This window comes from Flavobacterium sp. YO12, from assembly GCF_004119495.1.
GTDB lineage: Bacteria > Bacteroidota > Bacteroidia > Flavobacteriales > Flavobacteriaceae > Flavobacterium.
The window spans coordinates 1-42,466 of record NZ_NRQU01000043.1 but is presented as its reverse complement, the minus strand read 5'-3'; the positions used below and the strand labels follow the sequence as shown (position 1 = coordinate 42,466).

Below are 42,466 nucleotides of genomic sequence, written 5' to 3'. Positions count from 1 at the left end.
TTGAGTGCTTTTGTTATACAATTATTTATCAAAATATGAAATTGTTCCTTTTGTTGAATGTGAAATTTGTAGAGTGATAAATAGTGCAATTTTCTTTAAATAATTGAATTCATGTGAATTTAGAATAGTAGTTTTTAAGAAATGCTTTTTAAGAAATCTAAAAGCTGTATTTCTCTTTTTATTATTCTTACCATAAATAATCCGAAAATCAATAAAAAACCAAATCCGCTTATCACAATATAAAGATAAAAACCTCTAGATAAATTTTCTTTAAAAACAGGTAAAAGGAATGTAAAACCAGCTACATAAGTCAGATAGATTATTGGTGTGCAGATGTAGTGGATTTTTTTTCTCCATTGGTAAAATTGAGAAGCCAGTTTACTGTATTCAATTAAGGTCGTGTCCGTTTTTAAGTTTTCCAATTTTTTTACACTAATCCATTCTAAGACTACACGAAATAGGAGCATTGTGATCATTATGCACAATCCAAAATTGAATAGTGTTTGTTTGTAAGCACCAACCCAAACATAATAATAGATCAATATTATTGCGGTCAGACTCAAAATTATTCTAGTCCAAAAATGATTGCGTTTAATTTTTTTAGTGTGAGCCTCAGCTTTTTTAATAATATCTTCGGCTGCTGGCTTTATATTGGATTCTGATTGCTGATCCCAAATATTTTGTAATTCTTCAAATGTTTTCATTTTGTACACATTGAGTTAAACTTTTCTTGATTCGATGGATTCTAACGCGAAGTGTTTCTTCGGTTATTCCTATTACTTCAGATATTTCGGGATATTCTATTCCGTCTAAAGTCATCAGAATGATCATTTTATTTGTTTCTTCAAGCTTTTGTATGCATTGATACATTTGTTGAAGCTGTTCGTCTTTTTCGTTTGAATAGTTTTCTGTAACGATCTGAGGCAGAATGTCTGTTCTGATTTCTTTTTTAGAAGATGATTTTCGTAAATAAAGAAGGCACGTGTTTACAGTAATTCTGTAAATCCAAGTGCTTATGCTGGATTCATTTCGGAATGTGTCTAATTTTTCCCATACCTTAATGAAAATTTCTTGGGCAGCATCTGAAGCCAATGAAATATCTCCACAAAAATAACCTTTGCACAAACGAAACACTTTATTGTAATGTTTGTTGTATATATCGTTAAATTGTTCTTTTTCAGCCACCTTATTGTATTTCTAGTTTTACTTTTTCTATAAACCACTCAGGTTGATCATACATTACAAAATGAGCCGAGTTTGCTGCGTAATAAATTTTAACGGCTGGCAGATTTTCATACTGCGCTTTATATGTGTTTTGCACGGTATTAAGATCTGGATTTGTTGCAGCTAAAATTACTACTGGAATTTTAATTTTGGCAATTTCTTTACGCAAGTCTAAATTAAGCATTTCGATATAACCATAAACATAGGTTTTTCTATCGACAGCATTCATCCATTCGTTGATCGTTTTTTGTTTTTCTTTGTTCAAACACATATAAGAAGTCGATTGTGAATTCATTGCGCTGAATGTTTTTTGATCCATAGCCAGCATCATTTTGCTTTGCGGATTATCGTACGGAATTGTTTCTCCTTTGTAATTAGGAATCATTAAAGCAGCACTTGAAGGTAAGGCATCAACTATAATTAATTTTTTGAATAAATTAGGTTCTTCAGCAGCTAACCATAAACTCAAAGTACCGCCCAAACTATGACCAATTAAGGTCGCTTTTTTTAATTTTTTAGTTTTTACATAAGAAATAATTTGGTCTTTTATTGTAGAAAGCCACGGATTTTCGATTGGAGGAACAGTACCAAATCCTGCAAAAGTAAAAATGTGACATTCGTAATTTTTAGAAAGTTCGGCTACCGTTTCATTCCAAACTTCTCCTGTGCAGCCAAAACCAGGAAATAATAAAACAGGCGCTCCTTTTCCTTTTACATCTACCTTAAAAGCGGTTTGAGAAAAAACAGATTTTGAAACAAGAAGCATAAATGCGATAATTAAAATTGATTTAGTTTTCATAACGTTAAATTTTAAAGTTTACCTTTTGATGCAGTGCTATATTATTTGTTACCTCAAAAAGGACTTTTTTTTTAAAAATAAATTGCAATAGCGCATAAATAGGCGCTTAACGAATGAAAAAAAAATGAAATAAGGGATTTAGTTAACTATTTGACAGTTGATTATTCGTGTTATTTAGCTAAACAATCGGAATGAAAAAACTAAAATTTTAGAAATGAAAATGTTCGTTTAAGCAATTGATATTGCTTTTTTGCAAATCATTAATAAAGGAAGCAGTCGAAGTAGAATTGTGAACAAAAAGATATTGGTTTTTATTTTTGAATTAAAGAGTTTAATAAACTAGAAACGGCAGAATTATAAAAACGTCCAATTGGTAATTGTTTATTTTGAATGTTGATATGATTTGCATTATAGCCGGATATTTTTTTTATCGCAGCAAGAAAAGAGCGATGAATTCTCAAAAACAAACCTTCAGGCAATTTATCTTCCATTTCGGTTATAGACTGGTAAGTTTTGTAGCAGCCTGACAGCGTATAAATTAGTAAATAATTTCCTTGAGATTCAAAATAATATATTTCATCAAGAAAAAGTTTAACCATTTTTCTTTCGCATTTTACAAAGATAAAAGCACGATCTGTTTCTTGACTTTTAGAATGCAAAACTATCTCGTTTGATTCTCTTATTTTTGAGTATTTGCTTATGGCTTTTGTAAAACGTTCTAATGAAATAGGTTTTAGAATATAGTCTACAGCTTCAATCTCAAAACCTTCAACGGCGTATTCTGTATAAGCCGTTGTAAAAATTACTGCTGTTTCTGAGGGCAGACTTTTGGCAAATTCGATTCCAGATTTTCCAGGCAGATTTATATCTAAAAAAATAAGATCTATTTTGTTTGACTTTATTGCATTTTGCGCATTTGATACACTGGTAAATTTACCCTTTAGATCTAAAAAATCAAATTTAGCAATATGAAGTTCCAGTAAAATGGATGCAGGTAATTCATCTTCAATAATAATACAGTTAATTGCTGCCATCTTTTATTTTTATTTTTAAAGAAACAAAAAAGCTTACTGTCTCATTTTTTATGGTCAAAACGTGTGTGTCTGGATACAATAGTTCTAGTCTTCTTTTTACATTCGAAATTCCTATGCCACTGTTTACATTTTCAGGATACAGATTAATATTTTCAGAAAGGCTGTTCTCAATTTTAACAACTAACCATTCATCATTAATAGTAATAGAAATAGTTATCCAGCCTTGATTGTTTTCGTCTAAACAATATTTATAACTGTTTTCAATAAACGGCAATATCAAAAAAGGTTCTATCGAATGGTTTTCTACAGAGCCATAAACACTAAAACTCAATTGAAGTTGATTCTCAAAACGCAATTGCTGCAGCGAAATATAATTTTTGAGGTAATCTATTTCATTTTCTAACGAGATGTTTTTGTTGTTAACATCGTAAATAGAAAATCGCAGGATATCGGATATTTTTAAAACGATTTCAGCAGAATCATCAGATTTGCTTAGAATTTTAGAATACAAACTATTGAGAACGTTAAACAAAAAATGCGGATGAAACTGATTTCGAAGAGATGAAAGTTCGGCTTGCAGTTTTTCTGATAAAATAGTTTGTACTTTATTTTTTTCTTCCGCTAAATAATAAAATAGTTTAAAAGCTATTGGTATTGTAACTACAAATTGAAGTTTACTCACATTATACAAAAAGACAGGTGCCGATAAAAGAGGTTCAATTTTCCAGAATGTTAGATAATAACGCAGGATTATAAAATTGTCTATTAAACGTTGTAAAAAAGCAAAAAGCAGAATTAGAATAACGTAAGCAGTAATAAAAGTTATCGTTTTTTTCTTGAATAATAAACGAGGCATTAAAAACTCAACAACAATAGTTACAAAAAGAATCTTAGGCAAAATACTATACCATTCGTTGCGCAATGCTGTAATAAAATCATTGGCAGGCAAACCCTGAATTAAACTAAAAAGTAAAATATAACCCAGCCAGTATAAGGTATACAATCTAATTATGAGCGATCTACTTTCAAGATCATATGCCATTATCTTCATTTTACTTATTTGTTTTTCTGATACATGTAAAAATAGTGCTTTTGTTTGAAACCTAAATTGTCGTTTGCAACGTAAACAATGTTGTTTGAATAAGTTGCTTTTTTAGAATACTGAAGAAAAATATCTTTCGGCAGTAATATTAATCTAAAAATAGCTTGAGATGAAAAAAACATTCTTTTTTTACTTGGTTTTAATGTGCTTCACATGTATTGTTAATGCCAAAAATATTGACGTTTATCCTACCAATTGGTGGACAGGAATGAAAACAAATTCGATACAATTACTTATTCGAAGTACAGATGAAGCCTTTTCATCAGCTGATGTAAGTATAAATTATTCAGGAATAAAAGTTCTGAAAACACATCAGTTTTCAAACAAAAAATATCTAGCTGTAGATATTATAATTTTGCCAGAAGCTGTTGCAGGAACTGTTTTTATTGAAGTTGTTAAAAACGGAAAAAAACAGAAAATTAACTGGCAGCTTAATGCTCGAAGATCAGGAAATGGCACCGAATATGCGCAAGGTGTAAATTCTTCAGATTTTATAGATTTGATAATGGTAGATCGCTTTAGTAACGGCGATCCGTCAAATGATCGGGTAAAAGGAATGAGAGATCAATCGTTAGACCGAAATCAAATGTACGATCGTCATGGAGGCGATTTGCAAGGTGTAATCAATAATTTAGATTATCTGCAGGGTTTAGGCATAACTGCTTTATGGTTTACACCTGTGATGGAAAATGATATGATGAACCGCACAGAACATGGTTATTCGATTACAGATCATTATAAAATTGATGCTCGCTATGGAGGTGATAAAGCGTACAAAGAATTAAGTAATCAGCTGCACAAACGCGGCATGAAACTAATATTTGATGCTGTTTACAATCATTTTGGGCTGTATCATTTTTTAGAACAAGATCAGCCGGAAAATGACTGGGTGCACCGCTGGCCAGAGTATACGCAGACAATTTATAGAGAACAGCCGTTGTTTGATCCATACGGAGCAAAATCAGATCAGAAAAAAATGAGCAATGGCTGGTTTGATAAAATTATGCCGGATATTAATCAGGATAATCCATACATGGCAAACTTTTTAATTCAAAACTGTATTTGGCATATTGAAACTTTTGGAATTGACGGTGTTCGTTTAGATACGTACACGTACAATGATTTGAATTTTGCAAATAGATGTAATCAAGCCATTCTAAATGAATTTCCTAAGATGTCTATTTTTGGAGAAATCATGGTTCATGGCGTTGCGAATCAAGCTTATTTCGAACAAAATAATATAGAAACGCCTTTTAAAAGTAATCTGCCATCGGTTGTTGATTTTCAGAGTTTGTATTACGGAATTATTCCTGCGCTTACACAGCCATTTGGCTGGACAGATGGTGTAAACAAATTATATTATACTTTAAGCAGTGATTTTTTGAGTAAAAATCCAATGCAAAAAGTATTGCTTTTAGATAATCATGACGAGCCTCGTTTTTTCTCGGTTGTCGGTGAGAATGTAGAGAAACAAAAAATGGGTTTTCAATGGCTGTTAACCTGCCGTGGAATTCCGCAATTGTATTACGGTTCAGAGGTTTTGGTTAAAGGATTTAAAGCACCAGACGGCTTGGTACGCAGTGATTTTCCTGGTGGATGGAGTACTGATGCAAAAAATGCTTTTACAGGAAAAGGTTTAACAGATGATGAAAAATCGACTCAGGATTTGGTTCGAAAACTAGCCAATTTTAGAAAAACATCTTCGGCATTAACCACAGGAAAATTAATGCATTATGTTCCAGTTGATGGCTTGTACGTGTATTTTAGATATGATGAAAAGCAAACGATTATGTGCGTTATGAATACGAGTAATGACGCTAAAGAAGTCGATTTTCAGAAATATATGGAGAGAACAGAAGGATTCAATTCAGCTAAAAACGTTGTGACAGATGAAAAGTTTTCATCCTTGAAAAAAACATCGATACCTGCGATGAAAATGTGGGTTTTGGAATTAAATAAATAATTCAGGTTTTTAGTGATGAAATTTTATTTTTAAGATTTAGAATTTAAATCAGCACAAAATATTGTATTTTTAGGGTAATCTATTTTTATCAGAATAAAATAGAACTTAATTGCTGAAAGGAAAAATACAACCTGTTTCAGTATTTTACATTATACCACTTGAATAACAATAATAGTAAACAAATTTAGAATGAGTAATATAAAAAAACTTAAGGCAGTAGCTTATGGCGAAGTGCTTTGGGATGTTTTTGTCAATGAAAGAAAAATTGGCGGTGCACCTCTTAATGTCGCAATGCGAATGAAAACGTTAGGATGCGAATCGGCAATGATTAGTTGTGTAGGAAAAGACGCAGATGGAGAAATAATTATTGATTACGTAAAAAGTTTAGGACTTGAAACTGCGGCTATTTTTAAATCTGAGGAATTTGCAACAGGATTAGTAAACGTAGCATTAAACGAGCAAGGATCGGCAAGTTATGAAATAAAATACCCATCAGCTTGGGATAAAATTGTATTGAATGATTTAGCTAAAGAATTAGCTGCTAATGCTGATGTTTTAATATACGGAAGTTTAGTTTGTCGTGATGAAGTATCAAGAAACTCACTTGACGAGCTATTGAAATCAAGCGTTTACAAAGTTTTTGATGTCAATTTAAGAAAACCTCATTATACATATGAAATTATAGAACATCTAATGAATTCGGCTGATTTTATAAAATTTAATGATGAAGAATTATTAGAAATTACTTCCGTAATGAATTCTCCTTTTTCCAGCTTAGAGGAAAATATGCAGTTTGTTGCCGAGAAAACAAAAATAAAAGCCATGTGTGTAACTAGAGGTAAAGACGGTGCTTTATTAATGTGGGAAGGACAATTGTATGAAAACAATGGTTATCCTGTAAAAGTAGCGGATACAGTAGGAGCAGGAGATTCATTTTTAGCAGCCTTAATTACGTCGTTACTCACTGGTAAAGAGCCTCAAAAAGCGATTGATTTTGCCTGTGCAGTTGGCGCTCTAGTTGCCGAAGCACCGGGTGCGAATCCTGAAATTTCTCAAGCTGAAATTGAAGCTATAATGAAAAGAGTTAGAGCGTAAAATATAAAATCTGAAGATTCAAAGCCGTTCTATTGAACGGCTTTTTTGTTTTCGAATTAAAAAGATAGTCTTTTTTGATTTTTGTAATGCTTTGTTTTCGTGTGTTTTAACTTTTTTTATTAAATTTGATGTAAGAATTTCTAGCCAAGACCATTATGGAAAAATTAAAACGCCCGGTGTATCTTAAAGCCGGTACTGATGATTTTTTTAAGAAGTTGCGCACAGAAGTGAACGAAACGGTATTACAAAATTCATCATTGTACCTATTCAACATTATTAAGTCGTTAGGACTTTTGGTACTTTTCTTTTCCTCTTACACTTGTATTTTACTGTTTGGAAACAGTACCCCTTTATTATTCTTTTTCTATATTTTGTGCGGTATAACTATGATCGTACTTTTTATAAATGCTTTTCATGACGCCGCGCATGGTGCCTTATTCAAAAAATCAAAACATAATGAATGGTTTATGTATGTGCTGGAGCTTTTTGGAGGCAATCATTGGCTTTGGACTCGACGTCATATCAATCTTCATCATGCATATCCAAATGTTCCCGATTGGGATATAGATATTAAACAAAGTGACATTATAAGGATTTTTCCAAACAGCCCATTGTTCAATTATCATAAGTATCAACATATTTATATGTGGTTTATTTATCCATTGTACAGCTTAAATTGGATTTATATTAGGGATTTCAAAGACTTTTTTGGAAATAGAAATAATTATGTAAAAAAAGTGGTAGAGAACATTCCGCAAAAAGAAATATACAAGCTGTTTTTAGCAAAAGCCCTTAACTTATTTTATCTGCTTTTTATTCCTATGATCGTATTAAAGCAGCCTTGGTATATAGTTTTAGCAGGCTGGTTTTCGATGCATTTGTGCGGTAGTATGTTGGGAGTTGTCGCACTTGTGTCAACACATGTTGATGAAGATGCGCATTTTCCAGAAACCGATGAAGATGGAAATTTATCAGCAACTTGGGCAATGCATCAAATGATTGTTACTAAGGATTTCAGCACCAATAGTAAATTAGCGAATTTTTTATACGGAGGCTTTACGCATCATGTTGCCCATCATCTTTTTCCGGGTGTCGGACATACTTATTATCCTTATATAACCCCAATAATTATGCGCTATGCTGAGGAGTATGATCTTCCTTATACTTCCTATCCGTTTTATCATGCAGTTCGATCACACTTTAGAATGCTCAAAAATAAAGGTGTGAAAGAAAATATTATGATGACAGGCGAAATATAAAGATTTGTCTTAGTTAATTTCTAGCCCATTACATTGAATTTTATTGTGGCTGTAATGCTCCAGAGGAGCAAAACAGTTATAGTTTAATTTACTCTACTTTTTATAAAGCCCCAGCGGGGCGGCATTTTATAGGCCCTAAATATTTCGCTCCGCCGGAGCTTTAAATCTTTTTCAAAAACTCTGGCTATAAATATTTTGCTCCTCTGGAGCATTTTTAAGACTAATTTTTAGAGTCTGTAAAAAAAACGATTACATCAAAAGGTCTAATTCCATCTTTTTCAATAAGTGTGTAGTTAAAAATGTAAATGAAAAGTTAACGATTTGTAAATACAATATACAATTAGAGGCTTATTCATTAAAAAACCGTGTTTGACTTAGGTATTTTGCTTTTTTTGGAAAAATTTAAGAATTGGTTACTTTTCAAATTACTATATTTGGCCCACCATCAAGAAAAGTATACTCTTTTCAAACAACAAATATGTAATCCTTCGCTTTGCGTTCATGAAACAAATTAAGTTCATAAGTATTATTTTACTCTTTCTGCTCACTTTTACAAGCAGTGCAGAGTACTTTAAGCACCCTTCTGAATTTTCAGTTTGTCATGGTCAGGATTTCCTTTCAACATCAGAAATACCAGAGGTTTTACCTTCAGCACTAATTATATCCAAAGATCTGGATATACATTTTATAGTCAAAAAGAAGATGAAATCTCGTGCAGTCTCTTCAGACAGCAGTATTTTAAAGAGTTTATATTTTACCAAATTAGTACATTTTAAGGTCTTTGAAGACAGCTTAATTTATGGTATAGCAAACATATATCAAATTCAGCGTCATACACATCTTCACTTGTACCAGCTTTTCTAGATTTCCCAATTCCCTTTTATTTTTATATACAGAAACAACTTTCTGCAATACTGCCTTGTATTTGTTTTATAAAGGTATTTGCGCTATAAAAATATGCCCTAAAACGGTACTGCTCAAAACAATAAGCAGTATACGATAAACTCTCTATTTTCAGTATTTAACCCATTTACCACTCCCTATAAATCAATATAGGGAGCCAGTATATTTATGTAATTTTTAAAAAACAATTATGAGCATTAGTAAAAAACAATTCCTTTTGTACGCATTCTCTGTTTTATTTCTAGCTTCTTGCGGAGATAAAGCCGAAAAAAAATCCGCAAATATAAAAACACTGCCTGTATATAAGGTAACTGTAAAAGATACCATCGTTTCAAATCGATTTGTTGCTGATGTACATGCTAAAAATAATGTCGAAATTCATGTTCGTATACCTGGATTACTAGATAAAGTATATGTAAGCGAAGGACAAAGAGTAAAAAAAGGACAAATTCTTTTTAAGATCAGTGACGTAGAACTTCAAATACAACTTTTAAAAGCCGAAGCTGTTTACAAAAGCACATTGGCAGACCTTCGAATTGCAACAGTTGAACTGGAGCAAGCTCAAACTCTTTTTAATAAAAAAGTAATTGCTGACAAAGAATTAGAATTGTCAAAAGCAAAGCACGATGCAGCAAATGCTAAAGTTGCTCATGCTTCGGCAGAAAGAAAAGCGATAAAACAACAAATTAGTTTTACAACCATAACAGCACCTTTTGACGGAACTGTAGATCGTATACCATTTAAAGAAGGAAGTTTAGTAGAAAACGGCTCTTTGTTGACAACAGTTTCGCAACTAGACGATGTATATGCTTATTTCTCGATACCCGAAAATATTTACTTTCAAATGATGGCAGATAAAAGCCTTAATACCAAAGGCGATATCAAATTAGTATTGCCAAACGGTATGGTTTACGGTCAAACTGGAGAATTAAAAACAGCCGATGGAGAAATTGACAGACAAACAGGTTCTATTCAATACAAAGCCAAATTTCATAATCCGCAAGGTTTTATCAAACACGGAACATCTGGAAAATTGATTATTTCAGAGCCAAGAACAAATGTTGTTTTAATTCCGCAAAAAGCAGTTTTCTCTATCCAAGACAAGCAATTCGTGTTTGTAGTTGATAAAGGAGGAATTGTAAAAATGACCAATATTGTTATCGGAAGCACTCTTGATGATGTTTACATTTTGAAAAAAGGATTAAAAAAGAACGATCTTATTGTACATGAAGGAACTCAATCACTTCGAGATGGAGATAAGATTAACATTAGAGACGCACAAAGTGTAAGCTTATAAGCCATTAGATAATTATTACTAAAAAAATATAAAATGATAGAGTTGTTTATCAAAAGAAAAATATTATCACTTATCATATCTGTGATGATAGTACTTTTGGGGTTATTGGCTTTGTTTCAATTACCCATAACGCAGTTTCCAGATATTGTACCGCCGTCTGTAACCGTAACGGCAAAATATACAGGTGCCAATGCCGAAGTATCGGCCAATGCCGTGGCACTACCTTTAGAACGTGCCATAAATGGTGTACCGGGAATGACTTATATGTCGACCGTTACCTCAAATGATGGTTTAACCCTAATTCAGGTTTTCTTTGAAGTAGGAACAGATCCTGATCTTGCTGCTGTAAACGTTCAGAACAGGGTAACAACTATTCTTGACGAACTTCCAGAAGAAGTAATACGAGCCGGAGTTACCACCGAAAAGGAGGTAAATAGTATGTTGATGTACTTAAATATTACAAGTACAGATAAAACTCAGGACGAACAGTTTATCTTCAACTTTACGGATATTAATATTCTTCAGGAATTAAAACGTATTGATGGAGTAGGTCGTGCCGAGATTATGGGACAGAAAGAATACTCGATGCGTGTATGGCTGGATCCACAAAAAATGCTTTCCTATAATATTTCGGCAAACGAAGTGATAACTTCACTGCAAAAACAAAATATTTCTGCAGCTCCCGGTAAAGTTGGAGAAGGATCTGGACAGCTTGACAATCAGCTTCAATATGTAATTAAATACGGAGGAAAATTCTTTGAACCTAAACAGTATGAAGAAGTGCCGCTTCGTGCCAATTCTGATGGTACAATCTTACGATTAAAAGATATTTCTAATATCGAATTTGGAGCAATGAGTTACGGAATGGTTTCTAAAACTGACGGAAAACCTTCGGCTTCCATCATGTTGAAACAAAGACCAGGTTCTAATGCCTCTGAAGTAATTGCCAGCGTAAAAGAAAAAATGGCAGAGCTGAAAATATCGTCTTTCCCTCCTGGAATGGATTATAATATTGCTTATGATGTATCTCGTTTCCTTGATGCCTCAATCGATGAAGTTTTAAAAACATTAATAGAAGCCTTTATTCTAGTAGCTTTTGTTGTTTTTATATTCCTGCAAGACTGGCGTTCTACGTTAATACCAGTATTGGCAGTGCCAGTAGCCTTAATTGGTTCATTTGCTTTTATGTCGATGATGGGATTCTCTATAAACCTGCTTACCCTTTTTGCCCTAGTACTTTCCATAGGAATCGTTGTCGATAATGCTATTGTAGTTGTAGAAGCCGTCCATGTTAAAATTTCCGAAGAACATATGGCGCCTCTGCCCGCAACAATTAGTGCGATGAAAGAAATTACAGGAGCTGTTATTGCGATTACAATTGTTATGGCAGCCGTGTTTATACCAGTTGCATTCTTGAGCGGTCCTGTTGGAGTTTTCTATAGACAGTTTTCGCTTACTATGGCAATTAGTATTGTAATTTCAGGAATTAACGCCCTTACATTAACACCAGCTTTGTGTGCCATAATGCTTAAACCGCATGATCCAGATAAAAAGAAAACATCATTATTAGATCGTTTCTTTGTTCGTTTTAATGCGTGGTTCGACAACATTACTTCGAAATACATCAGAGTATTGTCAAAATTTGCAGATAGAAGTTCGATGACTATTGGACTTTTAGTTTTGTTCTGTTTCCTTACTTGGGGAACTTCGAAGTTCTTACCTTCAGGATTTATACCTTCTGAAGATCAGGGAATGGTGTATGTAAACGTAACTACACCACAAGGAGCTACGGTAGAACGTACCGAAAAAGTACTTGATGAAGTAACTCGCATCGCCAAACAAATTGATGGAGTTGACAACGTAACAACTCTTGCCGGTTACAGCATCGTTACTGAAATTGCAGGAGCTTCATACGGTATGGGAATGATAAATCTGAAAGATTGGAAAGATAGAAACATTTCTGTAAATGAATTTATTACCATGCTTACGCAGAAAACAAAAGGTATCGCAGATGCACAAATTGAAGTTTTTGCACCGCCTACAGTTCCCGGTTTTGGTAACACCAGCGGTTTTGAATTACGTTTACTGGACAAATCAGGCGGAACTATCAATAATACGGATGCAGTTACTAAAAACTTTATTAAAGAATTAAATGCTTCGCCAGAAATACAAAATTCATTTACAAGTTTTGATGCTACATTCCCGCAGTATTTAATACATATTGATTATGATCTTGCAGCCAAAAAAGGAATCTCTGTAGACAATGCCATGTCTACCTTGCAAACCATGCTCGGATCGTTTTATGCCACAAACTTTATTCGTTTTTCTCAAATGTATAAAGTAATGGTACAAGCAAGTCCGCAGTTTAGAAAAAATCCAGAAAGTATTCTAGACATGTATCTTAAAAATGATGCAGGCGAAATGGTGCCATTTTCAACATTTATAAAACTAGAACGAGTTTACGGCCCAGAGGTTTTAACCCGTTATAATATGTATATGTCTGCCATGATCAATGGTGAACCAGCCGATGGATACAGTTCTGGAGAAGCCATTGCAGCCGTAGAAAAAATCGCTGCCGAAAAACTGCCAAGCAGGTTTGAGCTCGAATGGTCAGGAATGACACGTGAAGAAATTCTATCAGGAAACCAAACCATTTACATTTTTGCCTTATGTATTCTTTTCGTTTACTTATTACTTGCTGCACAATACGAGAGTTTACTGCTTCCGTTTCCAGTGCTTTTAAGTTTACCTGTAGGAGTTTTTGGTTCCTATCTCGCATTGCTGGCAGTGGGCTTAGACAATAATATTTATGCTCAGGTCGCTTTAGTCATGCTTATAGGACTCCTCGCCAAGAATGCCATTTTGATTGTAGAGTTTGCGATTGCCCAGAACAAGCTGGGGCAAGGAATTACCGAAGCTGCAATTGAAGGTGCAAGATTACGTTTCAGACCTATTTTGATGACCTCATTTGCTTTTATTTCTGGACTTATACCATTGTGTATTGCCTCTGGAGCTGGTGCAATTGGAAACCGATCTATTGGTACTGCAGCTGCAGGAGGAATGTTAATAGGAACTGTTTTTGGACTGGTAATAATTCCGGGGCTTTACATCCTGTTTGCAAAAATTGAAAAAGCTTGGAATAAATAAATGAAAACAATGAAAAATAATTTTAGAAAATTTCTTAAACATACAGAGTCAATATATCTCATTACGAATAAATCAAAATATGTACTTGTAGTTGTGTTTTTAATGTTACTTTCTGCCTGTTCTGCCCCGAAAGAGGCAGAGCAGCAGAAGGTAAAAACACTGCCTGAAAATTTTGCCTCAAATCCAAAAACAACAGACAGCCAACAGACATTTACACCGCTAAAAACAGAATCGTATTTTAAAGATCCAGAGCTGGAAAAATTGTTAGACATAGCAGTCGCTCAAAATCCTGATTATTTAGCAATGCAGCAAAGAATTCTCATTGCAAATTCACATCTAAAAGTGGCAAAATTAGCTTTACTGCCATCATTTGATATTGGTGCAGATGTTTCAGGAACACATTACGGTAAATATACTATGGATGGCGTAGGAAATTTTGATACTAATTTCTCGCAGAACATATCAGAAAAACAAAGAATTAATACAGACGTAACTCCTAATTTGTTTTTAGGAGGAAAAGTATCTTGGGAAGCTGATATATGGGGAAAACTGAGCAATAGAAAAAAAGCTGCCCAACAAAGATTTCTTGCATCGCAAGAAGGAGTAAGATTGTTGCAGACAAGATTATTGAGCGATGTTGCTGAGCTTTATTTTAAGCTTATTGCGCTCGACAAGCAAAAAGTAATTTATGAGCGAAACTTAAAAACGCAGCAGCGTGCCCTTGATATTGTTTCGGCACAACGAGCAGTTGGTAAAGCAACAGAATTAGCAGTGCAGCAATTTAATGCTCAAAACAATAGTATTTTGGCTGAAGCCGAAGAATTAAACCTTAGTATAGATCAAACAGAAAAAGCTTTGCTGACTCTTTTAGGTGAATACGGAGGTAAAGTAACCAGAAGTAAAGATTTTCTATCAGGACATCTTGAAGTGCTGAATCAAAGAATGAGTGTTGATTCTATCATACATAACCGACCAGATGTGTCACAAGCTTATTTCGAATTACTTGCAACAAAAGCGGATGCCAAATCAGCGAGAGCTGCTTTTTTTCCAACAGTAAACTTAGGAGGTTATGTTGGTCTTAATTCATTCTCTTTTGCAACATTCTTTGACAGCGGATCATTTGCTTGGCAGTTATTGGGCGGAATTACTGCGCCAATATTTAATAAGGGACAAATTAAACATGAGTTTTTTACTGCTAATCGCAGACAGCAGATCAGCTTTTTAGAATATCAAAATTCAATCACGACTGCTTACAATGAATTGAGTGCGTTATTGTATCGTACAAAAGCGTTTGAAGATGTTTTAAAATACAAATCAAAACAAGTTGAACATCTCGAAATTGCAGTAAATGTGTCAAATGATTTGTATTTGAGCGGTTATGCCAATTATCTGGAAATAATAAACGCACAAAAAGACATGCTTCAGGCAGAACTTGATTTTGTAGACATACAATTTAAAAATGTAAGCTCGCAAGTATTGTTGTACAAAGCTTTAGGAGGAGGAATAAATTAAAAACTTCTTCCATACTATTTCTAATAAAATGCGTAAAAGTCTAAGACTTTTGCGCATTTTTTTTGCTGTTTATCTTTTGTACGAAAAAAACTTAGTTAAAGAAAAATATTTATATTTATCGAGACGAATTGAATCTGACTAAATAGTTAAGAAGTCAAATTAAATAGTATGAAAAGAATATCTAGTAACACGACATACTTTCGAAGAAAAATTATTCCAATAATTCTCTCTGTAAATTTACTAGTAATGTTTTTGGGCTTTTTAACTTTTGATTTTACATTTAGAGATTTAGCATTTATATTTTTTCCAACTTTAATTTTTTTTATTGCATGGATATTAAGATTTAGAAAACTAGAAATAGTCTATTTAGGGGATAAGTTTTTAGAAACTAATACTCAAATGATATTATTTGAGAATATTATATCTGTCAATAAAATAAGTTCATTTTGTTATAAGATAACATATAAAGTAGATAACATATCTAAGTCCATTATTTTTATGATCGATTCATTTCCTTCGTATCCATCCTCAATTCCCAATTCATTGAAAGAAATTACAGAGTTTGTAAAAAATAATAAAGGGTAAATTACATTTTACTTTGTGACGATTCATTCAATTAATCAGCCAAAAGAAAAATCAAAATTATCCATTTGAAAACCGATTAAATAGGAGATTGACATTTTTTTGAGTAATTTCATTTTTTCAAAATTTAAAATTCATGGTACAATTAACCAAAACTCTTTTTGTAATCGCTTTTTTTTCAATCATAAATGCAAATGCTCAAAACGAAACATATGCAAGTCCTAAAGAAGTTGCAGATACAACTTTTGTAAATTTAAAAGACTATAGCAAAGATTTTGTGTACGATATGAAATATGCGACCGAAGACAATTTTTTGAAAGCAAAAGTATACGATTGTGCAGAATGTTTACTGCGCTATAAAACAGTTAAGGCTTTAATCGCCGCCAATAAAGATTTTATTGAGAAAGGCTATAGAATTAAGCTTTTCGACTGTTACAGACCTTTATCAATTCAGAAAAAAATGTGGGAGATTGTTCCAAAACCAGAATATGTTGCAGATCCTAAAAAAGGATCTATACATAATAGAGGAGGAGCTGTAGATATTACATTAGTCGATTCTAACGGAAAAGAACTGGAAATGGGAACTTCTTTTGATTACTTTGGTTTTGAGGCAAGTCACAGCTTTCCAACACTTCCTAGAAAAGTAAAATCAAATAGAAAATTTCTAAAAAAAATAATGATTCAGAATGGGTTCAATCCATTCGATTCAGAATGGTGGCATTATAATTTAAAAACAGGGCTCAAAGACCCTGTTTCTAATCAAAAATGGACGTGTGAATAATTAATTATTCAACACATCTTATGTTTTGCATAAAGTAAGTATTGGGTTGATACGTCTTGCCGTTCATTTCAGAAATCAACTCGCCTCTTACAATATAATCATCTATATCAGTCAAGTACTTAATTCTCATGATCGAAACAGGGGATTTTTTCAATTCCTCAAAATTATCCTTCATAAACATAAAAATTCCTGTATTTACACGGTTGTCAAAACCTTTATCATCACGAAGTAAAGTACCGCAGTTTTCTTGATTGATATGTAGTAAAGTAACAATTTTACCATTTTCTAACTGCAAAAATATTTTTGAGTTTTTATCAAAACAGTTGGCTTTCATAAAATCTTTACTTTTTTGAATCAACTGCACGTTCAAAGTTGGAAGACCATCCGTTTGTGCCAGCGAAAAGAAGATGTAGCTGGAAGTACCTCCAAAGTTTTTCTCGCTTACTAAATATTCATTAGTTATTTTATAAGTCCCAATAGAATCGGTAACATTAGTACTGTATTCACATGGTTTTTGTGCAAATGCGGTAAAGGTTAATAAGAAAAAGGTTAGTGTAATTAAGTGTTTCATTTTAAATTATTTTTGTGCAAATTAAAACTATTTTGTTGTCATTTTTATCAGTTGTAAAAAAACAATATTTATTACCTCCATTTTTTATTTTCCATTTTTTTCGAATGTTCTCTACCGTTTCAGGAAAATTTCTGGTGGTAATATTGGCCTGCTCATTTGCAAGCTCCGTTTTCATGTCATTTTTATTGTACGGAATCACTTTTTCTATTTCGAAAGCACGCCCAGGAAAATCAATTAATTCGTCAGAAGTATATAAATGCGAATGTTTGTGCAGTTTACCAATTTTAAAAATCGAGCTTACTTCATCAAATCCACCAGATTTCATTATTGCCGAATTGGGTTCGTAAATATACTTTTTAGGCAATTCATAAGGTATAAAATCCATTTCGTCATCCAAAACAAATTCAAAAGTTTCGATTTTATCCTTTAAAATATTAGCTGTTTTTAATGTGATGCTGCCTTTATACTGATTGTGAATTTCAAAAAGTAATTCCTTAACCTCGTTTTCAAGAGCAATTATATGAATGTTTTTTACAAATTTTAATTCAGATAAACCCGCAGAAATATCTAGTAAAGGAGCCGTTTTGATTAAAATTGAATTCGATTTTTCAAAATAAAAGTCTAATGATTCCGGAACATTTGGCAAACAGTCTTTCAACATAAAAACTTTGCCTTTGGCATCATTTCGACGAGAAGGATCAATATAAATCCAATCCCATTTTATTTCAGATTTATCTAAAATATCTGCAGAATCAGCAGCGTAGAAATCACAGTTTACAACTTTCAGCTGTTCAAAATTATGTTTTACAATATTGGATAAATCTTCATTGATTTCGCAATGAGCAACAACTTTAAACTTTTTAGAAAAGTAATAATCATCAACTCCAAAACCGCCCGTAAGGTCAATTAAAGTTTTGCCAGAAATTAAAGAAGCTTTATAGTCAGCCGTTTTTTCTGATGAGGTTTGTTCAACAGAAACCTTGCTTGGATAAATAATGTTTTCCGTTGAGAACCAAGTTGGCAGTTTGTCTTTAGCTTTAGTTCTGGCTTCGATTTGATTTAAAACTGCGATCCAGTCAACCTCAGGAAAAGGATTTTTCTGAAGCGCAAGTTTACTAATAGAAACACCAGTATTTTGAGTAATAAATTGTTGAATATTTTTGTTTAAAATCGAAAAGTTCAATGCTAAATTCTTTCAGTTAATACGGAGACAATTTTGTTGTCAGGGAAAAATTCTTTTAAGATTACTTTTACCATCGTAAAAAATGGAATTGCAATAATCATTCCTACGATTCCAAAAGTGATACCGCTGATTACCGTAATTAAGAATATCTCTAACGGATGCGAATTTACACTTTTTGATGAAATTATAGGCTGGCTGATATTATTATCAATTGCCTGAACAAGTAAAAAGCCTATGACTACATATATGGTAGTAGGTAAAATCTCCGATTGAAAATCTTGCCCAATTAAACTGATCATCGTTAATAATGCCGCCAAAATAGTTCCAATAATTGGACCTATATAAGGTATAATATTTAAGATGGCACATAAAAAAGCGATTACGAATGCATTTTTGTTACCAAAAATAAGAAGCACAATAAAATACAAAATAAATACAACCGTTAATTGAAGCAGTAAACCGATAAAATAGCGGGTTAAAAAATGATTTATCTTGGCAACTGAGTTTAAAATTTTATCTTCATTAGTGTCAGGCAGAATTTTTCTTGCAGAAACTTTAAAAGCATCTTGATCTTTAATAAAGAAAAAAGTGATGAAAAATACTGAAACGAATCCCATACCCATATCAGCCATAAAACTGAAAATAGAGTTTAGAAATCCCGTAAAGTAAGTTAAATCCAGCATAGAAGTTATTTTAGATTCTTTTAAAACTTTGTTCAAATCTACATGTTGAATATTAAAGTAACTTTCGATACTTTTTTCTGTAGCAATAAACTGCTGCTGCAAGTTGTTAGTATCGAGCAGTGATAAATTATTGGCTTGAGAGATAATTAATGGAACAAATAGTAAAATAAACCCCACTAAGGCTAATACAAAAAGAATAAGTGTAGTAGTAGCAGCTAATGAATTACTGAATTTTAGTTTGTTCTTTAAAAACTGCACTAACGGATTTGCGATTAAACATAATATTAAAGAAATACATAAGTAAACAATAACACTTTGAATTTCATATAAAAAATAGAGTCCCGCGCCAACAAGTAAGATTGTAGTTAAAGCTCTTAAAATTCCGTTTGAAATAGTTTTTGACGTTACCATATTTAAATTTTAGATGATAAATATAGGAAAAAGCTTTTGAAAATTTTGGATAAACAAAAAAAAGCGAGATGATAACATCTCGCTCTTTGTTTTGTAAATACGGTGTTTGATTTAGATCCCAAAAGCCGCTCTTGGTCCTCCCGAAAGAAAAATAGCAGCCATTCTGCTTTTTTGTCCTTCCGAAAACATATACATAGCATTATCGTCAACATAATCCATATAATTCATTGTCATTTCTACAGGAGTTCCCGTACATGTGCTGTAATGCGGGTATGCTGGAACACCATAGTTTGCAGTATTGTGCGTTGGTGTATCCGTCACTAAGTCACTTCCACAGCTTGCATCTCCCCAAATATGGCGTAAATTCATCCAGTGACCCACTTCGTGAGTTGCAGTTCTACCAAGGTTAAATGGCGCATTTGCAGCTCCAGATAAACCAAAGTATCTAGAGTCAACTACAACTCCATCTGTAGCCGAAGCTCCACCAGGAAATTGTGCATAACCCAAAATTCCGCCTCCAATTGCGCAAGACCATAAGTTAAGTTTTGTCGTAGGAGAAGTTGGTGCGATACCGCCTTGAGCCGTTTTTTTCATGGCGTCATTTGTACCCCAAGAAGTTTTGGTAGTTGATTTTCTGATCACTTGATCTAAAACAAATGTAATTCCGATATTGGCTTTAACTCCTGCAAATAAAGCTGGAACATTTCCGTAATCAGAATTTTGTGCGTTAAAATCTTTGTTTAAAACATCGATTTGCGTTTGAATTTGTGCATTTGAAATATTCTGTGCTGCGGTTTTATACAAAACATTCACAACAACAGGAATTTCGATTTTGCCATTCACTAAACGATTTGTAAGTAATTTTTGATTGGTAAAGGCTTCAATTTCATTCATCCTAATGGCCAACATAGGATCTGCTTTTAATTGAGCGTCTAAAACTTCCTGTGAGGCACAAGCACGACGAGTTACGGCACTTGTGTCTGAATTTGACGATTCAGTTTGGTCGTTTTGACATGAAAACAGCACTAATGCTGTGATTGCGGTAATAATAACTTTTTTCATAATACTTGGGGTTTTTGTTATAAAAAATTAAATTTGGTTATTTATGTCGCAATTTTATAACAAAATGATATTCTAACCAAAAAAATATAACAATTTTTTTGTCAGAATTTTACAAGCCCTTGTATAGTCTAGTTCTTACAAAATGTTAAATATTTTTTTATGAAGTAAATTCGTATAAAGCTATACTTGCAGCTTGCACAACATTCATGCTGCTGTTCTTTCCAAACATATTTATGTGCACAATTTGATGTGAAATTTTTAAAAGCTCATCAGAAATACCATTAATTTCATTGCCAATAATAAGTGCAATTTTTTGGTTTTCAGGAATTTGAACTTCTTTTAAAGGTTTGCTGTTACTTGTGATTTCGAGTGAGATAATCTCGAAATTGTTTTCTTTCAGAAAGGTGATTAAATCAGAAGTTTCTTCAATAACAGTGTGAGGCACATGAAGATGTGTGCTGCGTGAAGTTTTATTTATTTTTCGTGGAGTTAAAGGAATATCCTTGCCTAAGAAAATAATGTTTTCAACTCCCAAAGCTTCACCAATTCTAAAAAGCGAACCAATATTTTGCTGAAAATAAATATGATCGCAAATCAAAGTTATTGGAAAAGTTTTTCTTTCGAATTGGTTTTCTTTGTGAGTAAGCTGCACTTTTTAGTCTTTAATTGGTAAAAATATAGTTGATGATATTAGCGCCCATTTTTAGCGCTTTATCTCGAACATTTGCGGGATCATTATGTACTTCTGCATCTTCCCATCCATCACCTAAATCACATTCGTAAGTGTATAATAAAACTAATTTGTTTTCGACAAAAATTCCAAAAGCCTGTGCGCGAGTTCCATCATGCTCATGAATTTTTGGAAGTCCGTTCGGAAAAGGATAAGGTTTTTGAAAAATCGGGTGATTGGCAGGAATTTCAATTAAATCATTATTTGGAAATATTTTTTTTATTTCCTTTCGAATATATTGATCCATTCCATAATTGTCATCAATATGTAAAAAACCTCCAGCAGTTAAGTAATTTCTAAGATTAGTAACATCAGAATCGCTGAAAACTACATTTCCGTGACCCGTCATATGCACAAACGGATATGAAAGCAAATCAGGATTACTAGGTTCAACCGTTGATGGTTTTGCTTTTATTCTAGTATTAATGTTCGTATTGCAAAATCGTATTAAGTTTGGAAGCGATGTTGGATTTGCATACCAATCGCCGCCGCCGCTGTATTTAAGCAAAGCAATTTCTTGTGAAAAAGAAGAAATAGAAACGAATAAAAATAAAAGAAATATTTTTTTCATAGTTCTTGAATAACAATTAGTTTGAGACTTCATTAAAAAATACAACACTATGACAAGCTACAACTGCAGCAGTTTCAGTTCGTAATCGAGTATTTCCTAAAGTTACCGGTTGAAAATTATTTTCAAGAGCCAACGCAATTTCCTTATCCGAAAAATCGCCTTCAGGACCAATTAATAAAGTTACATCTTCGTTTGGTTTTAAAGCACCTTTCAAAGATCTTTTGTCTGTTTCCTCACAATGCGCGATGAATTGCAAACCTTTATTTTTTGTTTAATGAATTCTTTAAAAGAAACAGCATCATTTAGTTTTGGCAGAAAAGTTTCATTTGACTGCTTCATAGCCGATAAAATGATTTTTTCAAAACGCTCTAAGTTGATGACTTTTCGTTCAGAGCGATCGCATATAATTGGCGTAATTTCCTGAATTCCAATTTCGGTCGCTTTTTCTAAAAACCATTCAAAACGATCATTCATTTTAGTTGGCGCAACGGCTAAATGCAAGCGAAATTTTGGTTCTGGCGATTTTTTTATAGAAAGTACTTCAACAATACATTTGTTATCAGAAGCCAAAGTTATTTCGGTTTCAAACAATAAACCCGAACCGTTTGTAACATGAAGAATATCTGAATCTTTCTTGCGTAAAACTTTTATAATATGTTTGCTTTCTTCTTTATCAAAAGAAAAACTTTTTGTTGTTTCGTCTATATCAGGATTGTAAAATAACTGCATAATTTAAAATTGAATTCTCGCTTTTGAAACCACTGCAGAAGTTTCAAAACGTTTTGATAAATATTTTTGATAACCTACAATTCCAATCATTGCAGCATTATCTGTGGTATATTCAAATTTTGGAACAAAAGTTTTCCAGCCGTATTTACCTTCACTTTCTTTAAGTCTGGTTCTAATACCTGAATTTGCCGAAACACCTCCGCCAATTGCAATTTGCTTAATTCCTGTTTCTTTGACAGCAAGTTTTAATTTGTCCATCAAAATTTCAATAATAGTATATTGTATTGAAGCACAAATATCATTCAGATTCTCTTCGATAAAATTAGGATTTTCTAGTTTATTTTTTTGAATAAAATATAGAATTGCCGTTTTTAATCCTGAGAAACTAAAATCTAAACCTGGAACTTTTGGTTTGGTAAATGCAAATGCTTTTGGATTTCCTTCTTTGGCATATTTATCAATTAAAGGCCCGCCGGGATAAGGAAGACCAAGAATTTTGGCACTTTTATCAAAAGCTTCTCCTACAGCATCATCAGTTGTTTCTCCGATGATTTCCATATCAAAAAAGCCGTTTACTTTTACAATTTGAGTATGACCGCCGCTGATTGTTAAAGCTAGAAATGGAAATTCTGGTTTGTCAAAACCTTCTTCGTCTATAAAATGCGCCAAAATATGGGCATGCATATGGTTTACAGCGATTAACGGAATTTTTAATGCTAATGCTAATGATTTACTGAAAGAACTTCCTACCAATAATGATCCCATTAAGCCCGGACCTTGTGTAAAAGCGATCGCAGTTAGCTGTTCTTTTTGTACATTTGCTTTACGAAGTGCAGCATCAATTACAGGCACAATATTTTGCTGATGCGCCCTCGAAGCTAACTCAGGAACAACACCGCCGTATTGGTTGTGAATTAACTGGTTCGCTACAACATTTGAGAGTACTTTGTCGTTATGTAAAACTGCGGCGGCAGTATCGTCGCATGAACTTTCGATGGCAAGAATAAAAACCTCTGGATTTTGCATATAAAGGCACAAATTTTGAATTATATTTGACAAATCAAATTTTCAATTTTCTTTGATTGTAAGGAGAAGCCAAAATTAAAGAATTTTTATCAAAACAGTCGTCCTTTGTCTGTTCAAAATAAATTAATACAAAAACAATAATAAAAAGCAGTTATCAAACGAATTAAGAAAATAGTATCCAGAACCCTGATTGGCTTAATTTTACTTTTGCTGGTACTTGCTATCACATTGTCGCTGCCTGTTGTACAAACAAAAATTGCACGATACATAACTGAAACTCTGAATACTGATTTTAAAACAAACATCAGTGTAGAGAAAACAGCAATCAATATTTTTGGAGGAGTAAAACTTAAAAAGGTCCTGATTTTAGATCATCATAAAAAGACTTTAATCTATTCAGATCTTATTACTACAGATATTTTAAGCATTAAAAGATTGCTTGACGGCGATTTGATTTTTGGTGATCTTCGTTTAACGGGTTTGATTTTTAATTTGAAAACCTATAAAAATGAAAATGAAAACAATATTAATAAGTTTATTAAATTGTTTGAAACTGGAAAAAAAACACCAAAATCTGAAAAACATTTTCTCCTAACAGCACGAAATGCTTATATCACCAATGGTAATTTTTCGGTTATCGATGAAAATAAAAACACACCAAGATTCCTGGACTTTAAAAAACTGAATGCTTATATCAGTGATTTTAAGTTGTATGGTCCTGATGTAAATACTACTATTCATAGATTTTCTTTTTTAGATCATAGAGGTTTATATGTTTCAAACTTTGCTGGTAAATTCAGTTATACCAAAAAACAAATAAAAGTCGAAAACTTAGCCATAAAAACAAAAAGATCGTGGATTTATGGAAAAGCAATTTTAAATTATAAAATCACCGATTTTCTTGATTTTACAGATAAAGTTCAGTTTGATGTCGCTTTAGATTCGTCTTCTATTGCTTCAAATGATATTCGTTATTTTTATGACGGACTTGGAAAAAATCAGCATTTTAGAGTTAGAACTAAAATAAAAGGACCTTTAAATAATCTGAATTTAAATCATCTTAGACTTAGCGATTCTAATGGATCTAAAATTTTTGGAAATATTAATTTTAGAAACCTATTAGGAAGCAAGACGCAAAAGTTTTCTATGAACGGAAAGTTCGATAAGTTAATTTCGAGTTACGATAATCTAGTAGTTTTACTTCCAGAGGTTTTGGGTAAAAAACTGCCAAAAGAACTTAAAAAAATAGGCAAGTTCAATATTGTGGGTAAAGCCAAAGTTTCGACTACAGATTTAGAAGCAGCTTTTAAAATGGCAACAGATCTTGGTAATGGTGTTGTCGATCTGCATATGAATAATATGGATTTTATCGACAAAGCCTCTTATTCAGGGAATATTGTGCTGGATAATTTTAATGTAGGTGCATTATTAGACCGAAAGGATATTGGTAAAACAACATTAAATATAGATGTTGATGGTGTAGGTTTTACAGAGAAATATTTAAATACTAAGATAAAAGGTGATATTGCAAAACTAGATTACAATAAGTACACCTATAATAATATAGTGGTAAACGGGAATTTTAAATTGCCATATTATAAAGGACAGGTTTCTGTAAATGATCCAAATTTAAGTTTGACTTTTGATGGTATGGTCGATTTAAGCAAACGTGAGAGTAAATACGATTTTCACATAAATGTAGAAAATGCCGATTTAAGAAAACTTAGGTTTGTAGACGATTCAATTTCTCATTTTCAAGGAGATGCCATTGTCGAAGTTACAGGAAATTCCATTGAAAATCTTCAGGGAAATATTTTTATCAAAGATGCCGTCTATCAAAATCCAAAATCGACTTATATTTTTGATGAAGTTACTATAAATTCTGGCTTTGATGAAAACAAGCTGCGTACCATAATAATTAATTCTACAGACGTTGTTAATGGAGAAATAGTTGGTAAATTTCGTTTCGATCAGTTAGATAAATTGGTTATGAATTCCGTAGGAAGTTTATATACCAATTACAAACCTTATAAAGTAAATAAAGGGCAGTTTTTACGCTTTAATTTTCATGTATATAATAAGGTAGTCGAAATGCTGTATCCCGAAATGAAAATTGACTCAAGTACAGTTGTTCGCGGTAAAATAGATGCAGATCAAAATGAGTTTAAATTTAAGTTTAATTCGCAGCAAATTACAGCGGCCAAAAATACGTTTGATAATATTAGAGTCAGTGTTGATAATAAAAATGCACTTTATAATGCTTTCGTAGAATTAGACAGTATCAAAACACCTTATTATAAAATACGAGACTTTAATTTAATTAATGTTACTGCAAAAGATACTTTGTTTGTAAGGTCTGAGTTTAAAGGAGGAGAAAAAGGCGAAGATTACTTTAATCTGGATTTGTTTCATACCATTGATAAAAACAAGAATAACATTGTAGGGATTAAGAAATCTGAAATGAAGTTCAAAGATTATCTATGGTATTTAAATGAAAATTCAGAAAAAGACAATCAAATCGTTTTTGATCAGTTTTTTAAGAATTTCACCTTTGACAATATAGTTCTGTCTCATGAAGATCAGAAAATTGATTTAAATGGGGTGATAAAGGGTAAAGACTATAAAGATCTGGTTTTGAATTTTGAAGATGTTGATATTAATAAGATTACGCCTTTAAATTCGAAGTTTGTGTTTAAAGGTAATTTGAACGGAAATATAAATTACAAGCAGAATAAAGATGTGTATCAACCCACCGCAACAATTTCGATTGATAAGCTAAATCTAAATGATATAGATTTAGGTACTTTGAAATTTGATATTGCTGGTGACGAAAGTTTTAAAAAGTTTACCATAAATTCCTCTATAGTTAATGGTTTTGCGGAGTCATTTAGAGCAAATGGTACTTTTGCTATAGAAAATAAAGAAACGTTTTTAGATTTAAGTTTAAAGTTAGAAGGATTTAACCTGGCAACTTTAGGAAAAGTTGGCGGAGATGTTTTATCGAATGTGCGAGGTACGGTTTCGGGAAATGCAGCGGTAGTTGGGAATTTGAAGAAACCTGAAATCAACGGAAGACTTTATGTTGAAAAAGCAGGAATGACAATTCCGTACTTAAATACCGATTATGAACTTAGTGATCGAACGGTAATTGATTTAACAGATGAGAAATTCTTGTTCAGAAACAATCAATTGACAGATACTAAATTTGGAACAAAAGGATTGCTTAACGGAACAATTGAGCATCATAATTTTGGAGATTGGAAACTAGATTTAACCATAACTTCTAAACGTTTATTGGCGCTGGATACAAAAGACAGCGAAGATGCGGCATATTTTGGAACAGCTTTTATAAACGGAACTGCAAGCATAAAAGGCCCTGTAGATGGTTTATTTATTAAAGTAGACGCTAAATCTGAAAAAGGTACCGAAGTCAAAATTCCTATAAACAATTCGCAAAGCGTAGGAGAAAGCAGCTGGATTCATTTTGTAACGCCAAAAGAAAAGTACAATTTAGAAAATGGTATTGTTGAAAGAACAAAAAATTACAACGGATTAGAATTGGAGTTTGATTTTGATATTACGCCAGATGCTGAAGTTGAAGTAATTCTAGATCGAAATTCCGGACATGGTATGAAAGGAAAAGGTTACGGATCGCTGTTGTTTAAGATTAATACACTTGGTAAGTTTAATATGTGGGGAGATTTCCAGGCATACGAAGGAACTTATAATTTTAAATATGGCGGTTTAATCGATAAAAAATTCTCTGTTAAAAAAGGAGGATCTATTATTTGGGAAGGAAACCCAATGAAAGCGCAATTAAATCTTGAAGCGGTTTATAAAACATCAGCAAATCCAGCAGTATTGCTTGATAATACCTCTTCATTCAATAAAAAAGTACCAGTAGAAGTAGTTATTGGTTTAAGAGGAGATTTAGCAAGTCCAGAGCCTAATTTTGATATTCAGTTTCCATCAGTAAGTAACGTGCTTAAATCTGAGATACAGTATAAGCTAGATGATAAAGATATTCGTCAAACACAAGCACTTTATTTATTGTCTACAGGTTCGTTTATGAGTACAGATGGATTTAGCCAAGGTGATTTATCTGGAACGTTGACAGAAACGGCTTCGAGTTTATTAGGCGGAATTATAAAATCAGACAATGATAAGGTTAATATCGATTTGAATTATATTTCTGCAGATAAAAGATTGGGTCAGGAAGCAGATGGTCAGTTTGTAGCTAATATTTCTTCTCAGATCAACGAAAGAATTACAATTAACGGTAAATTAGGAGTGCCGGTCGGTGGAGTTAATGAATCTGCAATTGTGGGTGATATTGAAATTTTGTATCGTGTAAATGATGACGGGTCAATGAATCTTCGTTTGTTTAATAAGGAGAATGATATTAATTATATCGGACAGGGAATTGGTTATACACAAGGAGTTGGTATTTCGTACGAAGTAGATTTTGATACCTTTAGCGAATTGGTAAACAAAATGTTTAAAAATCATAAATTAGAACGAGCAATTAAAAATTCTGATGATTTTCAAGATTCTAATTTAAATCCTGACTTTGTTAATTTTACCAACAAAAAAGAATCAGAGAAAAATAAGAAAGAAGCTGAAAAAGACAAAAAGAAATCTCAAAAAGAAGAAGAGAAAAAACCACAGCCTAAAAATAACAGTGAAGGATTAATTCCAGATAACGATTTTTAGATGATTGTTAAAAAAATGCTATTTCAACCCATTATTTATATAATGGGTTTTTTTATGCGTATTTTAGACAATTAATAATTTTTCAGCTTAATAGAGTTTATGTGTTTTTTTGTAACACTTCATTTTGGCTATTGTTAGTTTTAAAGAATTAATTAAAAAAAGAGAGTTTTATTATTTTAAATGAAATTTTTCCAGCCAAAAAACTTATTAACGAAAACGTTTGAATTTAACATATTTTACTAATTTATAATAAACAGAACCCGAAAAGTGGTGAATGTTTGCTAATTTTACACTTTAATACTTAAATAATGTCAAAAACAATAAAAAAAGTAGGTGTTCTTACCTCAGGAGGAGACTCACCAGGAATGAATGCTGCAATACGATCAGTTGTTCGAACATGTGCTTATCATAATATAGAATGCATAGGAATTTATAGAGGTTATCAAGGAATGATCGAAGGCGATTTTAAAGAAATGGGCCCTCGAAGCGTTAATAATATAGTAAATAAAGGAGGAACGATCTTAAAATCTGCTCGTTCTGTTGATTTTAGAACACCAGAAGGTAGAAAAAAAGCACACGAAAATTTAGTAAAAGCTGGAGTTGATGCTTTAGTTGTTATTGGAGGAGACGGAAGCTTTACCGGAGGTCTAATTTTCAATGCAGAATATGGTTTTCCTGTAATGGGAATTCCTGGTACAATTGATAATGATATTTATGGTACAAGTCATACATTAGGTTATGATACCGCATTAAATACAGTAGTAGATTGTATCGATAAAATTAGAGATACTGCAAGTTCACATAACCGTTTGTTTTTTGTAGAGGTTATGGGTAGAGATGCAGGACATATTGCTCTTAATGCCGGAATTGGTGCTGGTGCTGAGGAAATTCTTATTCCTGAAGAAGATTTAGGTTTAGATAGATTGTTAGATTCTCTTCAAAAAAGTAAAGCATCAGGAAAATCATCAAGTATAGTTGTTATTGCTGAGGGAGATAAAATTGGTAAAAACGTTTTTGAATTAAAAGACTACGTTGAAGCTAATTTACCTGAGTACGATGTTAGAGTGTCTGTTTTAGGACATATGCAGCGTGGAGGTTCACCATCTTGTTTTGATCGTGTACTAGCAAGTCGTCTTGGTGTAAAAGCAGTAGAATCTTTGATAGAAGGAAAATCAAATTACATGGTTGGTCTTAAAGAAGACAAAGTGTCGTTGACTCCGCTGGAACAAGCAATTAAAGGTAAATCTGAGATTGATAGAGAATTATTGAGAGTGTCAGACATCATGTCTACATAATTATATAAGACAAAGTTTAAAAAAAGGAATGAAGTTTATTGTGAGGAAATTAGACTTTAAATTAGTGTAATAAAAACAAAAGCAAAAAATTAGTAAAATGTCAAAAGTAAAATTAGGAATAAACGGATTTGGACGTATCGGAAGAATCGTTTTTAGAGAAACTTTCAATAGAGATAATGTAGAGGTGGTAGCAATCAACGATTTGCTAGATGTAGATCACTTAGCTTACTTATTAAAATATGATTCAGTTCACGGTCGTTTCAACGGAACTGTAGAAGTTAAAGAAGGAAAATTGTATGTAAATGGAAGAAATATCCGTATCACTGCAGAAAGAAACCCAGCTGACTTAAAATGGAATGAAGTTGATGTTGATGTTGTTGCAGAATGTACTGGTATCTTTACAACTATCGAAACTGCAAATGAGCACATCAAAGGTGGTGCTAAAAAAGTAATCATTTCTGCTCCTTCAGCTGATGCTCCAATGTTTGTAATGGGAGTAAACCACGAAACTGCAAAAGCTACTGATTTAGTTGTTTCTAATGCTTCTTGTACTACAAACTGTTTAGCTCCTTTAGCTAAAGTTATTCACGATAATTTCGAAATCGTTGAAGGTTTAATGACTACTGTTCACGCAACTACTTCAACTCAAATGACTGCTGACGGACCTTCTAGAAAAGACTGGAGAGGTGGACGTGCAGCTGCAATCAATATCATTCCTTCATCTACTGGAGCTGCAAAAGCAGTTGGAAAAGTAATTCCTGCTTTAAATGGAAAATTAACTGGAATGTCTTTCCGTGTTCCTACTGCTGACGTTTCTGTAGTAGATTTAACAGTAAAAGTAGCTAAAGAAACTACTTACGAAGAAATTTTAGCTGTATTGAAAAAAGCTTCTGAAAACGAAATGAAAGGTATTTTAGGATATACTGAAGATGCAGTTGTATCTCAAGATTTCATTTCTGATAAAAGAACTTCAATCGTTGATGCTGGTGCGGGAATTGGTTTAAATTCTACTTTCTTCAAATTAGTATCTTGGTATGATAATGAGTACGGATACTCAAGCAAATTGATCGATTTATCTGTACATATTGCAGGTTTAAAATAATATTATATATTTTTGCAGAATCCCGTTCGACACGTCGAACGGGATTTTCTTATTTTGTTTCGTCTTTAATTATTGTAAAAAATACACTTATAGTTTATTGAAGAAAAACTAATCCAAAAACTAAATAAAATGAAATTAATAGTTGATAGTGGATCTACTAAAGCCGATTGGATTGCAATTGATGATAATGGAAAAGTATTATTCACCACACAAACCTTAGGATTAAATCCTGAAATTCTAGACGCTCCGGAAATCATTGAAAGATTAAACGATCGTTTTGATATTTTGCAAAATAAAAAAAACGCAACCCATTTGTTCTTTTACGGAGCTGGCTGTGGAACTGACAGAATGAAAGAAGCTTTAAAGCTGATCTTTCAGGATTATTTCACTAATGCAATTATTGACGTACAAGAAGACACATATGCTGCTGTTTATGCAACAACACCAAAAGGTGAAGAAGCAATTGTTTCGATCTTAGGAACAGGCTCTAACTGCAGTTATTTTGATGGAAAAGTATTGCATCAAAAAGTGCAGTCATTAGGTTATATCTTAATGGATGATTGCAGCGGAAATGTTTTTGGAAAAGAATTAATTAGAAAGTACTATTTTAATAAAATGCCAAAAGAATTAGCGGTAGAACTTGAAAAAGAGTACGACGTTGATCCTGATTTTATTAAAAATAAACTATACAAAGAACCAAATCCAAATGCTTATTTGGCAACTTTTGCAAAGTTTTTAATTAAACACAAAGACACCGAATTCTGTAGAAAAATTATTTTCAAAGGAATGAAATCTTTCGTTAAAAACTACATCAAACAGTTTGATAACTGCAAAGAAGTTCCTGTACATTTTGTAGGTTCTATTGCATTTTATCTAAAAGATGAATTACAAGAAACTTTTGATAAATATGAACTTCAATTAGGGAACGTTTTAAGAAGACCAATTGATGGATTAATTGCGTACCATGTTGCTAACCAATAGTTCTGGATTTATGGAAATTGCAATCATTGCTCACGATGGCAAGAAAGCTGATTTGATCGACTTTTTGATTAAAAATAGTGATGTATTACATCATGAGTCAATAAAACTTATTGGAACAGGAACTACTGGAGGAAAAGCCGAAGCTGCGGGATTTAAAACCCAAAGAATGCTTTCTGGACCTTTAGGCGGTGATGCGCAGATTGCAGGAAGAGTAGCGGAAGGAATTACGAAAATGGTTTTCTTTTTTAAAGATCCTTTGTCAAGTCATCCGCATGAAGCAGATATTAATATGTTAATTCGCGTTTGCGATGTACATAATGTGCCGCTGGCAACAAACGAAGCAACGGCACAATTATTATTAGATGCTATTGCACTGCGATTATAGAAATCTCAACATTTACATTTTTTGGCAGACATGCCACTTGAACCGTTTCACGTGCTGGAGCGGTTTTTTCGTTAAAATATGAACCGTAAACAGCGTTTATAGCACCAAAATTGTTCATATCCATAATAAAAATAGTCGCTTTAACTACATTCTCAAAAGTCATATCTGCAGCTTCTAGAATAGCAGCAATATTTTCCATTACTTGTTTTGTTTCGTCATTGATGTTTTCAGTTACAAGCTCGCCAGATGCTGGATTTATAGCAATTTGTCCAGATGCATAAAGTGTGTTTCCTGATAACACAGCTTGATTGTAAGGTCCAATAGGAGCAGGAGCCTTATCTGTAAAGATTATTTTTTTCATATGTAGTTACTTATTTGTTTTTAAACAATATGATATAGTACTTATTACGATCTTCTAATCATAATAAAACAGTTAAGCAAATGGATTATCGATTTGAAGTACTTCGCTTATTCCATTTGATGTCACTCAACATACCAGATTTAATTCCGATGAAGAAATTCCAGTTCGAATTTGGTCCAATAGGTGTCCAGTTAAAAGCCATTCTCCAGCTTAACAAATCCCTTTCAAAACGAAATTGAGTAAAAGTCACTCCTTTTTGAACAAAATCAAATCCAGTCGAAACCCCGCCTTTCCATTTAGGCGTAATATCCATATTCATAGAGACCATGATTGAGTTTCCTGTTATTTTATTCTCTCTGTTAGCATTCGAGTACGTCAATGAGTAAGCAAGCGTCATGTCCCAAGGTAATTTTGAACTGAAGAACTCCGTAATTACATCTTTGTCGTCGTCTTTTTCGTTTGCAAATTGACTGTTTCGGCTGTCATTTAAGTCTGTATTTGTACCAAATAAATCGTCATTACGACCACCATTTCGCTGACTTTGGTTGTTTTTTTCTTTATTATCTCCTCCCTTATTCGAAAAAGAGTAATTCATTGTAATATTCGCACTGGTCATTCTAAATAAACTTCCGCCATTGTCAATGTTGTACATGTTCATTACGTTTCCTGCATTATCAATTGCGTATGGGTTTAAAACAGCTCCAAAATTGACATTCATTTTGTTTTGAAAAAGCTGTGTTCCACCGCTCACAAGAATAGGCTGAAAAGCCAATGTTTCTTTACCATTTGCATTAAAATTATAACTTGTGCTGAAGTTTAAATTGTTTAACAGCATTATCTTTTTAGGTTCCGTTTTTGTGCTGTCACGATCTCTTACTTTAGCTTCGAAAGTGTTGCTTAAAGAAAAACCAACAATGTTAGAATTGTCTTTTCCAGGTGCGCCGTAAATACCGTTTGCAAAACGAGAATATTCATCTGTAGAAATCTTTCCTGCTGCATCAACAGTATAATGATCGTAGTATCTCTCAAAACTCGGTGTATAAGAGTAAGTAATACTTGGTCTCATAACGTGACGAATAGACTGAATTCTTTTATCAGCTCCAAAATTAAACGTACCATAAATTGTAGTACCTAAATTAGTGCTGAAATTATAAGTTCTGTAAGAGTCAAAACCATTTACAGTTTTATCTACAACCGCACTTTTATCTACATCGTAATTCTTTTCAATTGTTTTGGTAACCCAAGTTTCTTGGTAATTTGTAGAAGCTCCCGCACTAAAGTATTTGAATATTTTAAAATTGGTACTGATTGGAATAGAATGCTGCATACCAATTTGCGCATCTTTAAACATTTGCGGTTTAAAGAATAAAGAATCCGTTGTTTTAAAGTTATTCTTTCCAGTTACATTATACTGTAAGTTTATGTTCTTTATAAAACCTTTTTTTACCCCGTCTTTTCCAACAAAAGGATAAACACGATCAATACTTCCTTGAAGATTAGGCAAAGTCATTAAAATCTCTTCGGTTTGCGTATTTTGCTGGTGCGTAGCAGACAGCGATATACGTGAACCCGGAATTGTATTAAATGTTTTGTTGTATGAAATAGACGAACTTAAAGTATTATTTAAGTTAGACCCTATGTTGGCTTGATTGATAGATCGCTTAAAGTATTTACTGCTACCCATATTTACAGAAGCAGAAAAACTTGAGTTAGGATTTGATTTTGTATCCTTTGAGTGCGACCATTGAATGTTGTAGATGTTTTGTTTAGAATAATCTGGATATCCTCTTTCGCTGTTTATTAAGTTTTCGAATCGAATATTGACATTTCCTCGATATTTATACCGTGTTGCATAGGCCGATTCAAATCGCATAGCGTAACTCCCGTTTGTATAGTAATCTCCTAAAACCGTTAAGTCGTAATTGTCGCTTAAAGCAAAATAGTAACCTCCGTTTTGCAAAGAGAATCCACGAGTATTTGAGTCATTGTAACTTGGAATAATAATACCAGAAACACTTTTTTCCTGACTCATTGGGAAATAAGCGAAAGGTAATGCCAAAGGTGTAGGCACATCTGCAATAACCATATTGGTTAAGCCCGTAATAACTTTTTTACCAGGAATAAACTTTACTTTATTCGTTTGAAAATAGTATTCAGGATTATCAATGTCTTGAGCAGTTGTAAAACGGGCACCTCTTAAAAAGTAAACAGAGTCATTCTCTTTTTTAGTAACAGCTGCTTTTATTTTAAATTCGCCTTGCTCAGTTCTTGAGTTGTAAATTAAGGCCTTTTTTGTTTTAAAATTAAAACGTATAGAATCGGGTTGAACCTCGCTTGCGCCTTGTTTGAAGTTTGGATATTGAGTTAATACACCTGCAGAATCTTTTATTCGACCGGCATAAACTTCGTCTTTTTCGTAATTAAGTACAATTATACCAGATTTTAGTTCAACATCTTTATAATACAATTCAGCTTCATTATAGAGAGTAATGATTTTTTTCTTCTGATCTATTTTGGCGTAATCCTTTGCTTTGTATTTTACTTTCCCGTCTAAAAAAGTCTTCGTTGGCTTAATGCTGTCTACTTTAATAGTGTCAATAGGTTTAATTTGAGGTTTATCTGTTTGTTTTACAGCGGGCAAAGACTTTTTTTTGGATTTTATCTCTTGTGAATATAATTTACCACATCCTGCAGATAGGAAAAATGATAATAAAACGATATTAAATAAGTTTGTGTGCAAAGGTTTAAATGCTATTTTTGTAAAATTATGGCTTGTTTTTTGACATGTCAAACTTACATATAATTTTTTGGCAAAAATAATCAATTATAAAAATTATAGCAGTTGCGTTTTATTAAAATTAACTTTTAGATTTATGAATAGATTGAGCAAAATTAAGGTAATCTTTACTTTTTTTCTAACAATAATGTCTTTTTGTGCTTACAGTCAAGCTAACGTTTTTAAGGTGACACTTGATGCAGGACATGGAGATCATGATTTTGGCGCTGTTTACAGCGGACGGATCGAAAAAAATATCGCCTTAGCAATTGTTCTAAAAGTTGGAAAAATTTTAGAGCTTAATCCAAATGTTAATGTTATTTACACGCGAAAAACAGATGTTTTTATTGATTTAGTAGAAAGAGCAAATATTGCCAATAGAGCCAATTCGAATATTTTTGTTTCTATACACTGTAATGCCAACAAAAATACAGCGGCAGACGGAACAGAAACGTATGTAATGGGTTTGAGTAAAGTTGCATCAAACTTAGAGGCTGCAAAAAAGAGAACTCTGTAATTACTTTAGAGAAAGATTACAAACGTAAATACGAAGGTTATGATCCAAATTCTCCAGAATCTATGATTGGTATGACTTTAATGCAAGAAGAGTATTTAGATAACAGTATTTCGCTTGCAAGTAAAATCGAAGAAAATTTTGAAAAACTTGGAAAAAAATTAAGACAAGGCGGAGTAAAACAAGCGCCATTTATGGTACTTCATAAAGCTTATATGCCAAGAGTTTTAGTTGAAACAGGATTTATTTCTAATCCAACCGAAGGAAATATTTTGAATTCAGAAGAGGGGCAAGATGATATTGCAAAAGCAATTGCAGAAGCCATTTTGAGTTATAAAAGAGAGTATTTTGGTTCAGGAAGTCCTGAAGCAATAGAGGCTCGACCAGTAAGAGATACCTCTACTCCGGCAAAGAATAAAGTTGTAGAATCTGCTGCAGTGAAAAAAAATGCACCAAAAGGCACTTTTTTTAAAGTACAGTTAATTGCCAGCATTAAAAAAACACCTTTAGAAGCTAAAAATTTTAAAGGATTGAATAATGTAACCATGTTATATGAAAACAATATTTATAAATATTTCTACCAAGAAACTTCAGATTATGAAACTGCAAAGAAATATTTGCAAGAAGCTAAGAGTAAGGGATATGGAGCGGCATTTTTAATTGCGAATCGTGATGGTGAAAAAATCAGCATCCAAGACGCCATTAAATAATAAGCCCTAGTTCGAATATTTATATTATTTTTGTACAAACACTTAGAATTTTGAAACTAACAAGAGAAATTAAAACGGCTATTTTAGTCATCGCGTCAATCTTATTATTTATTTGGGGCTACAGTTTTTTAAAAGGCAGAGACCTTTTTACAAATTACAAAACATTATATGTCGAATATGACAATGTAGAGGATTTGTCAGCATCAGCACCTGTTACCATTAATGGACTTTCTATTGGTAAAGTAAATAAAATCACAATTGATGAAATAACTGGGAAATTATTGGTTGAATTGCAATTAAAAACAGATTTTCCAATTTCTAAAACCAGTACCGCTGCCTTGTATTCTCCAAGTTTGATTGGAGGGAAACAGATTAAAATTGTACCAAATCTTGCAGATAAAGACCCAGCAGAAGATGGTCAGAAATTAGTACCTGCTGTTGAATTAGGATTAACAGATTCGTTAGGCGGTAAAATCGATCCAATTACGCAAAAGTTAGATAAAATGCTTCTAAATATTGATAATCTGGTAACTGGATTAAACAATGTTTTAGATAAAAAAACGCAAGACGATTTAAAGAAAAGTTTGGCTGAGTTAAGTCAGACAATGGAGCAGTTTCATAAAGCTTCAGGAAGTATCAATACTATTTTAGATACTAATAAAGGTCAGATAAATGGAGTTGTGACAAACTTTAATAAAATGTCAAGCAATTTTAATAAAATATCAGATTCATTAAACAAAGCCGATTTAGGAAAAACAGTTAGAAACCTAAATCAAACTTTGGCTAAAGTTGATGGTATTATGGCTAATTTAAATTCTGGAAAAGGTACTATGGGTAAATTATTAAGTGATGAAGCTCTTTATAATAACCTTACGAAAACTTCAAAGGAACTTGAATTGTTATTACAGGACGTTCGTTTATACCCAACACGTTACGTAAATGTTTCTCTTTTTGGAAAGAAAAACAAGCCTTATGTAGCTCCTGCTGAAGATGTAAATTCAACTGATAAAAAATAATTGCAATGAGTTATTTAGATAATATTTTGTTCGCCATACTTCTTATAGTTGGTTTTGGTTTTTTTACAGCGAGCGTAAAAAAGATCATCCGAAACATTAACTTGGGAGTAGATGTAAATCGAAAGGATAATTCTAAAGCGCGCTGGAAAAACATGGCAATGATTGCTCTTGGGCAGTCAAAAATGGTGAGACGCCCTGTAGCTGGAATACTTCATATTTTTGTATATGTAGGTTTCATAATTATTAATATCGAGTTACTTGAAATTATTATAGATGGGTTATTTGGAACTCATAGAATCTTTGCGCCTTATTTAGGTGTGGTTTATGATGTTTTAATAGCTTCTTTTGAAATATTGGCAATACTTGTAATTTTTGCTGTTGTAGTTTTCTGGATTAGAAGAAATGTCATTAGACTTAAGCGTTTTATAAATCCTGACTTAAACGGATTTCCTAAAAGCGATGCCAATTACATTTTGTATTTTGAAACGGTTTTGATGCTTTTGTTTCTATTGATGAATGCTTCTGATTTGCATTTGCAGAATGTTCCAGGCGGATTTTCTCATTTTCATAAAGCAGGAAGTTTTCCAGTAAGTCAGTTTATTGCTCCAATTTTTAATGGAATGTCAAACGAATTAGTTTCATTATTGTTTGAAGCTTTTTGGTGGCTGCATATTGCGGGTATTTTAGTTTTTATGAACTATTTATACTTTTCAAAACATTTACACATTCTTTTAGCTTTTCCTAATACTTATTTTGCAAATTTAAATCCAGAAGGTCAGTTTGATAATTTGGCTTCTGTAACAAAAGAAGTAAAGTTAATGATGGATCCAAATGCAGATCCATTTGCAGCGGCTCCTGTTGATGAAAATGCGGCTCCAAGTAAGTTTGGAGCAAGCGATGTTCAGGATTTAAATTGGGTTCAGTTGTTGAATGCTTATACTTGTACAGAATGCGGACGTTGTACATCGTCTTGTCCGGCAAATCAAACAGGAAAGAAATTGTCTCCACGTAAAATTATGATGGATACAAGAGATCGTCTAACAGAAGTAGGAAATAATATCGACGCTAATAAAGGTGTTTTTGTACCGGATAATAAAACTTTATTAAACGATTATATTACGCCAGAAGAATTGTGGGCTTGTACTTCATGTAATGCCTGCGTAGAAGAATGTCCTGTTAATATTAGTCCGTTGTCTATTATTATGGATATGCGTCGTTATTTAGTGATGGAGCAGAGTGCTGCACCAATGTCATTGAATGCAATGATGACTAATATTGAAAATAACGGTGCTCCTTGGCAATACAGTCAGCAAGACCGTTTAAATTGGAAAAACGAGAATTAAAAATATAGTTTAATCGGTTAATCGTCAATTCGTTTAATCGTTCTTAGGATTCGATCAAGTTGCCGATTAAACAATTAAACAAATCAACGATTAAACAAAAAGAGATGTCAGAAAATTTAGTAGTGCCAACAATGGCTGAAATGCTAGCTCAGGGAATACAGCCAGAAGTTTTATTCTGGGTAGGTTGCGCTGGGAGTTTTGATGATAGAGCAAAAAAAATCACAAAAGCATTTGTACGTATATTAAACCGTACTAATGTTTCATTTGCCGTTTTGGGTGCAGAGGAAAGCTGTACAGGTGATCCTGCAAAACGTGCTGGGAATGAATTTTTGTTTCAAATGCAGGCCATGATGAATATCGAGGTTTTGAATGCCTATGAAGCAAAGAAAATTGTTACCGCTTGTCCGCACTGTTTTAATACTTTAAAAAATGAGTATCCAGAATTAGGCGGAAACTATGAAGTTATTCATCATACAGAATTCTTAAAATCATTAATAGATGATGGAAGACTTACTGTTGAAGGCGGACAGTTTAAAGGAAAAAGAATCACTTTTCACGATCCTTGTTATTTGGGAAGAGCAAATAAAGTGTATGAAGCTCCAAGAGATTTAATTCAGAAGTTAGATGTTGAATTAGTCGAAATGAAACGTTCTAAAGCAAATGGATTATGCTGCGGAGCTGGCGGTGCGCAAATGTTTAAAGATGCTGAGCCAGGAAATAAAGAAGTTAACGTATTGCGTACAGAAGACGCTTTAGAAGTGAAACCAGATATTATTGCTGCAGGGTGTCCTTTTTGTAATACAATGTTAACAGATGGTATTAAACATCAAGAAAAAGAAGGGCAGGTAAAAGTGCTGGATATTGCAGAATTAATTGCTAATGCACAGGATTTATAGCTTTAAGGTGCAAAGTGGCAAAGATTCAAAGGAGCAAAGGTTTAATCCGAAACTCTTTAGAAATCTAAAATTTATAATCTAAAATCTAAAATTTAAAAATGTATATACCTTTTGAAAATTTACCTGGTGAATCTAGAGTTTGGATTTACCAATCGAACAGAAAATTTTCTGAGGAAGAATTTTCTGAAATCGAAACCGATTTGAAAGCTTTTGTAGAAGAATGGGCCGCACACGGAACAAGTCTTGAAGCTTCATTTTTACTAAAATACAATCGTTTTATCATACTGGCCGTAAATCAAGAAGTGCAAGCTGCGACAGGTTGCTCGATTGATAGTTCGGTTGAGTTTATTCAAGGCTTAGAGAAAAAATACAACGTTGACTTGTTGGACAAAATGAACGTTACTTTTAAGCTTGGAGAACATATCGCACATAAACCATTAATTGATTTTAAAAAGATGGTTAAAGATAAATCAGTTTCTGAGAACACAATTGTTTTCAATAATTTAGTGAACAATATCGAAGAATTTAATGAATCGTGGGAAGTTCCTGCTGCTGACAGCTGGCACAGTAGATTTTTCTAAGAGTATTTGTAAAATATTTGAGAGGCATGAAACTTTAAGTTTTATGTCTTTTTTTTGTTTTAATTGTTTCAGGTTTCAAGTTTTCTCGAAGTTTGTCATTTCGACCGAAGGGAGAAATCACACAAGAAACTCGATAAAGATTGTAAGTTTACTTTACGGAATTACGTGTGTGATTCCTCGTTCCTCGGAATGATAAGATTGTGGAAAAAGTTCTTATGAAAACAAAAAGTCTAGTCTAGCCCCGATGAGAGCGACATCCTTTTATGGCGGGGTTCGCCTTAAAAGATACAGCGGACAGCGGGACAGGTGGTTTTTTGATTGAAGATGTTCTGCTTCAAGACAATAATATATTAATTAGAATTAATCTAATTTTGTCAAAAATCTAACAATTGAAAAGGGGAATTAAACAGTATTTTTGAGTATTTTCGTAGAATTAAATTTTATACATGAAAATAGCAATAGTTTGTTATCCAACATTTGGCGGTAGTGGTGTAGTTGCTACAGAACTAGGCCTTGAATTAGCCAGACGCGGACACGAAATACACTTTATAACATATAGTCAGCCAGTTAGGTTGGCACTTTTGAATCCGAATGTTCATTATCACGAAGTAAACGTTCCAGAATATCCACTTTTTCATTATCAACCTTACGAATTAGCTTTGTCAAGCAAATTGGTTGATATGGTAAAATTGTATAAAATCGAAGTTCTTCATGTGCATTACGCAATCCCTCACGCTTATGCGGGTTATATGGCGAAACAAATGCTGAAAAATGAAGGAATTAATCTGCCAATGATTACAACGCTTCACGGGACAGATATTACATTGGTAGGAAATCATCCGTTTTATAAACCTGCTGTAACTTTTAGCATTAATAAATCAGATTATGTGACTTCAGTTTCGCAGAGTTTGAAAGATGATACTTTGAAGCTGTTCAAAATCAAAAATAAAATTAAGGTGATTCCGAATTTTATTGAATTGGATAAAGTTAAGAAAGATCCAACTGTGCCATGTCATCGCTATGTAATGGCAAAAGAAGATGAGAGAATCATAACACATATTAGTAATTTTAGAAAGGTAAAACGTATTCCGGATATTATTAAGATTTTCTATAATATTCAGAAAGTAATGCCTGCTAAATTAATGATGGTGGGTGATGGTCCTGAGAAAGAAAAAGCAGAGGTTTTGTGTATGGAATTGGGGATTTATGATAAAGTGATCTTTTTTGGGAACAGCAACGAGATTGATAAAATTTTATGTTTTACCGATTTGTTTTTACTTCCATCAGAAACAGAAAGTTTTGGTCTTGCAGCATTAGAAGCAATGGCTTGCGGAGTTCCTGTTATTTCAAGTAATTCCGGAGGTTTGCCTGAGGTTAATTTTGAAGGAGTATCGGGTTATTTAAGTAACGTTGGAAATGTTGATGAAATGGCTGCCAATGCTATTAAAATTTTAAAGGACGATGAAACTCTGAATCAATTTAAATTAAATGCTTTAGAGGTTGCTAAAAAGTTTGATATTAAAAACATCTTGCCTAAGTATGAAGCTTTGTATCAAAAAGCAATAGATGATTATAAAGAGTAAAAGTTTTTAAGTAATATAAGCGTAAATGAAAAAAGTAATTTCAGTTTTAGTCCTTTTTGTTTTGATTTCCTGCGGTGTTAAAAAAACATCAGATTCAAAAGGGTTGTATGAGATTTTAACGGAGCAGTCTGACGGCGGCGGTAATATTAAGTTTTATGAGATTTTGACCGAGCCAAACGAAATCAAAATGTTAGAAAATGATCCGCTTTTAGCTGATAAAATGAAACAGACTGATATTAGTAATTCCAACTATATTATTTTAAATATGGGAGAGAAAAATACAGGAGGTTATTCTATTGGAGTGGATAAAGTAGAGGAAACAGATAAAAATATTATTATAACTGTAAAAGAAAATAGTCCTGCTAAAGACGCAATGGTTATGCAAGTTATTACATATCCGTACACAGTTGTAAAAGTACACTCTAAGAAAGAAATCATTATTAAGTAATTAAGTTCTTAGCTCTGGTGATTTAAATGTCAGGCTGAGCGTAGTCGAAGCCTCTTTTACACCTTAAACCCTTTGACTACGCTTAGGGTGACAATAAC

33 protein-coding genes and 2 pseudogenes are annotated in these 42,466 nt (G+C 32.8%); 20 read left to right on the top strand and 15 right to left on the bottom strand.

All coding sequences use genetic code 11. The features are described 5' to 3' along the window. Positions 1-134: 134 nt before the first annotated feature. From BOW55_RS14305 to BOW55_RS14285, 5 genes are all read right to left on the bottom strand, one after another. Positions 135-704 carry a hypothetical protein gene (locus BOW55_RS14305; RefSeq protein ID WP_129024662.1) on the bottom strand — a complete coding sequence of 190 codons (570 nt, stop codon included), beginning with the start codon at positions 702-704 and terminating at the stop codon, positions 135-137. After that, the gene (locus BOW55_RS14300) at positions 691-1,185 is read right to left on the bottom strand and encodes an RNA polymerase sigma factor (RefSeq protein ID WP_129024661.1); all 495 of its coding nucleotides are present in this window, start codon (positions 1,183-1,185) and stop codon (positions 691-693) included. Before BOW55_RS14300 ends, BOW55_RS14305 begins: the two co-directional genes overlap by 14 nt. Before the next feature lies 1 nt (position 1,186). Beyond that, positions 1,187-2,023 carry an alpha/beta fold hydrolase gene (locus tag BOW55_RS14295; protein WP_129024660.1) on the bottom strand — a complete coding sequence of 279 codons (837 nt, stop codon included), beginning with the start codon at positions 2,021-2,023 and terminating at the stop codon, positions 1,187-1,189. 311 nt (positions 2,024-2,334) lie between these two features. Then, positions 2,335-3,057 carry a LytTR family DNA-binding domain-containing protein gene (locus BOW55_RS14290; RefSeq protein ID WP_129024659.1) on the bottom strand — a complete coding sequence of 241 codons (723 nt, stop codon included), beginning with the start codon at positions 3,055-3,057 and terminating at the stop codon, positions 2,335-2,337. Next, positions 3,044-4,108, bottom strand: a complete 1,065-nt coding sequence (locus tag BOW55_RS14285) for a sensor histidine kinase (RefSeq protein ID WP_129024658.1) — start codon at positions 4,106-4,108, stop codon at positions 3,044-3,046. The genes BOW55_RS14290 and BOW55_RS14285 overlap by 14 nt, the downstream gene beginning before the upstream one ends. A 160-nt stretch (positions 4,109-4,268) precedes the next feature. Between BOW55_RS14285 and BOW55_RS14280 the strand changes: the two genes are divergently transcribed. The 8 genes from BOW55_RS14280 to BOW55_RS14245 all read left to right on the top strand — a co-directional run bounded on the left by BOW55_RS14280 (position 4,269) and on the right by BOW55_RS14245 (position 16,698). Next, positions 4,269-6,122: an alpha-amylase family glycosyl hydrolase gene (locus BOW55_RS14280; protein WP_129024657.1), complete on the top strand. Its 1,854-nt coding sequence runs from the start codon at positions 4,269-4,271 to the stop codon at positions 6,120-6,122. Between the two features lie 189 nt (positions 6,123-6,311). Continuing rightward, positions 6,312-7,217 carry a carbohydrate kinase family protein gene (locus BOW55_RS14275; protein WP_129024656.1) on the top strand — a complete coding sequence of 302 codons (906 nt, stop codon included), beginning with the start codon at positions 6,312-6,314 and terminating at the stop codon, positions 7,215-7,217. 155 nt (positions 7,218-7,372) lie between these two features. Next, positions 7,373-8,476: a fatty acid desaturase gene (locus tag BOW55_RS14270; RefSeq protein ID WP_129024655.1), complete on the top strand. Its 1,104-nt coding sequence runs from the start codon at positions 7,373-7,375 to the stop codon at positions 8,474-8,476. A gap of 1,093 nt (positions 8,477-9,569) precedes the next feature. Next, a complete protein-coding gene (locus BOW55_RS14260; protein ID WP_089052784.1) occupies positions 9,570-10,676 on the top strand; it encodes an efflux RND transporter periplasmic adaptor subunit in 1,107 nt (368 codons plus the stop codon). Between the two features lie 33 nt (positions 10,677-10,709). Then, a complete protein-coding gene (locus BOW55_RS14255) occupies positions 10,710-13,823 on the top strand; it encodes an efflux RND transporter permease subunit (RefSeq protein ID WP_129024653.1) in 3,114 nt (1,037 codons plus the stop codon). A 9-nt stretch (positions 13,824-13,832) separates the two neighbouring features. Beyond that, positions 13,833-15,335, top strand: coding sequence for a TolC family protein (locus BOW55_RS14250; RefSeq protein WP_241686572.1), 1,503 nt, complete (start codon positions 13,833-13,835; stop codon positions 15,333-15,335). Positions 15,336-15,503: 168 nt separating this feature from the next. Next, the gene (locus BOW55_RS21060; RefSeq protein WP_206733610.1) at positions 15,504-15,920 is read left to right on the top strand and encodes a hypothetical protein; all 417 of its coding nucleotides are present in this window, start codon (positions 15,504-15,506) and stop codon (positions 15,918-15,920) included. A 133-nt stretch (positions 15,921-16,053) separates the two neighbouring features. Continuing rightward, complete coding sequence (locus tag BOW55_RS14245) at positions 16,054-16,698, top strand: M15 family metallopeptidase (protein WP_129024651.1); 645 nt, start codon at positions 16,054-16,056, stop codon at positions 16,696-16,698. Positions 16,699-16,702: 4 nt separating this feature from the next. On the opposite strand, the gene BOW55_RS14240 is transcribed toward BOW55_RS14245, so the two are convergent. The 8 genes and pseudogenes from BOW55_RS14240 to tsaD all read right to left on the bottom strand — a co-directional run bounded on the left by BOW55_RS14240 (position 16,703) and on the right by tsaD (position 23,664). Then, positions 16,703-17,269, bottom strand: coding sequence for a hypothetical protein (locus tag BOW55_RS14240; protein WP_129024650.1), 567 nt, complete (start codon positions 17,267-17,269; stop codon positions 16,703-16,705). A 1-nt stretch (position 17,270) separates the two neighbouring features. Continuing rightward, entirely contained in the window at positions 17,271-18,452 is a 1,182-nt protein-coding gene (locus BOW55_RS14235) for a class I SAM-dependent methyltransferase (protein WP_129024649.1), read from the bottom strand. A gap of 2 nt (positions 18,453-18,454) precedes the next feature. Further along, entirely contained in the window at positions 18,455-19,546 is a 1,092-nt protein-coding gene (locus tag BOW55_RS14230) for an AI-2E family transporter (protein WP_129024648.1), read from the bottom strand. A 111-nt stretch (positions 19,547-19,657) separates the two neighbouring features. Further along, positions 19,658-20,608 (bottom strand): zinc metalloprotease, encoded by a 951-nt coding sequence (locus BOW55_RS14225; protein WP_129024647.1) that lies wholly within the window; start codon positions 20,606-20,608, stop codon positions 19,658-19,660. Between the two features lie 157 nt (positions 20,609-20,765). Continuing rightward, positions 20,766-21,260: a TrmH family RNA methyltransferase gene (locus tag BOW55_RS14220; protein ID WP_129024646.1), complete on the bottom strand. Its 495-nt coding sequence runs from the start codon at positions 21,258-21,260 to the stop codon at positions 20,766-20,768. A gap of 10 nt (positions 21,261-21,270) precedes the next feature. Then, a complete protein-coding gene (locus BOW55_RS14215; RefSeq protein WP_129024645.1) occupies positions 21,271-21,909 on the bottom strand; it encodes a DUF4159 domain-containing protein in 639 nt (212 codons plus the stop codon). A 16-nt stretch (positions 21,910-21,925) separates the two neighbouring features. Continuing rightward, positions 21,926-22,638, bottom strand: a pseudogene (locus BOW55_RS14210) (16S rRNA (uracil(1498)-N(3))-methyltransferase). 3 nt (positions 22,639-22,641) lie between these two features. Then, the gene (gene tsaD / locus BOW55_RS14205; RefSeq protein WP_129024644.1) at positions 22,642-23,664 is read right to left on the bottom strand and encodes a tRNA (adenosine(37)-N6)-threonylcarbamoyltransferase complex transferase subunit TsaD; all 1,023 of its coding nucleotides are present in this window, start codon (positions 23,662-23,664) and stop codon (positions 22,642-22,644) included. Between the two features lie 207 nt (positions 23,665-23,871). Here tsaD and BOW55_RS14200 point away from each other — a divergent pair, with 207 nt between their 5' ends. The 5 genes from BOW55_RS14200 to BOW55_RS14180 all read left to right on the top strand — a co-directional run bounded on the left by BOW55_RS14200 (position 23,872) and on the right by BOW55_RS14180 (position 32,140). Continuing rightward, positions 23,872-28,377 (top strand): translocation/assembly module TamB domain-containing protein, encoded by a 4,506-nt coding sequence (locus tag BOW55_RS14200; protein WP_241686571.1) that lies wholly within the window; start codon positions 23,872-23,874, stop codon positions 28,375-28,377. A gap of 308 nt (positions 28,378-28,685) precedes the next feature. Beyond that, on the top strand, positions 28,686-29,672 hold the full coding sequence (pfkA, locus tag BOW55_RS14195) for a 6-phosphofructokinase (protein WP_089052798.1): 987 nt from the start codon (positions 28,686-28,688) through the stop codon (positions 29,670-29,672). Positions 29,673-29,769: 97 nt separating this feature from the next. Further along, entirely contained in the window at positions 29,770-30,774 is a 1,005-nt protein-coding gene (gene gap, locus BOW55_RS14190; RefSeq protein ID WP_089052799.1) for a type I glyceraldehyde-3-phosphate dehydrogenase, read from the top strand. Between the two features lie 129 nt (positions 30,775-30,903). Then, on the top strand, positions 30,904-31,755 hold the full coding sequence (locus BOW55_RS14185) for an N-acetylglucosamine kinase (RefSeq protein WP_089052800.1): 852 nt from the start codon (positions 30,904-30,906) through the stop codon (positions 31,753-31,755). Between the two features lie 10 nt (positions 31,756-31,765). Continuing rightward, complete coding sequence (locus BOW55_RS14180; RefSeq protein ID WP_089052850.1) at positions 31,766-32,140, top strand: methylglyoxal synthase; 375 nt, start codon at positions 31,766-31,768, stop codon at positions 32,138-32,140. Here the strand turns inward: BOW55_RS14180 and BOW55_RS14175 are convergent. After that, complete coding sequence (locus BOW55_RS14175) at positions 32,121-32,501, bottom strand: RidA family protein (RefSeq protein WP_129024643.1); 381 nt, start codon at positions 32,499-32,501, stop codon at positions 32,121-32,123. The genes BOW55_RS14180 and BOW55_RS14175 overlap by 20 nt on opposite strands. Before the next feature lie 85 nt (positions 32,502-32,586). Then, positions 32,587-35,325, bottom strand: coding sequence for a putative LPS assembly protein LptD (locus BOW55_RS14170; protein ID WP_129024642.1), 2,739 nt, complete (start codon positions 35,323-35,325; stop codon positions 32,587-32,589). 49 nt (positions 35,326-35,374) lie between these two features. On the opposite strand from BOW55_RS14170, the pseudogene BOW55_RS14165 reads away from it, so the two are divergent. The 7 genes and pseudogenes from BOW55_RS14165 (at position 35,375) to BOW55_RS14135 (ending at position 42,368) form a co-directional block, all read left to right on the top strand. After that, positions 35,375-36,501 (top strand): annotated as a pseudogene (locus BOW55_RS14165) (N-acetylmuramoyl-L-alanine amidase). 50 nt (positions 36,502-36,551) lie between these two features. Beyond that, positions 36,552-37,517, top strand: a complete 966-nt coding sequence (locus BOW55_RS14160) for an MlaD family protein (protein ID WP_129024641.1) — start codon at positions 36,552-36,554, stop codon at positions 37,515-37,517. A gap of 5 nt (positions 37,518-37,522) precedes the next feature. Continuing rightward, positions 37,523-38,860 carry a (Fe-S)-binding protein gene (locus BOW55_RS14155; protein ID WP_089052804.1) on the top strand — a complete coding sequence of 446 codons (1,338 nt, stop codon included), beginning with the start codon at positions 37,523-37,525 and terminating at the stop codon, positions 38,858-38,860. Positions 38,861-38,964: 104 nt separating this feature from the next. Continuing rightward, positions 38,965-39,756: a (Fe-S)-binding protein gene (locus BOW55_RS14150; RefSeq protein ID WP_089052852.1), complete on the top strand. Its 792-nt coding sequence runs from the start codon at positions 38,965-38,967 to the stop codon at positions 39,754-39,756. Positions 39,757-39,854: 98 nt separating this feature from the next. Continuing rightward, entirely contained in the window at positions 39,855-40,337 is a 483-nt protein-coding gene (locus BOW55_RS14145; RefSeq protein WP_089052805.1) for an ABC transporter ATPase, read from the top strand. 446 nt (positions 40,338-40,783) lie between these two features. Beyond that, positions 40,784-41,920 (top strand): N-acetyl-alpha-D-glucosaminyl L-malate synthase BshA, encoded by a 1,137-nt coding sequence (bshA, locus tag BOW55_RS14140; RefSeq protein ID WP_089052806.1) that lies wholly within the window; start codon positions 40,784-40,786, stop codon positions 41,918-41,920. A 25-nt stretch (positions 41,921-41,945) separates the two neighbouring features. Next, complete coding sequence (locus tag BOW55_RS14135) at positions 41,946-42,368, top strand: protease complex subunit PrcB family protein (protein ID WP_129024640.1); 423 nt, start codon at positions 41,946-41,948, stop codon at positions 42,366-42,368. Positions 42,369-42,466 lie beyond the last annotated feature (98 nt).

Coding starts and splice junctions, on each gene's coding strand:
- BOW55_RS14240 (WP_129024650.1), bottom strand. CDS start 17,269: ATGAAACACTTAATTACACTAACCTTTTTCTTATTAACCTTTACCGCA.
- pfkA (WP_089052798.1), top strand. CDS start 28,686: ATGTCAAAAACAATAAAAAAAGTAGGTGTTCTTACCTCAGGAGGAGAC.
- BOW55_RS14280 (WP_129024657.1), top strand. CDS start 4,269: ATGAAAAAAACATTCTTTTTTTACTTGGTTTTAATGTGCTTCACATGT.
- BOW55_RS14270 (WP_129024655.1), top strand. CDS start 7,373: ATGGAAAAATTAAAACGCCCGGTGTATCTTAAAGCCGGTACTGATGAT.
- BOW55_RS14290 (WP_129024659.1), bottom strand. CDS start 3,057: ATGGCAGCAATTAACTGTATTATTATTGAAGATGAATTACCTGCATCC.
- BOW55_RS14180 (WP_089052850.1), top strand. CDS start 31,766: ATGGAAATTGCAATCATTGCTCACGATGGCAAGAAAGCTGATTTGATC.
- tsaD (WP_129024644.1), bottom strand. CDS start 23,664: ATGCAAAATCCAGAGGTTTTTATTCTTGCCATCGAAAGTTCATGCGAC.
- BOW55_RS14135 (WP_129024640.1), top strand. CDS start 41,946: ATGAAAAAAGTAATTTCAGTTTTAGTCCTTTTTGTTTTGATTTCCTGC.
- BOW55_RS14255 (WP_129024653.1), top strand. CDS start 10,710: ATGATAGAGTTGTTTATCAAAAGAAAAATATTATCACTTATCATATCT.
- BOW55_RS14305 (WP_129024662.1), bottom strand. CDS start 704: ATGAAAACATTTGAAGAATTACAAAATATTTGGGATCAGCAATCAGAA.
- BOW55_RS14285 (WP_129024658.1), bottom strand. CDS start 4,108: ATGAAGATAATGGCATATGATCTTGAAAGTAGATCGCTCATAATTAGA.
- BOW55_RS14245 (WP_129024651.1), top strand. CDS start 16,054: ATGGTACAATTAACCAAAACTCTTTTTGTAATCGCTTTTTTTTCAATC.
- BOW55_RS14175 (WP_129024643.1), bottom strand. CDS start 32,501: ATGAAAAAAATAATCTTTACAGATAAGGCTCCTGCTCCTATTGGACCT.
- BOW55_RS14215 (WP_129024645.1), bottom strand. CDS start 21,909: ATGAAAAAAATATTTCTTTTATTTTTATTCGTTTCTATTTCTTCTTTT.
- gap (WP_089052799.1), top strand. CDS start 29,770: ATGTCAAAAGTAAAATTAGGAATAAACGGATTTGGACGTATCGGAAGA.
- BOW55_RS14150 (WP_089052852.1), top strand. CDS start 38,965: ATGTCAGAAAATTTAGTAGTGCCAACAATGGCTGAAATGCTAGCTCAG.
- BOW55_RS21060 (WP_206733610.1), top strand. CDS start 15,504: ATGAAAAGAATATCTAGTAACACGACATACTTTCGAAGAAAAATTATT.
- BOW55_RS14230 (WP_129024648.1), bottom strand. CDS start 19,546: ATGGTAACGTCAAAAACTATTTCAAACGGAATTTTAAGAGCTTTAACT.
- BOW55_RS14145 (WP_089052805.1), top strand. CDS start 39,855: ATGTATATACCTTTTGAAAATTTACCTGGTGAATCTAGAGTTTGGATT.
- BOW55_RS14275 (WP_129024656.1), top strand. CDS start 6,312: ATGAGTAATATAAAAAAACTTAAGGCAGTAGCTTATGGCGAAGTGCTT.
- BOW55_RS14185 (WP_089052800.1), top strand. CDS start 30,904: ATGAAATTAATAGTTGATAGTGGATCTACTAAAGCCGATTGGATTGCA.
- bshA (WP_089052806.1), top strand. CDS start 40,784: ATGAAAATAGCAATAGTTTGTTATCCAACATTTGGCGGTAGTGGTGTA.
- BOW55_RS14260 (WP_089052784.1), top strand. CDS start 9,570: ATGAGCATTAGTAAAAAACAATTCCTTTTGTACGCATTCTCTGTTTTA.
- BOW55_RS14250 (WP_241686572.1), top strand. CDS start 13,833: ATGAAAAATAATTTTAGAAAATTTCTTAAACATACAGAGTCAATATAT.
- BOW55_RS14225 (WP_129024647.1), bottom strand. CDS start 20,608: ATGAAAAAAGTTATTATTACCGCAATCACAGCATTAGTGCTGTTTTCA.
- BOW55_RS14295 (WP_129024660.1), bottom strand. CDS start 2,023: ATGAAAACTAAATCAATTTTAATTATCGCATTTATGCTTCTTGTTTCA.
- BOW55_RS14155 (WP_089052804.1), top strand. CDS start 37,523: ATGAGTTATTTAGATAATATTTTGTTCGCCATACTTCTTATAGTTGGT.